A 57,671-nucleotide genomic window follows, 5' to 3' on the forward strand; every position below is an offset into this window, starting at 1 on the left:
AGAGAAGAAGGGAATCTCATTATGAGGTTAGCTGAAATCAGGATAGGAATAACTGCTCCTCCTACATTGACAGCAATTGTCGTCTCGTTTCTTGTCACATGCCAGACTGGAACCCTGTAAGTTACGCCAAACACGCGAATATAAGTGTCTCTGACTACAGGAGTATCGGACCTGAAGGTTGTCAGAGGAATATTGATGCCGCTTCCAAGAAGGGACAGGAGCAGGATAAGAAATGCGTGTCCTATAGAGAAGCCTATTTTCACAAAAGCTGAAATAATAACTCCAAAAAAGAGAAAACTAAGCCCAAAAGTAACAAAGATGATTAAAAACAGGAGGAATGTAATGCTAAAAGGAATGTAAAAAAGTTGTCTTCTCATGGAGTTACCCCGTTCTTTTTATCTCCTCGCATATTCAGGGATATATTTCTCTTTGTTTATGAGTGTATGTACTGCCCTTATTCCTTCATATCCCTTCGAAGTATCTGCTCTTGAAAATCTGCAACTCTACACTTCCAATGTGTAATCAAGAGCTTTCAATCCTGAGAAAAAAGTTTTTGATTCTATGGATTAAATGTACCTCACCGCAGGCTTCATGCACTCCATACAAATTATTTCTTTTGCATCTTTATACACTCGGAGAACTCCACCTGACTCGGATATTGTAACTGCAATCGCAACCGTATCCCTGCTGATAGCGGCTGCCGATACATGCCTGCCTCCCAGTCCTTTTTCAATGTCTATATTTTTCCCATCAACGTCAAGATAACGGCCTGCTGCATGGATAATACCATTTTCATCTACCACAAAAACTCCATCCAGCTGGGCAAATTCCTTTATGGATTCCCAGTTTCTTTTGTCAAGGACATTCCGGTAGGCTTCATCGTGGCCTGCATACGGATTCAGTATTAACTGGTGAGAGCGCTTCATAACCTCTTCAGAATCACCTATAATGAAGGCAGCACCCATTTTCTTGCCTTCCCTGCCTGTCATGATAATATCAAATGAGATTTTCAGGATTGCACTCATCACTTCAGATTTTATCCTTTCATGGCATTCCTTCATGGCTTTTATAAGGGGGTTCTCATCGAGGCTATGTACAATAATCGAACTGGAACCACGAGTTTCAACCACGCCTACAATAATCCCACTTTCCTGATTCCCGAGCACGTATTCTATGGCGGCAGCCTGCTGAAGGTTTTCTGAGTTCCCCGAAGCTTCCCGATTTATCTGATCACCAAGCTCCTTTAAGGGAGTTTTTCCATCTTTTCCGGTTGAGACCAGATGGTCTATTATGCTCTTCGGGCGCATGGAGATATAATAGACCGGAATTCCCCCCGTATCAATCCCTTCAAAACTCAGATCCCCGGAAACCATAATTGCGGCAGCATCAAGTTCTTTGGAAATTCGGACTGCCGTTTCTGCAATTATACGTGCTCTATCCATATGATCCACCGCTTTTTCTTTTTGCAGCAACCGATTTGGGTTCTATTTTTTATAAAGTTAAAATTACTTTTTTTGAATTAATGTTTTTTGTTAAATTTAGGGTTATATTTTTTTAATTTACCGTTTTTCTTTAGGTTATAACTGCCTACATAAGGTTAACATTGAAGCCAACTTTATAAATACTTAAGCTTATTTACAAATCTGCACTTATCTCTTATATATTATAATTGCCCTGTAATCTATTTATTTTTCCTCTTTTTTCTTTCCGGCTTTCTTGCATTTCCCCTCTAACCTCTTCTTTTTCAAACATTTTCATTCTTTTTTCTCAAAAATCTTCAGGAAGGTTTACAATCCCCTCAATAGGAATCTGAAGTCAATTTTTCCAGAAGATAGTTAATAGGCGGGTAGAAAAGAGTAACAGGAAGATTTTTCTGGTTCGTTTTTCAATTAAGATTGGTGAATGTTTTGATCAGGACATTTATAGCAGTAGAATTAGATCCCGGATTTACAGAGAAGATCCGAGAGCTTCAGGATAGATTTTCCGGTTTTGATCTAAAGTTTGTTAATCCTGAACTCGTTCACATAACTTTGAAATTCCTTGGAGATGTGGATGAATCAAAGATTCCGTTGCTTTCCGCAGCTCTCGATTCCATTACGTGTGAACCTTTTGAGGCAAAAATCGGGAGGCTTGGAGTTTTCCCCAAACTTTCGAATCCTAGAGTGCTATGGCTGGGTGCAACTGGAAATTTCAGGGCGTTACATGAGAATGTTGAGAGTTTACTGGAGCCTTTCAAGTTCGAAAAAGACGACAGGGAATTTACTGCACATGCTACCCTTGCCAGGATAAAATTCCTCAAGAAAGATAAGAAAACCGCCTTTATAAATACTGTGAAGGAGTTAGAGGATATTGAAATTGGTACCATGTGGGTAAATAAAGTGGTTCTGAAGAAAAGCACACTTACACCTGAAGGACCAATTTATGAAACCCTGCACACAGTGTACATGGATTAAACTTTCGGTGTTATATTTTCTTCCTCTGCTCTGGATCAGTTACTCCTCTGGAACGGATTCGTAAAGCTCTCTCCTTTCTGGAGGCATTGCTTTGAGATACTCCTTTGCTTCCTCCGGAGACACGGCTCTGCGGGTTCCATCGGGCTCCTGTATGATCACGCCGCTTTCTGTGAGCATCCTGTATCGTGCTTTCCGGACTTCTTTGTCAGGATGGCAGACAAAATGACAGTTTGAACAGGTATATTCCATTCTGTTTCCTGGGATCAGGCATATGAAAAATCCGCCTTTGATTTTCGGTCGTTTGAGGTATGTCTCTATTGCACCGGGCAACGCAGCGATAAAATCTTCATCCTTTTTTGGAATCTCAAAGCGAGCCGGAGACCAGGTTGACCATTTTCCCGAGGAATTCAGACCTGTAAGCCCTCCGCAGACAAGGAAACATCGACTGTTGCTTCTCCTTTTTCCGTAAGTAAACTCCTTTCCTCCAAGATTTACTGTTACCTTTTCAAGAGGGTCAACATATCCAGAGGAACAGACTGCAAGGCAGATCTTGCATTCATCACAATAATTCTCTTCTTCTGGCAGTGGCTCTGTCGGGATAAGCTCCGCGTCCGTAACTACAGATGCCAGGACAATTGCTGATCCGTATTCCTTTGTGATTATGTTCCCTGAGTACCCGAAGTGTCCTATCCCGGAGCGAACTGCTAGATACCTGTGGGAAATAGGGGGGTGCATATCCAGCAGCCAGTTTTCCGAATCCTGACGGTAAACGAAATTCGCAAGCTGGGGAGAAGCTTTGTAACCATACTGCTGCAAGAATCCTGCCATTTCAAGGGCTATCCCGTTAGCAAGGGTGGTTGTCCGCACCTTATTTGTGTCTAAGGATTTGTGATCCTTTTTTCTAAAGTAGGGCTCTATGAGGTTCTGGTCAAAAGCAAGAGCAAAAACGACTGCCGATTTTGCTCCTGGCAGCACATATGTCAGATCCGCGGAAGGAGGACCGCCTGCAAGGGTTTCGGTTGTAGCGATGCCCACTTTAAAAGCTCCAAGGGTCAAAGCCATTTCTTTGAGTTCTTCAGTTAGTTTTTCCATTTTCGATTTTTCAGCTTGTTCTTCCATTCTCGACTCCTCAGGCAAGTTGAATAAAACTTGACCTCAATCTCTATATTATGTAAGACAACTGCTATATTCTTGATCGGCATTGAAATATACTAATTCCCAAAAAGTACAGCTCAATAACCTTTTCAAACACATTCTTATAGAGCCTTTTTAAATTCTGAAGGATTGGTTATAACTTTATGAGACTATGTAGTATAGAAAAAGCATATAGAGTTGAGTGAAGAATTACTAAAGCGATGGTAAAACAGATAGTAAAACCATTCAACGCTAGCAAATGAAAAATTAAACATATCCTATTGGGAAAGTAAAAGCAAATGAAAACAGTACTGTTTCTCTTTACTTTTCAACTTTAAAGATGCTTTTTTCTTCTCCTGTTACGCTTTTATTCTCTATTTTTCTATACATTTATATATTAGTTGTATCCTGGCTGTAGCGTATAACTAGCGTATAACTGTACTTTTACGATGCAGTTAAAATAACAACTGAGAACATTCAAAAGTTTAAATATTATCTTCTCTAAATATGGTGCAAGCATTGATGGAGGACTCTACGATTAAAGAAGAGATCTGGATCGAAAAATACAGGCCTGTCAGGCTGGACCAGGTGGTAGGGCAGGAAGAAACAATTGAACGCCTGAAATCCTACGTTGCAACGAGAAATCTTCCCCATCTCCTGTTTTCAGGACCGCCTGGGGTCGGAAAAACAGCCTCTGCAGTATCGATTGCAAGAGAAATCTTCGGGGAAGAGCTCTGGCGTGAGAACTTTACCGAACTCAATGCATCAGATGAAAGAGGTATTGATGTTGTCCGGACGAAAATTAAAAATTTTGCAAAAACTGCCCCTATAGGAGGAGCTGGGTTCAAAATTATCTTTCTGGATGAAGCCGATGCACTGACCCCAGATGCCCAATCTGCACTCAGGCGGACAATGGAGCGCTTCAGCAATAACTGCCGGTTTATTCTGTCTTGCAATTATTCTTCCAGAATTATAGAGCCTATCCAGTCCCGCTGTGCAGTTTTCAGGTTCAGGCGCCTTTCTGAAGAGGCTGTCAGGAGCCGCCTTGAGTACATAGCTAAAGATCAGGGTTTATCCATTACTGAAGACGGATATGAGGCTCTTATTTATGTATCTCAGGGAGACATGAGAAAAGCTGTGAATTCTCTCCAGGCTGCTGCTTTCATAGATCCAGAAAAGCCTATATCCAGGGAAACCATTTATAGAACTACAGCAACTGCAGATCCTGAGGATATCAGAAGCCTGATCGAAACGGCTCTGAGCGGGAATTTCAGGCTTGCGCGAAAGGAACTGAACAGGTTGCTCTATGAGGAGGGTCTTTCCGGGGAAGATATAATTGGACAGATTTACAGGGCAATCTCGGAAATGGATAACCGGATGATTCTGGATCTCGGGCTTTCTGAAAGACGCATTGTCGAACTCGTAGATAAAGTAGGTGAGATCGATTTCAGGCTCACTGAAGGTGCTACTGAAAAGATCCAGCTCGAAGCTTTACTCGCACATTTTGCACTCTCAGGTGCAGATTAAGGTTTGATGAACCGGAAGCAGCTTCTCTATACTCCAGATCTCTTAAAAGTTTGAAAAGGCTTGAATCCAGCCTTTTCTTAAAATAGGAAAATACGGAATTAAATAAATCCTGATTGCTATGTCTGTTGAACTAACATTAGTAAATATGCTGGAGGCTGTTCCCCACTGGCTTGCAGTTTTGATTCTGGGAGCTGTACCCGTTTCCGAACTGAGGGGGGCAATCCCTATCGCGATAGGCATTTATGGAATGAGACCCTTCGAAGCCTTCTTCTTCTCAGTGCTTGGGAACCTTCTTCCTGTAATTCCCCTTCTGCTCTTCCTTGAGCCGGTCTCGAACTATCTCAGACGCTATTCAATCTTTGATGCTTTCTTTACCTGGCTTTTCTCAAGGACCCGCAGAAACAATATTGAGAATTTTGAAAAATACGGACTCCTTGCACTGACTATCTTTGTAGCCATACCCCTGCCCGCCACAGGTGCCTGGTCAGGTTGTGCAGCAGCATTTGTATTCGGGATCAAGTTCAGGCATGCGTTGCCAGCAATTGCTCTCGGCATCATGATAGCCGGAATTGTAGTAACTGCCCTTACTGTTACAGGCATAAGTATTGCTGATATGCTCCTGAGTGTATAACCTTCCTTAAAAAGGCTTGCTTCGAAATCTTCATATATTTTAAAAGACATCAAATACCCAACTGACAGAACAAATATATATTTACGATTATAATTTTATCCCCAGCTCCTGCTTTTACAACTTTCCGCAGCTTATTTCTGTTGTCGGCAGTTCTCTGGAATTTTGAGGTGACTATTAATGGCAAAGGCAGATAAGAAAAACAAAAAAATAGTTCAGTCGAAAAAATGTGTTGGATGCGGAATCTGTGCTTCCGTTTGCCCTGTAAATGTAAAACTGATGAAAAGTGAAGACTTTGATCCCGAAACCTCTGAACTGGGAATCAGGATCCTGGGCGGAGTAGCAGTTATCAATGATGAAGTTTGTGTCCGCTGTGGTGCTTGCTCAAAGATTTGCCCTGTGGAATCTCTGACCGTAGTGGATATGGGATCCGCAGCTGCATAACTGAATTTTAAGTAAAAATAGGAAAAATAATAGGAGAAATGCTGGTTTTCAGCATTTTATTTTTTATTCTGTCCCTTAAAGCAGGATAGTACTGGTGAATAGCTTTTAAGGGATGGTCGATCTAAACGGATGAGCTAACCAACTTATAACATTTCTTTTGCTAGTCTTATATCTTCAGCTTTTACGGTTTTTCTGCCTGCATGTTCTGCAAGTTTTATTGCTTCTCTTGAGATCTCAAGTCCATATTCTTCCAGAATTTCTGTAAGAGCTATTCCCACACTCTCACTTACTCTATGAGCACCTGCAGTCCTTATTAAACGCTCAATTGGTGCAAATGGTATTACTTTTGCCATATTATCCTCCAATCTACTTTTTTTGCTGATATATACCTTATAATCCCTGATTTTGTACTCAGATTCTATAAATAACTTTGCTTATATTTGGATTTTTTCACTATCTACTCAGCCTTTAATACATTTTTGCTCTCCAAATTGTTATATCCGGGTTTTATCAACTTACAAGCCTTCATAAACCTTTTGAAAAAACTTCTTGAGCGCAAACTTTTTAGAAAAAAGTTTGATCACAAGCCTTTTCAAAAAAGGCTTGAGCGAAAACCCCGAGCAACGGCGTGGTCAAGCGGCGCAACGCTTGGTGATAAACCGGCGCAACAATTTCGGCATGCCTTTTGGATTTGAGAACCTTATTTCAAACCTTCCGGTGCGATCGATGGGTACGAGAGTCGCGGCACAGCGGTTGAGCTCAAGAGGTTTTATTATTGAGTGGTTGGAAGGATATTTTCTATGATTCTGATATGTATCGTGGTTATAACTATTGATTAGATTTCTTTGCTGATGATAATGACAGCAGGTATGTTTTTCTGACAGATCAGCGTTTAACGGTTATTGAGGCTTGAATGTCTCAGGTGAAGCTTTCTTTTTCGAAATCTTGATATGAGATTATCCGAATCTAATCAGATATGCTTTTACAGGAACTCCTTGGCATTGATGAAGAGATCTATTTTGTAGAGGAAAGTTATCTCGCCCAGAGGACTCTCAAGCGTACGCTTGATTATCTTAAGGGGGTACGGAAGTTTGCAGAGGAAGGGCAGATACGACTATTGAGGGTCCGGGAAGGAGAGCATACGCTCGGGATACTGGTTTTTAATCAGGCAGATGAGGAAGTCCCTGTGAATTTCTGGTCGGTTTTTACAGGCGCTCTTGCGGAAACTCGCTCAAAGAAAGACTTTGAGGTTCTTATGGATTCTCTTCTTGCTTTTAATCTACCTGAGAAAGATATTGAGGTCTCTTCGGAAAGTTGGCGAGATGCCGTCAATGAATATTACTCCCTTATGCTTGTAAACCGTAACCTTTGTGAGGGCTGTTCTGTTAAGCCCGAGTCTTATGAAAGTGTTTTTTCCGAAAATCGTGTGCGAAGAGTAGCAGAAGTTTTTGATATTCTTCAAGAAAAGGGTTTTTATCCTGAAGGCAAGGTTCTTGAGGTTTGTTGTGGAAACGGGATGTCTACAATTGCCCTTTACAGACTCGGGCTTGACCCACTGGCTGTAGAAATCAATAAATGCGCAGTCTGCCAGGGGCTTGAGCAGGGAGTTTTAAACCCCAGAAAAACGATTGTAATGGACGCAACCACCCTTTCACGATATTTTGAGCCTGGAAGCTTTGATGCAGTAATGGGATTTATGCTGGGGCTTGTCTATGAATTTAATAAAGAACTCTGGATAGGCATTATGAGAGAAGCAGTCTCGGTTGCAAAAGAGGGCGGTCTCATACTTTTTACAGTCAGCAGCAAACCTGAGATTGAGATTCTTGCCAGGGCTTTGCTCAGGATGGGAGTCGAAGGGGAGATTGTAGATAACACAGACTCTGAGGGGACTTACGATCAGTGGTTCTTTGTAGGAAGAAAACAGAAAGCTTGATTACAGGTGGAATTCCTGGAAAATTTATATTTTTCACTTCAAACTGATTTATTTTTAACCTTTTAAATGTTTAATCTTTCCTGGTCTCCAATCTCTTAATTATTTTGCAGCCCAACGGTTATCTTCCAGCCTCATCGATTAAAGTTCACTGCTTATTTGCTGGATATCTGCTGCTTGTTTATCTCATTTTTGATACTCACAGGTTACGTTCCAAAAAAGACCAGTTCTGAATAAGTAATAAGTTCCTCAATATTTCAGGAATTAGAAAGCTTCTTTCCTGCAAATTCAATCTGTTTCATAAATCAAAAACATCTTCATAAAACTACTTTTTTTAATGTCAACAACCAAAAAGTATATACTTGTTAACAATGGTATATTAAAGGATTCTTATCAACGCAGATTAGTTGAGTACTGCGTTTAAGACTATAAAATTGATTTCCTCTGATTGTGGTTTCAGAAAGCCGGTTAAACCGAATAATATAAACCCTTTTCCCGGCAAAACCGCAAGAAATCATGCTAAAATTACAATTAGAAATTTAATTCACTTTACTCAAACCGGATCAAAGTATTAACCGATATATTTCTGGGATATTAAACGAAGCCCTCTGGAAAACCATTCAAAATATACTGTCAAGAATGGTAAACCCGGTTATCTTGATTCGCTTTTAAGAGGTTCATCCATGAGTGTAAAAATTACCGAAACCATTCTCCGGGATGCACATCAGTCCCTCCTGGCAACCAGAATGCGGACAAGAGATATGCTCGAAGTGGTTGAGCAGCTGGACCAGATCGGGTATTTCTCCCTCGAAATGTGGGGAGGTGCTACCTTTGACAGCTGTATTCGCTACCTTAATGAAGATCCATGGCAGCGGCTAAGGGATATCAAAAAAGGACTGAGCAATACCTATGCACAGATGCTGCTCAGGGGTCAAAACCTTGTAGGGTACAGGCACTATTCGGATGATGTGGTCGAGAAATTCGTTACTAAGTCCTACCAGAATGGAATTGACGTTTTCCGGATTTTTGATGCGGTTAATGATATCCGGAACATGGAATTCTCTATCAAGGTAGCAAAAAAGCTTGGTGCTCACGTTCAGGGTACAGTCTGCTATACAATAAGTCCAGTGCACACTGTTGAGAAATATGTTGAGCTTGCAAAACAGCTTCAAGAACTTGAGTGCGATTCCATCTGCATCAAAGATATGGCAGGTCTTCTTTCCCCTAACGCTGCTACCCAGATAATAAATTCCATGAAAAAAGAGATCTCCGTTCCAATTTCTCTGCACTGCCACTGTACCTCAGGAATGGCGCCTATGAGTTATATGGCAGCCTGTGAGGCAGGGGTGGATATTCTGGATACTGCACTTTCTCCCCTTGCCTGGGGAACTTCCCAGCCTCCGACTGAGACAGTTGTAGCTGCCCTTAAAGGCACTCCTTATGATACGGGGCTTGATCTCGAAGCTTTTGAAGAGGTCGTTAAATACTTTAAAGGTTTGAGAGACAAATACAGGGGTATACTTGACCCTATTTCCGAGCAGATCGATACTAATGTCCTTATCTATCAGATCCCGGGAGGGATGCTCTCAAATCTGGTTTCTCAATTAAAGGAGCAAAATGCTCTTGATAAGTATGAAACTGTTCTTGAGGAGATGCCAAAGGTTAGAGAAGAACTCGGATATCCGCCTCTTGTCACTCCCACAAGCCAGATAGTGGGTACCCAGGCAGTGCTTAACGTGCTCATGGGCGAGCGCTATAAGGTTATTCCTAAAGAAGTAAAGGACTATGTGCGTGGACTTTACGGGCGACCTCCTGCTCCCATAAGCCCTGAGATAATAGGCAAAGTGATCGGAGATGAGGAACCTATTCACTGCCGCCCTGCCGATCTTCTTAAGCCTGAATATGAAAAAAGGAAAAAGGAGGCTGAGGAGATGGGCATTGCAAAATCCGAGGAAGATATCCTTACCTATATCCTCTATCCGGCTATAGCCCCCAAATTCCTGAAAGGAGAAATGGAAGAAGAAGCTCTGGCAGTCGTTACCCCCCCTTCAGTTCAGCAGGAGTATGCAATTCCAAACCATTTCAAGGTTGAAGTAGACGATGAGGTCTACGAGGTCAAGGTTGAGCCGCTGGGCGGTGGAATTTCCGTATCTGAGGCATCTCCCAAGAAACCAAATCCCGAGTCCGTTAAAGGAGCTGTATGCAGTTCAATGCAGGGCATGATCCTCTCTCTTAAGGTCAAGGTCGAAGACACCGTCTCAGAAGGCGATACAGTCGCTATTATCGAAGCTATGAAAATGGAGAATGCTGTCCACGCTCCCACTTCAGGCATTGTAAAAGAAATTTTCGTTTCTGAAGGTGACACTGTATCTCCCGGTGACATAATAATGTCAATCGAATAAATGTGACGAGGTGAAAGGTATCATGTTCAAAAAAGTACTCGTCGCAAACCGCGGTGAGATTGCGATAAGGGTTATGCGTGCCTGCCGAGAACTCGGTATCTCTACAGTCGCAGTCTGTTCGGAAGCTGACAAAAATGCCCTTTTTGCCAAGTATGCTGATGAGGCCTACCTGATAGGCCCGGCTCCTTCCAGCCAGAGCTATCTGAATATGGAGGCTATCCTTGCAGTTGCAAAAAGCACAGGAGCTGAAGCAATTCATCCGGGCTACGGCCTCCTTTCCGAAAACCCTGTCTTTGCAAAACGCTGTGAAGAAGAAGGAATTGTTTTCATAGGGCCCCCCAGTCATGTGATTGCCGAGATGGGAAGCAAGATAAGGGCAAGGAACCTTATGATGAAGGCTGGCGTGCCTGTAGTGCCTGGAACGATGGATGCAGTTGAGGATGTGGATGAGGCTCTGAAGATAGCGGAAGAAATTGGCTATCCTGTCCTGATCAAAGCCTCGGCAGGAGGCGGCGGAATTGGAATGAAAGTGGTACATTGCAGGGATGAACTTGCCGCCGCACTTAGCTCAACCAGACAAATGGCTGGCTCGGCTTTTGGGGACTCCTCGGTCTTCATCGAAAAATATGCAGAAGAACCAAGGCACATAGAAATTCAGATTCTGGCAGATGGGTATGGAAACACAATTTACCTCTCAGATAGAGAGTGTTCCATCCAGAGAAGGCATCAGAAGCTCATTGAGGAAGCTCCTTCTCCTATCATGACCCCTGAACTCAGGGCAAAGATGGGAGAAGCTGCAGTCAGAGTAGCAAAGACAATTGGTTATGTAAACGCTGGCACAGTGGAGTTTCTTTATTCAAAGGGCAACTTCTATTTCCTTGAGGTCAATACTCGCCTGCAGGTCGAACACGGGATAACCGAAATGGTAACTGGTGTTGACATCGTAAGGGAACAGTTAAGGATAGCCTGGGGAGAAAAACTTGAGCTTAAGCAGGAAGATATCACCATTAACGGGCATGCTATCGAGTGCAGGATCAACGCGGAAGATCCGTTAAATGATTTTGCACCTTCTCCTGGAAAGATCCGGGGATATCGGTCTGCAGGCGGTCCTGGAGTTAGGGTGGATAGCGGAGTACATACAGGTTACACGATCTCTCCATACTACGACTCGATGATCTCGAAGCTTTGTGTCTGGGCAAAGACAAGAGATGCAGCGATTGCCAGGATGGAACGAGCGCTTTATGAATATGTGATTGTTGGAGTAAAAACCAATATTCCTTTCCACAAGGCAGTTATGCGCAACCCGGCTTTCCGCAGAGGTGACCTTACAACGTCTTTTATCGAAGATCAGAAGATTATGGAGTCAGTTGAAGAGGTCGTCAAAGCGGATGCTGAAAAGGGAGCTACTCTTGCCTCAGCTCTTGAAGCAAAAGACAAAAAAGTTGCAGCTATCACTGCTGCTGTACACGCCTATGTGAGCATGGCACAAAAAAGGCAGCGCTGAAAGATGTCCTCCTGAGAAACAGGGACAGAACTTCTGACAGTTAGATATGAAACAGTTTGAACTAAATAATTATATACGGTGGAGCGTATACATTTGTATGGGGTGCACGGATGGGAGACAAAAGATCTCGGATTATCAAGGCACTTAAAGATGCACAGAAAAGCCCTGTTTCCGGAGAGGAATTGGGGCTCAAGTTAGGGATCTCAAGGACAATGGTCTGGAAGTATATCAAATCCCTTCAGGCGGATGGCTATGAAATAGAATCATCTCCGAAAAGAGGATATGTCTTGAAATCCGTACCCCAACTCCTGTACCCGGAAGAAATCCAGATGGGGCTCAAGACAACCCTTCTGGGGAAAAAAATTCATTATTTCGAAGAAGTAACTTCAACAAATAATATTGCAAAAGAGATTGCAGCATCGGAAGAAGAAGGAACACTTGTAATTGCCGAAGTGCAAAAAGGAGGCCGGGGAAGGATGGGCAGAGAATGGGTCTCTCCTCACGGCGGGATCTGGATGTCAGTAATCCTGAAACCCGGAATTCCTCTCAGGCACGCCTCAAGGCTTACCCTGATTGCAGGGCTTGCGGTTGCAAATGTTATTCGTAATATGGGCCTTGACGCCAGCATTAAATGGCCAAATGATGTCCGAATAAATGGAAAAAAGGTTTGCGGAATTCTTACTGAGGCAAAGGCTGAAGTGGATAGAGTAGACTATGTTGTGGTTGGAATAGGGATCAATGTAAACATGGATTTAAAGGATATCCCGGAATCTATCCGTGCAGGCTCTACAACTTTGAAAGTTGAGCTTGGAAGACATATAAAGAGAGTTTCGTTCCTTCAGGATTTGCTCTTCGAGCTCGAGCAGCAATACATAAATTTCAAGATCCGTCCGTTCTCACATATTCTCAACGAATGGCTTGCTCTTTCCGATACTATAGGAAAAGAGGTAAAGGTCACAACGCCTTCACGAATAATTGAAGGAAAAGCCATAGGAATAACCCCCGACGGAGCTCTAGTAATTAAAAAAGCTGACGATACAAAAGAAGAAATTATTGCAGGCAGATGCATTTATGCGCGTCCCAGATAAACCTGGAAGGAAGGAAAATAAGAAGATAAACTTCGCTCCTGTATTTTCCTTTTTACTCCTTATCTCTTTATGTTTTTCAGTTCTCTTTTACTCCATGTCACCTAGTTTAGCCGCTGACAATAAAGAAAAACTTACCATCATCTTAATCGATGGAGAAGAGATTTACTTAAGGTCAGGTAGCTCTTACACCTTCTTGCAGGATTATCAGCTTTATATAAAGGGTACTGATACTGAAGGCAAAAGAGTCTGGGTTGAACTTAGCAGAAAAGGAGTTCCCCTTCAGGATGCAATTGTCACTGAAGGCTCCCAGTTCGTATATATGCAGAATTCCACTGAAATCCTTAATCTGACTGTGAATACGATATACGCAGGAGCGGATGGAGTACTGGTCAGGTTCTCACCTGTATACCAGTATCTTGATACCAGGCTTCCCATGCCTCAAAACCCAGTCGAATCGCATGAGAATGTTTCGGAAAAAAACGTCTCCCCCGACTACCCTGAAATGGAACCGCAGGCAAAGGATTTTGATATGCCTCTCTTCCTCTTGGGACTGGGTACCGTGCTTCTGGCGACAGGTTTCTTTGCAGGAAAAAGGAAGGGAAAATAACTTTTTTAACGCTGGACGGCAAAAAGAAATTTAGTTAAAATTTATAAGCCGGATGCAGTTTTCTCTAAAACCGATTTTTCCTCTGAAACTGACTTTTCTCTGAAACTGATTTTTCTCTGAAACTAATTTTTCCCAGAACTGATTTTTCTCGCCAGCTTCCTGTGAATTTCCCGAGTGCTTATTCGTTGGAAAATTTTACGTCTCCTCTCTCGATAAGAAGTTTTAGATCTTCAAGAGTCAGGCGAGCGTTTTTCTGAAGTTTCTCGCGGGCATCGCTGTGTTTTTGGCTTACTTTGTGCTCGTCTTTTGTAAGCTGCAGGTCTTTTAACCTGTCAAGATATAAAGAGAGTTCCTTACGGCTGCTAGCGATGCTGTTTTTAAGCGGGTCAATTTTTTCTTTGATTGAATTTATATTCATGATTTTATCAGTAAGCTGGGCATGGTACATGTTTGCCTCTTTCCGAATCTCATCAGCAGATTTGAAATTTTCAAGCATTTCCAGGTGGTATGCCTGAGATTCTTCTGAAAGAGCCTGAATTTTTTCATGGAATTCATCCCCTTTTTTGTGAATTCCTTTTGACTGTTTATACCTCTCCTGAATTTGTGCATGCAGTTCATTTGCCTTCTTTGCAGCTTGCAGGCGTTTACTGAGGTCATTCAATTTCTGGAAAATTTTAATTTCCACAGCAAGAGGCAGTTCTTTGTTAAGAAAAGAGTCAAGTTCGGCTTCATAAGCCTTTGTGAGAGATTCCACACTTCCGTGAGAAAGTTTATTCCATTCGTCCCGCTGTTCCTTGAGTTCCGCAATCCCTGAAAACAGTTCTTGTGTCTTTGAGTTTACTTCACTTCTTTTCTCCTTATACTCGCTGATTATTTTGTTAATCTCATCCCGTTTATCTCTCAATTCCTGTGCTTTTGCAACCTTTTCCTTAACCTGCTGGTTCAGAGAGTCTCTCTTTTCTTTCAGTTCCTCGATATCGGCTCTATTCATTTTCAGTTCCTTAAAAATCGAAGCCAACTGTCTTTCGCTTTTCTCTATCTTGCTCCTGAGCTCGTTTATTTTGCTCTTCAGCTCCCGTTCGTTAAGGTTTGAAAGGTCGGCCGTTGCAATTTCTGTAGTTGAAACGTCGTTGGTCATGTGTCTCACCCCGTGTTTTCGAAGAAGGTTATGCTTTCAATTTTTCCCAGTAATTCAAGGCTTCTTCGTGGTTTTTTATTTTAGTGCTTAATCGTTTAAGCTGGGATCTGCTTTTTGAAATCTTTTCATTCTTGCTTCCGTCATCCTCTACAAGCTGCTTTTCAGACTGGATTATTTCTTTTAGTTCTTGATTTGCATTCCTGGCTTCTTCCATTCTGGCATCGACCTGCAGGAGAATATTCTCTTCACTTCCTGTTGCCTGAACAATCTCGCGCAGGTTTTCAATAAAATAGTCCTTAAGTCTTTGTTCCTCTTCGGGCTCTATCTGTCCTTTGAGCTTTTTAAGTTCTTCCTGAAGTTTTCTGGCAGTAATTGTATCCAGCTTCAGGAAGATCTCTTTTTCAAGGATTGTTTCGGCTTGATGGTAGAACTGCTGGCGTTTCTCCTTGAGAACTTCTTTTCTCTCTTCCATTCGGATTCTGGAATTCTTTACATTTTTTATGTCTTCTTCAATCTGGGTCAGCTTACTGTCCAGCTCTGCAAATTCCTTTCTAGCCTCTTCCAGAAACCGTCTGTGTTTTTCCACAGCTGCGGAGATCAGTTCCCCTTCTGTCAACACTCTGATTCCGGCTTCTTCAATGTTTTCAGTCACAGTATCACAATCTGCATTTATTATTTATACATAGGCTGTTTTATTCCCTATATAATTAGCCCTGAATGCCAGTAATACTAGCTGTCGCTGACTCAGCTTCTCCAGGAACCAGTCACGCAATATCGAGTTAAACCCTGAAGATCTGGGCATGGGGCACATTATCGATTATCATCACGGAATCCGGATCGATTAACCCATATTTTATGGCACACTCTATCGTTTTTTCTCCAAAGAGGTTTGCAGTCGTAGCTTCTTGTAGAGCTTCCTGTAGCTTTTCTCCGGAAACATGTTCCCCTTCATAAAAGACCCTGTTGATCTCAACTACGGTATTCCCGTATTTCAGGGTCCTTCCGAGCACTTCTCTGTCACAGGCTGCAACAAGGACATGCTCCCCATTTTTGTAGATTTTTAAATACATATTCTCCCTTTTAAATAGTAATGCCCTTTTAGTATTTACAGCTTAACCGTCCTTACATAATTATTCTGTAGATGCTCTTTTTTCTTATCATGGGATCTTGAAAGTTATTGTAGAATTTCCAGCGCTTTGCCCTGTATCAGATTAAACAAGCCTGACATGGTTCTGGTCTGGGGAGAGCAGGTCTCCTCTCTGCTTCATTTTTCTTATATTCTCCTCGGCATGAGTTCGGTCTATCCCGTGCTCCTTTTCAGCTATAGCATAAACCTCTTCCAGAGGGGCTTTAGCTCCCGGATACTTTTCGCTCACTTTTTTGATTATCTCTTTTAGGATTTTTATCTTGTTTCTCTGGCTCATGCTTGTGCCAGATGCAATTATATCCGCATCAAGGGCTCCAGTTTCCGGGTCGACACCCACATTTTTCAAGCAGTTCATAACTATTCTGATAGTTCTTTTTGTGTCTTCAAGTGTAACTGTATTGCTCAGACGGACTCTTGCGCTTGCTTCCGAAAGACGGACAAGGGCTTCAAGCTGTCTGGCAGTTACAGGCACAGGGGTGTTTTTGCCCTCTCCTGTTTTTCGAAGGTCCGTATAAAACTTTATCAGATGAGCTCTGGCATCTTCTTCCATCACAGGAAATACATTCTTTCGAGCATATGCAACGTATTTTCGCATGAGATCTGCCTGTATCACAGGTTCGATCGCTTCCATTTCGGCGTCGACAAAGTCTTCCGTAATTTGGGAGCTGGGAAGTTTTTCTCGCTGCTCGAAGAGTTCTCCTGCATAATGGGACTGTAAAATGTGACTCGCTATCCTGCTGTCCTGAGCATAGTTAGGAGTGTCGAGCAAAACGAAGATAAGGTCAAATCGGGAAAGCAGTGCTGGCGGCATACTTATCTGCTCTGCAAGCCCTTCATACCGATCAAAACGCCCGTATTTCGGGTTTGCAGCTCCTAAAAGGGCGCAACGGGATTTTAAAGTTGCAATAATTCCAGCCTTGGCAATACTTATAGTCTGCTGTTCCATTGCCTCGTGCAGGGCACTCTTATCCTCAGCTTTCATTTTATCCATTTCGTCAACCGCAGCAATCCCCATATCAGCCATGACAAGGGCACCACCTTCTATTGTCCATCTGCCGTCATTGAGGTCATCTTTTACGGCAGCCGCAGTCAGACCGCTTGCTGAGGCACTTCGCCCTGAAGTAAATACACCTCTTGGAGAAAGTTTGACCACATAGCGCAGGAGCTGGGATTTTGCGATTCCGGGGTCTCCTACAAGCATAATATGAATATCGCCCCTTATCCTGGAGCCATCAGGAAGGTTTTTTACAACACCAGAGAACAATTGAAGGGCAAGAGCTTCCTTTATATCCTCGTACCCATAGATTGAGGGCGCAACCGAGTGGATAATCTTGTCATAAATTTCAGGGTCGCGGGAAAGCTCAAGAATCTTTTCTTCGTCCTCGGGGGTTATCTCAAGTTCATCGAAGTCCTTATCTAATTGTTCTATGGAGTTCGCTTCGAGTACAAGATCATAGAAAGTGGATTTCCCATCTCTTAGGGTGCGCTGCCTGGATTTCAGGATTCCGTTAATTATTACCCTGTCTCCGGGAGTTACATTTCCTGTCAGGTCATCCTCGGAATCTACTTCAAGGCTCTGGGGCTGGGAACCTCCTTTTAGGTTTTCCGGTGATTCCTGAATCTGGAGTTTCTGAGCATCAACAAAAGTGGATTCTTCTATTATCACCTTAAAAGGTCCTTTCTTTCCACAGGTATCGTTTTCACAGCCTCCAAAAGGCTCCTCGAATTTGAAACTGTTTTGCTCCACAATAGTCAGATGCCCGCATCTGAGGCACTGGAAAGCAGCCTTAGTAATTCTCGGTCTCACTTCGGTTGCTTTCCTTATCATACCCTCAACAGCAACAAACCGGGATAGATGTTTGCTTCTGAGCTCCCTTATAGATACTCTGTTGGGGATTTTTACTATCCTTACATGAGCCTGTTCAAGGTTTTTCTCAACAGGAAGGTCGATTTCTTTCAGGGCAGCCTCAGCCGCCGGTATAAGTTCTCCTGGATGCTCAAGAAACTCTTTTGATAATTCTCGGTCAAATTTCTCGATGTCCGTAAAATCCACGATAAGGCTTCGCTGATCCGGATACTCGTTTGCAAGCTGGAGAATCTCATTCCAGTAGTAGTCTTTAAAAAACCTTTTTAGCTTTTCATCCCACTTGCTTTCTCTTTCAGTCATATCATTCTCTATCTGGCTTTAAGTAAAATTTTCATTTCTCATTACAAGATTTTTTGCTTAAAAAACTTTAAAAAAGTCAAAAATACATATAATAAATTGATGTAAGAACAGGTTTATTCTCATATGAACCTTTCCATGCTCTCCGAAATTTTTGGTTCTTGACCTCCGGACTCTTTTAACGGATATCCCATTTTTCTCTCAATTCCTCTTATTACACCCCTTAAAGTCTGAACTTCCCTTGGAGTTAGTCCTGCTCTTCCGAGAATCCTCCGCAGCATCAGGAAAGTTTTATCTCTTTTATGAGGGCGATAATCGATTTCCTCCAGCAGTTTCTCCAAATGCTCATATAGAAGCTGGAGATCAAATCCATCGGCAAGCGGATTGTTCCCTCCTTCCAGATCAGAGAGTTCATAAAGCACCACTGCAACAGCATGTGAAAGATTCATAATTGGATAAATTTCGGAAGTCGGAATCGTTATGAGCATATCGAAGCTTTTGAGCTCATCATTGCTAAAACCGTTGTCTTCGCGTCCGAAAAGAAGTGCAATTGTTCCGCTGTAACCTTTAAATTTCTCTTTGAGTTCTCTTGGAGTATAAAGTGGAAGACGTATGTGCTCTCCGGTTTTCAAACTTGTCACTCCGGTAGTCCCTATCCTCAGATCTGCACCTTTTACAGCCTCTTCAAGTGTAGAGGTAATTCTTGCCCTTTCAAGCACATCTCTTGCATGGGACGACATGGCTCTTGCCTCCCCTTCGAGTTTACAGGGATTTACAAGCACAAGGTCGGTGTATCCGAAGTTTTTCATAGCTCTTGCTACAGATCCAACATTTCCCTGATACATGGGCTCTACAAGTATTACACGAATATCAAGTGACAAATCTCTCAATCCTTTTTTAGAATTAGTTTTCAAGTGTGATTGCATCTACCATACAGACAGTCACACACATTTTGCAGCCCTTTCTTTTTTGTAATGTTCTTTCCGGTTGAACTCAGAAGCCTTATTTATCCTCCCAAATATATTAATCTTAAGTCCTTATTTATCTGAGCCAGGTTCATACCTGAAACTTTTCTGGGCTTCCTAAAGTTACTGCATTGAATTCCCTGGTTTTACCACAGGCTGGGTTACATCAGGGATGCAATTTTATATTGTTTCGAGCAGATATACTCTCTGGATCTGAAATCTTTTTTCGGACCCAAATTTACTTAGTCAGGAAAAACGCCGGAATATCGGATTCTTCACCTTCTGATGGGGGTTTAATTTTCAGGGGGCTGAAGTGGAATTCACTGTAATCTGCTAATTTACCCAGGAGCCAATTGGTTTTATGGAGTTAGCTTTACTTCCGATTTTCCGATATCGGTTTCAGATTAAAGAATATAGAAATATAAGGCACATAGCAATCGAATTGTGAAAAAAAGCTAAATGAATAAATTTTAAAATAGGCATGTAATTAATTGAGTTAGGGGGTGTATAAATATGGTAAGTCGTGAATATGTGAAAGGTGACCTTCCAGAGAAAGCCGCAATCCTGCAAAGAGATGGTGAAACATATGCAATTGCTCCCCACATTCCAGGAGGAATTGTATACCCGGAAACGCTCAGGAAGATAGCTGACATCGCAGAGAAATACGGGGCTGCTGCTCTGAAAATAACTTCAGCTCAGCGAATAGCAATTGTAGGGTTGAAAGAAGAAGATCTGGATGCGGCATGGGGAGAGCTGAATCTAAAACCCGGGGCTGCAATAGGGCTCTGTGTCCGGAGTATTAAAATCTGTCCCGGAACTACCTTCTGCAAGAGGGGCAAGCAGGATGCTGTCGGGCTTGGGTTAAAGCTAGATGAAAAGTATCACGGGATGCAGCTTCCGTCCAAGTTCAAGATGGCGGTCTCCGGCTGCCCGAACTCGTGTTCCGAGCCTATGATAAAGGATATAGGGCTCATGGGCACGGCAAAAGGCTATACCCTGTCTGTAGGAGGCAGTGCAGGCCCGCGTCCAAGACTGGGAAATGTGGTAGCGAAGAATCTTACGGAAGAGCAGGCTCTAGAACTTGTCGAAAGAATAATTAACTTCTATAAGGGATATCCAAAGCAAAGAAGAATTGGAGAAGTAATTGACGAGATGGGACTTGAAAAATTCAAAGCCGAAGTAGGATTGTGAAGAGCTCTCCCAAAACCGTTGCGCCGCTTGACCACGCCGTCATGCCGTTTTCGATAAAACCTTTTCTCAAAAGGTTTTTGATCAAACTTTTTTCTAAAAAGTTTGTGCCGCAACTGTTTTATGAAAAGGATTGTGAGGAGGCTTTCAATTTAATTTTTCTTTTCCTCACTTTTGCTTTTCATATTTTTTTAGTTTGATTTCTTACTTTCCAGACTGAAAAGGTTTTATATAATTAATTTATAATTTATATTTTATAATTTAAATATTATATTTTCCAGTTTTACTTTTTTCTACCTCTCTTTGATTACTTCTATTCTTCTCATTTTACTACTCAGTGGGCTTTTCTATATATTGCATTAATAAAGATAACGTTTAAATATAATAGATACAAAGACTTACAGAATATTCAAACCTTATGCAAACAGTCGCAGCGGTTATCATTCTGTCTTTATTATCATAGACGCATCATTGACATCTGTAACATGACAATTGTAAAAGCAATACTAGCTCCCAGTTTTTGATCTATACATAGGAGGAAGAAATTATTAGTGAGGAAATGGTTTATTTTTCTGGGCTCTCGGATGCACTGAGAATCACATTTGTCCAGATGATGATACTTAGCGCAATAGCCATTGTGATTTTCTTATATGGTATGATTATTACCTTGCAGAAATGGGGGTCAGGAGCCACAGGTTACGCTCTTGAGCCTCAGGAAGGAAAGAGAGGAAGTGCAATCACATTCTTAAAGACCTGGTGGAAACAGGTAACTGAAAAATCTCCCCATGGTCATGGAAAGCCCATCCTTGAGATTCTCATTCTTGACATCCTTTTCCAGAGGAGAATTCTCAAGAGAAGCGGTCTTCGCTGGGTCATGCACATCTTGATTTTCGCGGGCTGGATGACCCTCTTTGCTCTATCAGGACTCATGTTTTCAGTTGAATTGACTCATATGATCGGAATTGAACTCCCGTTTACCCCCCATATGTTTAGAGAATGGCTCTCCATTCCGAACTATATCTTCGGATATATCCTGCTTATAGGGGTTCTTATAGCAATAGTAAGAAGACTGTTTGTATCTGAAGTCAGGGAAGCTTCTATTATGTATGATTGGGTTTTGATCGGAGTAGTTTTCTTAGTTACTATTTCCGGTTTTCTTGCTGATGGGATCCGAACAGGACTTATCTGGGACTTTGGGCTTGACCCCTCATTAGCTCCCCCAGCAGCACTCTTCCATTCCGTAATTTCCCTGCTCTTCTGTATTGCATTTATTCCATACAGTAAATATATTCACATAATCGCCATACCGCTTGCATTACTTGCAAACAAAGGAGGCGAGTAATAAAATGGCAAAACGTAACCCTTCAATCGATACAAAGAATCTCACTGCAGTCCAGCTTATGGAACTTGATGCCTGTGTTCGCTGCGGTGAATGTGTAAAATGGTGTCCAACTTATGCCGCTTCTGGCGAGAAGCCAGGATTAGCCCCTAGAGACAAGATCCTGCGCTGGAGGCAATACATGAACAAGTCCTACGGACTTAAGGCAAGGCTCTTTGGTCCGCAGGAAATCCCAATTTCAGAGCTTGAAGAATTCAAGGATGATGTGCACGGCTGTACTACCTGCGGTATCTGTTCAACTGTCTGTGAAGCAGGCATTAACACCGTGGAACTCTGGGAATCTATGAGAGCAAACCTTGTAAAGAAAGGTATAGGTCCTTATGGGAAGCAGAACATGTTCCCGAAACTTATTGGGCAGTACCGCAACCCTTACATGAAGGATCAAAAAGACAGGCTTGCCTGGGTTCCCCCAGATGTGAAAATTGAAGACAAAGCCGATATTGTCTACTTCACCGGCTGTACTGCAGGATATAATCAGCTCGCCTTAGCCTTTGCGACCTCACGTGTGCTCAACAAACTGGGTATTAAGTTTGCTATGCTTGGTGAAGATGAATGGTGCTGTGGCTCAGCCCTTATCAGGACAGGTCAGGCACATATCAATAACGTGCCCTACGAACTTGCGAAACACAATGTTGAAGCTATCCAGAAGAAGGGTGCCAAGAAGGTCCTTTTTGCATGTGCAGGTTGTTTCCGCGCTGCAAAGGTCGACTGGCCCAGGCTTCTCGGCAAAGAGCTGCCTTTTGAGGTTGTCCACGTTTCAGAGTTCCTTGCAGGCTTGATAAAAGAAGGCAAAATTAAATGGGAGAAGTCTATTAACAAGACCGTTACTTACCACGACCCCTGCCACCTTGGCCGTCACGTAGGCGTCTTTGATGCCCCCAGATATGTGCTATCCCACATTCCAGGTGTTAAGTTTGTCGAGATGGACAGAATAAAAGAATTCCAGCGCTGCTGTGGAGCTGGCGGTGGTGTAAAGGCAGGTCTCCCTGATCTTGCTATGGCAGTCGCAGAATCCAGGGTTAAGGATGCTCTTGATACCAAGGCAGATATCCTTTCCAGCTGCTGCCCATTCTGTAAGAGAAACCTGATGGATGGTCGGGACTCACTCAAAGTTGACCTTGTTGTCGAGGACGTCATTGAGCTTGTTGCAGAGGCTCTGAACCTTGAGACTAAATAACCGAAAGAAGTAAGCCTGGTAACTTCCAGCCTTCTTTATTTCCCCCCTTTTTTAATTTTTATATTTCTCTCTTTTCCAGGCTTTCTTTACTTCCCTTTTTTTATTTTACGCTATTTTATAGCAAGACTTAAATATCGACACTTCCTTCCCCTTAAACATGTATATGCCTTACGAATTTTTAGGGAAAATATTTGTAATCCTGGTATTATTTACACTGGCAGGAACCGGGATTGCCTTGATTATTGGGGCATATTCATTCAAAAATCACAGAATTATTTTTCCGGGATTTGTATTGTTTACGCTTTATCTTTTCTATTCCCCTGCAAAATGGCTTTGTAAAGTTTTCAGGATAAGGGATACCCTTGTTGACGATATCCTCATTGATGTCCGAAACGCTGTTATGCATGATGATTTCCAGCAAGTTAAAGGTAAGAAAATTCTGCTCCTTCCTCAATGTCTGCGCCATCCAAACTGTAAAGCAAGGTGTGATCCCATACACGGATATGAATGTAAACGATGTGGACTATGTGACATCTCAAAAATCTCCGAAGCTGCTGACAGGTGCAATTTCAAAGTTTTTATAGTGCCTGGAGGAAGTTTTGTTAAAAAGATTTTTAAGGAGTATAAGCCTGAAGCCTGCCTGGGAGTCGCCTGTTATAACGAGCTTTCCGAAAATATGCAGGCTGTATCCTTTGTTCCTGTGCAAGGCGTTCTTCTTCTAAGAGATGGATGCTTTAATACTGAAGCCAATGTTGAGGAAATCATTCAAAAAATGGAGATGTGTAATGTATAACATCATCGGAAAGGTTCTCTTCTATTTTATAATTGTCTCCCTTCTTCTTTCTGGTATAGCTCTGTTTGTCAGCAGACGAAGTCTGACGGGAAACATTTACCTTGCAGGTTTTTTTGCAAATGTGCTTGATTTCTTTTATCTGCCTTTAAGACAACTTTTCCTTAAATTTTCCGATACACGAATTCTGGATAAGTGGATGGCATCTCTGAAAAACCGAGCCTATAAGTCTGATTTTGCAAAAACAAAAAAGAGGATTCTTCTGGCTCCACACTGCATGCGGAGTCTTGACTGCCCGGCTTATTCTACTCAGACAGGGATACAGTGTAAATCCTGTGGAAAATGCGTCTTTACTCAACTGAAAAAAGATGCTGAGAAATATGGGTATAAATTATTCATTGTTACAGGTTCCTCTTTTATAAAGAATATCCTTAAAATGGAAGCTGCCGATGGTGTCCTTATGATTGCCTGCGATTACGAAATCAACAAGGTAATGCGTGCCCTCAAAGGAAAAAACGTTGCAAGCTATGGTATTCCTATGGAAAGGGACGGCTGCTTCGGTACCGAGGTGGATTACCAGAAAGTTTTGGATGTTTTTGAAATTTTTAAGAATTAAAAAAATAAGTAAAAATAAAGGGTTTTTATACTTTTCTTTCTTTTCATACCCTTTAATGAGAATTTATCTTTTTATCCTGACAATTTCCCCTTCTTTCGGCTTTCCTTTCCTCATTATATCGCAATTTTAAATTGATATCAACACCTTAAACTAGCTAATCTAGCTTAATTATATAAAATAGACTCAAGATACTCTGGATATTTTTAGAGGTGCTATTCGCATGTATGACGTAATTATTATAGGTGGTGGTCCCTCCGGAGCCTCAGCCGGAAGAAGGGCAGGAAAACTTGGGCTGAAGACCCTGCTGCTTGAGAAGATGAAATTCCCCAGATATAAGCCCTGTGGCGGAGGACTTTCGGAGCATGCACTGTCTTATCTTGATTTCGAACTCCCTCAGGATATTGTTGAGTGGGAAGTCACAGGGGCAAATGTGATTTTTAGGGATCAGTCAATTGAAGTACATAAAGACCATCGCCTGTCTGTACTTGTCTCCAGGGATAAGTTTGATAATTTCCTTCTTGAAAAGGCAAAAGAAACAGGAATTGAAGTCCATACCGGAGAAAAAGCTCTTTGCTGCAGGGAAATGCCTGACTGCGTTGAGGTGGATACCAGCGAGGGCACATACCGGGCAAAATTTGCGATAATCTCGGAAGGCGCCCAGGGGGTTGTCAAAACCTGTGTGCGAACCACAGATAATAGAGAAGAGTATGGAATCTGTGTTGTCACTGAAGTTCCTGCGGATGAAAAAGAAATTGAAGAGCGTCTGGGAAAAACTGTAGAACTACACTTTGGCGTTGCTGGCGGGGGATATGGCTGGATCTTTCCTCACAGAACCTATTATTCTGTCGGTATTGGAGGGGTTATCAAGGATTTCCCGCATCCCAAAAAGTCCATGCTCGAGTTCCTGAAGAAAAATGGCTTTTCCGGAGAGTATAAACTTCATGGGCATAAAATTCCCTGGGGAGGGATTAAGCGGAAAGTCGTGGGTTCAAGAGTCCTTCTAAGTGGAGATGCTGCTGGATATGTAGATTCTTTCTTGGGTGAGGGGATTGCCTATGCAATCTGTTCAGGGCAGTTTGCGGCTGATGTAATCGCAGAAATTTGCTTGCAAGGCAAAAGCCTTAAAGATCTGAGCAGATATGAGGCTCTCTGCCAAGCAGAATTTGGGACTCATCTCAAGTATTCATTTATATTTTCCAGGATAATGCACCGTCTTCCTGATCGGGCATTTAAGATCTTCACATCAGGTGATAAAATGATCAATAAGTATCTTGAGGTTGTGGATTACAAAATTGACTATAAGGATTACCTGCACTGGGTTCTCCTGAATTTTAAACTTAAGTAACCGAATTGATAAAAACTTCTTAAGAGTTTTAACTTTTCAGGTATTCTTTTTCTTTCCTTTACCTTTTTATCACTCCAGCTTTAATATATTTTGAGGGCAGATTATTTCTAGGTTATTTCTATTTGTATATGAATGCCCCTATTCCATAACTAGGTGTCTTACAATGTACGATCTAATTATAGTAGGAGGAGGACCTTCAGGAGCATCGGCAGGAAGGACAGCCGGGAAAAGGGGACTTTTAACCCTTTTAATTGAAAAAGAACATTTTCCGAGGTACAAACCCTGTGGAGGGGCTCTATCCTCTTACGGTTTATCCTGCCTGGATTTTAAGCTCCCTGAACAGGTAATCGAGAGAAATATCTCAAAGGTAAGGGTTCATTTCCGAGATCGCTTTGTAGAGGGAGTGAAAGAATCTGATCTCGCCCTGCTTATTTCCAGGAAAGTTTTTGATAACTTTCTGCTTGAGAAAGCCAGAGAAACCGGAATTGAGGTTCATACAGGAGAAAAAGTTCTGGATTGCATTGAAAAGGATGATCATGTTGAAGTCAGGACTACGGATAATACCTACTTGGGCAGGTTCGTGCTTATTGCAGAAGGTTCTGGTGGGACCCTTAAATATAAAGTAAGGCTGAGAGACAAAAGAACAGATTACGGGCTAGCTCTTACATCGGAAATCCCTGCTGAGGATGAAGCAATAAGAACCCGGCTCCCGGAAACTATAGATATTCATTTCGGGATTGCACAGGGAGGGTATGGCTGGATCTTTCCTCATTCAGGATATTACTCTGTAGGGATCGTTGGAACAGCTCAGTACCTGAAGCATCCGAAAAAAGTACTGCTGGACTTTTTGCAGGAAAACAATTTACCAGGTAATTTTCCTATCCATTCCCATATTATCCCCAAAGGCGGGATTAAAAGAAAAATCGTCAGTTCAAGGCTGCTCCTGAGCGGAGATGCAGCCGGGTTTGTAGATGCTTTTACGGGAGAAGGCATTGCATACGCTATCCGATCAGGACAACTTGCTGCGGAAGCAGTTGCCAATCTTGTTATGTATAGCCAGAAATTAAGCAGCCTTAAAGCCTACGAATCCAGCTGCAGGAAGGAGTTGGGTAATTATCTTGCCGGTTCTCTTAAAATGGAAAAAATAATGCACCGCTTTCCTGGGGTCTCTTTTAAACTGGCTGTCAACAACAGCGAGATCCTGGATAAATATCTGGACGAAGTGGTAATTGGCAGGAATTATAAAGATTACATCCGCTGGTTATTATTGAATTTCTGCCTGGCTGAACCTGTCTCCAGAATAAAGTCTCTTACACTGGAAGGGTCCGACAAAAGTGATACAAGAAAGGAAAAATAAGCACAGAGATAATTAAAAATATAAAGAAGATTTAAAAACACAAAGAAGATTTAAAAACACAAAGAAGATTTAAAAACACAAAAAAGGGTTTAAAAACGCAAAGATGATTTAAAAACACAGAAAGGATTTTAAAAAACGTAAAGGTGATTTAAAAACATTAGCAGAACAGAGAATGTGAGTAGAATAACAGAATAAAGCAAGTTTATGCGAGTGAGGCGTGTAAGCTCCCTTCTGTTGCTGCAAAAATTTCCTGTCACCCATCAGTGAAGGAAACGATCCCTGAGGACTCTTGCAGTGACGGCATTCAGCTATGCGTTTACAAACAATCGGGAGAGTCCGGAATGCTCTTTCTTCCCGATATTCCAACTTGCACCCACGAGGATTCGCCGTTTCATCCATTCTTCCCTGAGACCTCAGCGCTAGCATCATCGCATTTTCAGGGAGTGGTTCCGTTTCTGTGCCAGAGCCCGGGCTCTCGCCCGACATCCTTTACAGATGTTCGTGTATCCGGAGCGGTGGGGAGACTTTCCTCAGACCTGAAGGCCCGGCAGCCGTCCAGCCTCTCTCGCATTTTACTTGTGATCGCGTCTATATATTTTTCTAATTATATATATTTTTGGAAGACCGCATAGGTTAAAGGCATATTGTTTCCTTATACTTTATATAAATTTTATGTGTTTGAAGTGCGTCCAAATATTAATATATACGCATTATAATTTATAAGTTATAGATGGACTTTTTTCCATCTCCAAGACCTGTCCGAAAGGAGCTTATCGATAATTTGATATCAGACAGTAATTATAATTTGTGTCAGCTTGCAGGCTCATTTTCAAGAGGTAAAACATGAGTGATTATCTATTCAATTTGTGTACTGGATATGTCCGTTTTAAAAACCCCATTGTACTGGCGCCTATGGCAGGAATTGTCGATAGCGCTTTTGCCAACCAGTATGCAAGCAATGCCGGGCTGGTAGTTCTTGGAGCCTTCAATCTGGATGAGGCTTCAATAGCCGTTGCTTCAAAACTTGCTGCCCGGGGTAGAAAAGAGTTCATTTCCGATGAACCTATGGAACTAATAAAAAAGGAAATCCGGGCAGTTACGTCCGGGAGTGCAGTTGCGGTAAATGTGAGGAGTACCACGCTTGAACCCCTCATTGAAGCTGCAAAAATTGTTAAAGAAGAGGGAGCGATCCTTGAGTTAAATGCTCACTGCAGGCAGCCTGAAATGCTCGAAGCCGGAATAGGAGAATCCCTTCTCCACGATCTTCCACGCCTTTCAGCCTGGATCAGAGCCATAAAAGAGACCGGAGTCGTACTTTCCGTAAAAGTAAGGGCAAATGTTGTCAATGATACCGAACTTGCAAGGCTTATAGATAAGTCGGGTGCGGATATTATACATGTTGATGCCGCAATGGAAGGCTTCGGAGCCGATCTTGATGCAATCCTTAATTACAGGGATGCCACAAGGCTGTTCCTTATAGGAAATAATTCGGTCACGGATTTTGAGGCTGCAAAGGATATGTTTTCCCGGGGAGCCGATATGGTCTCTGTTGCCAGGGGAGTCCTTGAGAATCCTAAGCTTATAGATGAACTGGTAGAAAACGTAACGCTTTACCAGAAGTCAATAGGCTGGTATAATGCTCCTAAGCACGTTTGCAGTGAAGGAGACTTCAGGGCGCTGGCTTTCTGCTGCCTGCCTGTAAAACCCTGCCCTGTGCACGAAAAATTCCGAAAACTTGGATATACAGCAGAAGAGTTTGCCAGGACAAAGCTCGAGTTTGCGAAGGGTACAATGCTGGAATATGGAGGAGACACATGTTTCGGAAGCCTTGTCTGGTGCTGTAAAATCACCAAGCCCTGCTGGATCAGGGATGGGGTGTTACACACGATCGGCCTCTCTGACGTAGAATATATGAAGCTTAAAAAACAACTGGCAGATTACGTACTCGATCACGCCAGAATCCCAGTAAATGAATCCGACTAATACTGGCTTTGCCTGCCCTGTATCCGGATGGGCAGAAAACCCACAGATTTCAAGCTTTATTGCACGCTGTGCCCAGCTTGCTATGCTGCTTGAAGTCTCAGCCTCGCCCAAGCCAGGGAATGTGGACAGGGAACATAACTATCCTGATACGTGCTTTGAACATTTCGTAGCTTCTTCTGTAAGTGTTTACCCTGTTATTGAGCAGGCTGCTAGAAGCAGAAGCGGCATAGGGATGCTTATTCGAAGTGCAGTTTGCGAGAGTTCAGCCTGGCAGAATGGAGGAAATACTCATTTCGGGGCTTTTCTATTACTCATTCCTCTCTCAATGGCTGCTGGAGAACTTCTCAATTCAAGCAGAATAGTCCCTTACAAGCTTTTACCTGAAGAATTCGAAGTCCTTGCTGCAAATGCACATGCCTTTGTACGGGCTACGAACTGTGAGGATGCTGTCGAGTTCTACAGGGCTTTTGAAGTGGCAGGCGTCAGGGTTAACAGCGTGGACGAATTCAGCCTTGAAGACTCCGACTCAACTGCCAAACTCAGAGCGCAGGAAGTTACTCTTTACGAACTCATGGAAATCGCCAGGGGGTACGACCTGATTGCAAATGAATGGACCTCAGGTTTTGGCCGCTGCCTGGAGGGAGCAAAAATTATAACTGGGTTCATGCAGGCTCAAACCCAGAAAGCTGAAACTTCGGTTTCCAATTGTTCGGGTACAGGTATAAACGAAGCTATCGTGTACACTTTCCTAAAATTGCTTTCCAGGCACAGGGATACTTTCATCGAGACCAAATTCGATAAAGCCACGGCAGAATATGTATCCTCAAGGGCAGGCGAGATTCTCTCAACCTGGGAGACTTTTTCAGGTTCGAAAGCCAGGGACTTTGCAGCTTTGCTTCCAGCTGTACAGGAATTTGATTCCGAACTTCTCAGGAAGAGAATTAATCCTGGTTCGACAGCAGACATTATTATAGCTGGACTGTTCATTGCTCTTCTGGGGGGACTGCGCTTTTGACAGGATTTCTCCCTGATTATGGAAAAAATGAAAGCGAATCCTCCACTGTCGAGCTTTCTTCTTTCGGGATTCGGGAAGGCATTTCCGAAGTGATCGTCAGCACAGGTGTAGAATCTCCTAATGCTGCCCCTATTGGAATAATCGTGAAAGGTGGAAGGACTTTTGTCAGGCTTTTCAAAGGCACTCATACCTGGGAAAACGTACTTAAAGAAAGGTATCTTGCGGCAAACGTAGTTTACAACTCCCTGCTTTTTGTACGTTCGACTTTTTCCGATCTTGAGCTGTCGGAATTTGATTATGTCCCTGTTCACGGGCTAAATTTTCCGGTTTTAAAGGAAGCCGCAGCCTGGGTCATTTTTGAGTGCGTCAATATCAAGGATACTGACCAGGCGCTTGTAGCCGATCTAATTCCTGTAAAAGCAGGCTTCAATGAAGCTAATTTGAAAAGCCTGCCTGTGCCCAACAGGGGGTTCAATGCCGTGCTTGAGGCAGCTGTCCATGCAACTCGCTACCAGCTTACAGGCGAGGAGAAATATATTGAACTGATTCGCCGCTATGAATCTCTGGCTTCAAAGTGCGGGGGAGAAAGCGAGAAAAAGGCTATGAAATTAATTTATCAAATCCTGGGTTTGTGAGTATTTTCTGGTTGGATTTGTCCTTTAATTGAAAGTTTTATTTTTTGTTTTCATTGCCCTGAGCCTTTTTTAGAAAATTATATTATCTTCCTCAGGTATGACTACTTTCTATGAGTTTTAAAAGGATCGCGTGGGGCATTACGGGTGCCGGGCATTTCTTGGACCGCAGTTACCAGGTCTTTAAGGAAATTAAGCTCAGAAGCCCAGATGTTTCCGTAAACACATTTATCTCCAGGGCTGCCGAGGAGGTTTTACGCATGTATGGGCTTGAACAAAAGCTTGTTAAAATCTCCGACGGCGATTATCTTGAAGAAATCTTCCGGGAAAGCGAGCAGGGTTCAAGTTCTCCGAAAGTAGGGCGTTTCTTGCTTGGCAGATATGACGCCCTGTTTATTACGCCAGCAACCTCAAACACGGTTTCGAAAATTGCTTATGGGATTGCGGACTCCCTTGTAACCAATGCCGTTGCCCAGGCTGTAAAAGGAAGAGTGCCTGTTTATGTTGTGCCAGTAGATATCGAAGGTTCAATAGTCTCGGAAATGCCCTATAATATCGATCGAAAACAGTGCAGGCATTGCGAGGACTGTCCTCCGCGAGAAAACTGCCCTCATGGAGCAATAACTGAGAGAAATGGTTTAACTGACCAGATAGAGCTTTTGAAATGCAAGGGCTGCGGGATTTGCAAAGAGCTCTGCCCTTATGGCGCAATAAAAGGCGGGCCTGTGGAAATTCTGGTCAGAGATGTAGATAAACGTAATGTTGAGATTATAAAAAGTTTGCAGGGAATTACTGTGCTTGAAAGTCCTGAAAAAATTTTGGATTTCTTTTAATCCCTTCTTTTTTTAATTCCTTTTTCTTTTAATTCCTTTTTTCTTTTAATTCCTTTTTTCTTTTAATTCCTTTTTTCTTTTAATCCTTTCCCGATTCTCTCTTTTTATTTTTATTTTTTGATTTCTATTTGTTTTTCAATCTCCTTTGCGAGATTTTTTTCTGCATGCAGATAGAATGAAGCCGGAAGCCCTGTGTTTGAAATCATATAGAGCAGATTCATAGTTTTCCGGTTGAGCCCGGGAAAACAGTTTAACAGTGTACTTCTTGAAATTCTAACCATTGCATCAAGAGATTTTATTCCTGTAAGATAACTTTTTATATCGCTGCTTTTCTGGCTTTTTTCAAAAATCAGGTCTATCCAGGTATTCATTTCCTCTATCAGAAGCTCCCTGGTAAGGTTTTTGGGGACAATGTAGTTATTCCCCTTTTCTATATTCGCGAAAAACTCCCTGAAATTGTCGCCTTTTGCAAGGGTATACACTTCCCCGAATCTCCCGGTATGAGCGTCGGTTGTCGCAACAATGCCTTTTCCGAATTTTTCAGCCAGGGCGATAGTAAGTTCATTCTTCTGCTTGAGCTCATGCATATTGTACTCCAGTACAGGGAAAAGTTTTGCCAGTCTCGGTACTGCTGAAGGGTTCGGCTCACGATGGAATTCGAACCAGAATGGGTGGTTGTATATATATGGAAGCTTATGCCGCCTGAGATATTTTATAAAACTTTTCAGGTCATGTTCGATCTCTGAAATTTCTCTGAGTTCAAAGAACTCTTCCCTGTCAAATTCAAAAATGTTAATATGAAGGCTATGTCCTGCAAATTCAGGGTCATAAACACTCATCTCAACCCCGGGAATGAGCTTTTCACGATCCCATCCGAGAATATCGTATGCTTCTATGGTATCGTGGTCCGTAAACGTGATATAATCCATTCCGAGCTTGAGTGCTTTCTCATAAAGGTTTTCCGGATGCATGTCTTTAACAGGAAGTACGTCGAAAGAACAAGTGGTATGAATGTGCAGATCTGCTCGCTTCCACCCCTCTTCTATAAGCTCGGCTGCCTTTTCCGGAGCTATCAGTCTCTCCTCGTAGTTCCTTTGCCTTCTTCCCATAGGCATAAAACCCGACAATTCAATTTAATCTTGATTATTTTTATTAAGTATTAAATTTCTCCCCAATATATTATATCTTTTTTTAAGATTAAGGTTTTCCGAATGGATTTATCGGGATTCAGGTTTGTCTGATTTGCAAATAAAACATTATTAAATGTCTTTTTGATATTTTAGCATCCCTCCACACTTCTGTTCTATCCTTGTCATCATATTTATAAATATACTGAAATATTTCTATATTTTCTCAAAATATCGGTGATTAACTGTGGATTTGTTTAGAATTTCCCGCCTTTTTTGAAAAACTTGAAAGGAATTCAAAAAATAAATTTTTTTGGAAAAACGGAATTCTTAAATAACTTTAGGAATTAGCCTTTTAATCGGTTTTGGAAGCAGCCTTTAATTGGTTTTATATCTGCAGCTGTATCAGCCACTTTCTTTGTTTTGGCATGAAAATTTTCTACAAGGCAGAAAGCAATTTCATCAGGAAAATTTTATCTCATCAAATAGAACGGCTAACATTCTCGAATCTGCCGATTCTCCAATAGAGAGGGGAGATATTGGAGATTCATGAATAAAATCTATAACTAAATACCCGTTTTCCATATTAATGTCTTTTAAATCAAATTCATGAGAATAGCCGCCTTTTGTAAAATCCATGCTTCCTACACATTTTCCATTTACATACACTAAGCTGCTATTATTTTTATATGAACTACATTTTACGGTCATTTTTTTAGGTTTTGTATTTACTTTTAACCCTATTCTTGTTTTATTTCCTATTGACCACCTGCCATGAGGTTCAGGGTGGGATAAACCCAGATAAACAAACCTGTTATTATCATCATGTTTACCATGGGAACTTTTAAAATTAAGGCGATTATTCTTTAAAGGAAGCACTTCGGAAAGATAAATCGTTTTATGCGAGAAATTAATGGAAAAGTGGCTGAGGATATTCTTCCAGTGCAAATCCGATCCTGGCCAGTTGCTCTCGTCATGGTATACTCTTGCAAGGTAGATATTATCATCTATTTTATTTATCTCGGAAATTTTTTCGGAGCAAAGATAAACTACCAGGATATCGAAGTCCAGTTGTGGGAAACCAGAACTTATTGTTTCTTTTATTCTGTATACGTCTTGGAGATCCTCTTCAGATCCCACAAATATAACAAACAGGGCATTTTCGGATCTTCTGCACCATTCATAAAACCTATTGATCCGCCGATTATATTTCTCCATTACCTTGCTGTACTCACTTCTGGAGATCTTACTTCCAGTCTCCTTAAAATCATGGACCGATAGAAGCCAGTTCAACCTGTCCCTTACTAAAAATTTCCCATCTCTTCTTCCCTCGATTTCCAGGTTCTCATACCGAAAAAAATCTTCAAAATTATTTTTTATTAAATAGTTTACTCTTTCGGGAGATCCTACTATCCAGTCAAAAGGTCCTGCAAAAAGTCTCAGGCTATTCTGTTCCATTTTACTGGCAACTATGCAGGCTGCTCCAAGACTTACCGCAAAATCATATGATCGACCGTTCCTGAGATCCTGACCTAAAGAACCGACAATCTCATCGCTAGAATTCATGAGTGGTTATCTTTGAGACTATGGAATAAATCTTTTGTTTGAAGTGAAGGATATCCTGTCCTTGTGGGCTCTGAGCATAGTTCTTCTCTATCTTTATCGGCAGCTTTCTTTCCTCCAAAAAACAGTTTTAATGTTGAACCCAAGATTTTTCTTCCTCTTCAGATTCTATTTCTCCTTAAATTATAATACTGGGAATCTTAATACTAATAATGACTCTTTTTCGGGGGGAGTATGAAGATTAAGTCAATTAATCCTTATACTGAAGAGGTAAACTGGACATATGACTCGTTTTCTTTCGCAGAGTGCGAGGCCAAAATTGAAAACTCCAGGGCTGCTTTTTCAGTTTGGAGTTTACTGCCTGTGGAGGAAAGGGCAAAGCATTTCACACGGGTCTCCAGTGTCCTTCGGCAAAATACTGAGATCTATGCCGAAATTATTACCAAGGAAATGGGAAAACCTATCAGGCAATCAAGGCACGAGATTGAAAAATGCGCCTGGCTTTGCGATTATTACGCAGAAAATGCAGCAGAATTTCTGAAAGACGAGATTGTGGATACGGGAGCTGAGAAAAGTTATGTAGCTTTTGAGCCACTCGGGGTAATTTTTGGGATAATGCCCTGGAATTTTCCTTTCTGGCAGGTCTTCAGGTTTGCAGTGCCCACAATGTGTGCAGGAAATGTATGCGTTATCAAACATGCATCAAATGTGCCAAGGTCGGCACTAGAGATTGAGAAAGTTTTTATTGAAGCCGGGTTTCTAGAAAACGTTTTTACTTCCCTTTTAATTGACGCGAAGACTGCAAGGGAAATTATTGAAAAAGAAATGGTAGATGGAGTTTCGCTTACCGGCAGCGTAGGTGCAGGCTCGGAGATAGGGGAACTTGCCGGAAAACTGATCAAGCCTGTTGTGCTGGAACTGGGAGGTTCAGATCCTTTTATAGTACTTGAGGATGCTGACATTGAGAAAGCTGCGCAGGCGGCTGTAAAGTCCCGATTCCTGAATGCCGGGCAGAGCTGTATTGCTGCCAAGCGGCTCATTGTTGTAGAGGACATTGCTGTGGATTTCTTCAAGGCATTTGAACGCCGCGTGCAGGAACTGAAAATCGGGGATCCTATGGATGAGGAAACCGATATAGGACCGATTGCAAAGAATGAATTTCTCAATAGTCTTGAGAGGGTTTTGAGAGATGCGAAAAAGAACGGTGCAAAACCCCATATTTACGGAGAAAAGCCTGAAAGAGGTTTTTTCTTCAATCCAGTTATTATCCCCGCAGCCAGTATAAATATGGAAGTATGCAATGTCGAGGTTTTCGGACCAATTGCCCCAATAATCACTGTAAAAGATGAGAATGAGGCTGTAGAAATTGCAAATTCTACCATATACGGGCTCGCGGCCAAAATCTGGTCTCAAGACCTGGAAAGGGCTGAAAGGCTCGCAAAAAGAATAAAGTGTGGGTCTATATCTATCAATGGAATGATTAAATCCGATCCCAGGCTGCCTTTTGGTGGAGTAAAAAAATCCGGAGTAGGGCGAGAACTTTCCCAGTATGGGCTCAGGGGATTTGTAAATATAAAGACAGTCGTTGTCAATAAATAAAGAGTAATTTTTAGATAAATAGTGTTATTGTCAATAAATAAGGAGGAATTTTTAAATAAATAGTGCCTTTGACATCCAATAGTTAGGGGGGAAATGTGTTGTCTGAATCAACTAAACAGGATATAATGTCCAGATTAACCAGATTAGAACAGAAAATTAACGATCTGGATAGAAGTTCAGATGCTCTTATAGATGAATTAGAGAGTTTGCAAGCTGTAGCCAGAGAATTAAATATGACAGACTTTGTTGATAAATTCGATGAATACCTCGAAGAGGTAGGACAGATTAAAGAAGATCTAAGCTGCAAATTATCTGATGAAATCGAAGATGAACAGATGAGGGAACTGGTAGAATCAAGGATGAAAACCATTCCGGCGGAAATTGAAACTCTAAGGAACGAATACAATGATGCTCGCAGTAAACTCGCAGAGATCAGGGAAGAATTAAGAAGAATAAGAGTGAATAAGCAGGACTAAATGTTACACGGTTTAATACTGAGCCTTTTTACATAGAATATGGCAACCATGATCTTTGTATAGAATACATAGAATATTAAAATCGGTAAGCCTGCGTTTAAGCCTATTAACACTCAAAATGGAGCCTGCACTACTCCTACCAACTGATGCGGGTTTCAATATATTTTAAAGATAGTTATTAAGAAATTTATTTAACTTTTTTAGCCGGATAACATTTCACCGGGTTCGAGCACATTCCTTAAAAAATTTAATGTTACAGGAGGTCATGCATTTTTCAATAGGTTTTCAATTGACTTTATTAGGCTGAAAAATATAGAAATAAATATATGACGTAGTTCGTTTCAATAATTTAGAGCTTTTTATTCTGAAAATTTCTACAGAGCTCAAAAAAATTCTTCAGTATAGTATCCAACCTAAGTAAGCGACATGTTCTGCAAAAAAGCCGCTATTAACAAATCAGGCAGAATGAGGTAGATATGATGTGGAAAGATCATGGAGAGCTATTTAAGAGGAACATTAAAAACCCTATACTTACCGTCGATGATTGGCCGTATCGAGCTCACTCCGTATTTAACCCTGCAGCAGCTATAGTTAATGGGACAACTTTATTAATGGTGCGTGTCGAGGATCATCGAGGCTTTTCTCACTTTACAGTAGCCAGGAGTGAAAACGGGATTGATGGCTGGGAAATTGACCCTGAGCCAACCTTTATGCCAGACCCTGAAAATTACCCTGAAGAAATATACGGCATTGAAGACCCGCGTATAACTTATATAGACGAGATGGGAAAATGGGCTGTAGCATATACGGCTTTTTCTGATTCCGGTCCATTAACAGCTCTTGCATTTACCAAGGATTTCCGTAATTTTGAACGGGTAGGAGCTACCCTGCCGCCCGAAAATAAAGATGCTGCCGTTTTTCCTGTAAGATTTAAAGGCAAATGGGCAATGTTACACAGGCCTGTATCTGGTATGGCGGGCGCAAAGGCAAATATCTGGATCTCCTTTTCTCCAGATATGAAATACTGGGGAGAACACGAAGTTCTTCTTTATGCTCGAGAAGGCGGATGGTGGGACGCCCGAAAAATCGGATTATCCCCGCAGCCATTACGTACACCTGATGGGTGGCTAATCATGTATCATGGAGTACGCCAGACAACGGCTAAAGCAAGTTATAGGCTTGGGCTAGCTCTTCTTGATCTTGAGGATCCCAGAAAAGTGCTCCACAGGTCGGAAGGCTGGGTTTTCGGACCGCGTGAAATGTATGAACGCAGTGGGGATGTTAATGATGTTGTTTTCCCTTGCGGATGGGTTGTTGTAGATGATGAACTCCGTATTTATTACGGAAGCGCGGATACTTCTGTGTCATTAGCTACTGCAAAAATGAGTGATGTCCTGGAGTACATACATCAATGCCCGGAAACTCAATGCCCCGAGGAGCACTGCAGATGGTTTGAAGAAAGCAGGAGACCTTCAAATGAAGCTAAAGATGGCGTTAAAATAATAGTCAAAAGTAAAACTCCATCAGTACATAGTTGATGTTTTCACCTACTGGTTTCCAGTATTAAGTATAAAGTATAATTGAATATGATTGCATTTTCACAGACCGAACCAGATTCGTCCGCACCAGGGTAGGGAACGAAATCTGGTCCAGAGCTTATCATCGACAGATTTGAGATGAGGCTCATCGAAGAAGTCAAATCTGGTCTTGAACTTTTCACGAAGCTCGCGAAAGAGAATCTATAAAAACTGGAAGACGGGCGAGGGGCGTAAGAACTTTGGCGTAAACAGGGCGTTAAGAGATTCTTATGCCCAGGCTCTTATTTTTTATCAAAATTGCTTGAGTAATTTGCGAATTCGCTCCAAAACCTATAGTCAAAGTATGAATGATAGAAAACAGCATAGTTCCCAATTTTAGAAAATTGCAGCAATTATGATTCTTCTCTTGAATTAGAAAGGAAGCATTTGAAGCTGGTTGTCTTTCACGGAAACATAAGGAATGTGAAATAATTTTGGAACAAATAATAACCATAAGTATATAACTGCATATCTCACAAGTCTATACGGGGAGGAATAAATTCGGCGGGTGAAAGACAATGGGGGTTAAAGAAATAATATATGCAGTTGAGATCTGGTCTGTGAAGCAGGGAAAAGAGGAAGAGTTTCTGAAAATCTGGACAGATCTGGCTAACTGGACTAAGGATAATGAGATGTGTAACACTGGAGCTGTCCTGTTGCAAGATCTAGAACAAAAGAACCGGTTTATATCATTTGGTTCGTGGAAAACTCCAGCTTGCGTGCAGGCATGGCGAGAGCAACCGGAATTTAAAGCAGCTTTTGTGAAACTGAAAGAATTGTGTGATGAGATAAAACTGAGCACAATGAAAAACGTATTTAGTATTTCATAAGGCACTATGTGATGTAAAATTAGCAATGTAATTTGTTAAAAGAAAAATAAGAGAGTTCTCTATAGTCTGCGGGGTTGGGATAAATTTTCAGTAAGCTCTGAGACCAGTCCGAAGGTCAGCACCAGTTGTGCAAAATCTTCGAGATATGAGATTTTTTCAGCTAATGTATAACCTGTAAACTATCCATCCTCGCAGACTTACAGTAAAACCTTTTTAATCATCATCTATCGGTCAGTGTCGGATAGTCCGTGTAGCCTTTCTCGCCGCCCACGTAGAATGTAGCCACGTCTGGCTCGTTTAGCGGCGCATTTTGCCTGAAACGCTTCGGCAGGTCAGGATTTGCGAGGAATGGTACCCCGAAAGAGATCAGGTCGGCTTCGCCGCTGGCAATAGCTTCGTTTCCACTCTGGAGATCATAGCCGCCGTTCAGTATTAGCGTCCTTTCAAAAATTTTGCGCAGGGTAGGCCCAAGCCGTGTTTTGGGTGGCACAAACCCCATCCTGCCTCCGATAGGCTCGATTAGATGAAGGTACCCCATGCCGATTTTGTTAAGCTCTCTGGCGAGATAGGAAAATGTTTCCCTTGGATTAGCATCCGACATAGAATGACCGGTATTGTGAGGAGAGATGCGATAGCCAACACGGTTGCCACCCCATACCTCAATTACAGCTTTTGCGACTTCAAGAGGCAGACGGGCACGGTTCTCAAGGCTACCGCCGTACTCATCAGTTCGCGTGTTAGATCCGCTCCGCAGGAACTGGTCAAGGAGGTAGCCGTTAGCGCCATGAATTTCTACGCCATCGAAACCCGCCGTTTTGGCGTTTTCTGCTGCCTGCCGGAACTGTCTGACGATGTCCGGTATTTCGTTGGTTTCAAGAGCCCTGGGTACTGGTATTGGCTTTTTTCCACTTGGCGTGTGGACAGTACCTTCGACTGGTAGCGCGGATGGTGCAACGGGCAGAGCGCCCCCCAGGAGGTCGGGGTGAGAGATTCGCCCTACGTGCCAGAGCTGGATGAAAATCCTGCCGCCAGCCTGGTGGACGGCGTCCGTCACCTTTTTCCAGCCAGCGACCTGTGCTGCAGAGTAAATACCTGGTGTATGAATGTAGCCCACTCCTTGTGGGCTAACCTGCGAACCCTCGGTGATAATCATGCCGGCAGAGGCTCGCTGCACATAATAAGTAGCCATCAAAGGAACCGGAACATCGCCATCCCCTGCGCGGTTGCGAGTCATTGGCGCCATTACTATACGGTTTGGCAGTATGAGATCGCCCATCTTATACTGTGAAAAAAGGTTTATGTCTCTTTCCATGATAACCCCCTCTTTAAGCCTGACTGGTTGCCAGTTCGAGTTTCTCAGATTTTCTTATTTTCTCGCTCTCGGTGGAGAGATCATAATCCATAAACTTAAATGACATGCTTTTGGATCAGAAAAATTCCTTTATTTTTCCGGTATGAGGCAGACGCTTATGGTTACATTGATGTTTTTGCCATATGCCCCCCCCCTGATTTTATTGTTAATTCTGTTTTCTTCAATTTCTTTCCGTTCAGTTCCGGCGTTAATACTTTATGAGCACATTAATATCCCCACTCCTCTTGGATACGTTAACCAGTGTCTCTTCTTCAACGCGCCTGAAATTCAGATCCGTCAAAGTGTTGCCAACCTTCACGTTGTTGAACTGCACGTTATCCAGCCATGAAGGCAGATGAGGTCTATTGATAATTAGCCGGTTATTCAGAGCATCAGGAGTTATGCCCAGGCAGGCGGTTAACATATATGGTATGGCACCGGATGCCCACGCCTGCGGGCTACAGGCTACCGGGTATTTAACAGGGATACCATACTCTGAGCGCGTCAGCCCACCAAAGCATTCCGGCAGACGGAAGTCGTCGAACTCTCTTGCCGCCTCATACATGCCTGTAAATAATAAGGACATCTCTTTGATGAACCCGTACTTTCTCAAGCCCATAGTAATTATCGCATTGTCATGAGGCCAGACCGTGCCGTTGTGATAGCCTAGAGGGTTGTATCGCTTCTCCTTCGAGGACAGCGTGCGAATCCCCCATTCGGTGAACATATCGTCTCTGAAGATCCTGTTGACCAGACATTTTGCGTATCTTTGATCAATGATTTCTGTCCACAAACACTGCGCTGGATTAGATGATATCACGTCGCACACGCCGTCAGCATCCAGTGCCTGGGCGAAAAATTGCTTGTCTTCCATCCAGAACTCACGGTTAAACCTTTCTTTCAGTTCCTCTGCTTCCCTCTCCAGTCTGGCAGCGTCGCTTTTTCGACCTATCCGTCTGAAAAGCGGTGCGAGTCCTTTTTTTGCCATATACACATATCCCTGTGCTTCGGCAACGGCAATAGGTTGTTTTGCCAGAGTTCCATCTGAACGGCTGATAGAGTCTGGAGAGTCTTTCCAACCATGATTGTAAATACCTAATGGGGATTTCACCGCATAGTAGATAAAGCCATTTCCTTCCATGTTGGCGTGAACATCGATCCATTCAAGCGCCCGATCCACATTGTTTTCCAGCAGCTTGACCAGTTCGATATCCCCTGTCCAATTCACATATTCGGTCAGGAGGATAAGGAACAGGGGCGTGGCGTCCACAGTGCCATAGTACGGGGTCTGAGGAATCAGTTTCAGGTTCGCCAGTTCTCCACGCCTCAATTCGTGAGCTATTTTACCGGGCTCCTGATCCCTCCAATCATCTGAGCTGTTGCTCTGGAATTTTGCGTTCACCAGCAATGTGCCTTTTGCCAGCTCTGCATCAAAAGGTAATATCTGGAGTGCCGAGATAATGCTATCTCTCCCGAATAATGTGTCGTACCAGGGTATCCCAGCGGCATGAAATACATCTCCATTAAGGTTCATACGCATCATGTTCAGGTCAGCCAGCGAGCGAGCCATGATGCTGTTGAAAATGTTGTTGCTGGTCGGTATATTGTTGCAGTATTCAAGAGCAGCGGTGTGGGATCCTATAATCTGGTTTATTCGCTCATCAGGAGTTTTTACTGGTCGTTCAGGTTCCTGACCAGGTTTAATTTCCTCGACAGAGATTTCTAAATTAATGGTCTGTAACCCGTGTGAGGTTATATTCAGCTCGAAGGTGCATATTTTCCCTTCTACCTTCGTAGGCAATGGGTCAAATGCGATTATCGTGTTGCGGCGAAGCCTGTCCTCTCCCTCGTAGGATAAATAAAGTTTTTTACCATCGAATCTGGCTGGTAACACTTTTCCAGCTGTAGGAGGGACAATACCCCTGATGGTGAACATATCTGCAAAATCTGCATCGAACTCAAAATTCAGTTCCAATGTTACGGGGAAGGTGTTAAAGTTCCGGATAGTATGGCTTTGCTGGATGCAGCCAGGTATAGTCGTGGTCATAATGCCGAGGAGCGTTTCTTTAGCGATGACGGTGCCTGTGCAATCTTTCATTTCCGGGTTGGTGACTATAAGCGTCGATATAAAACCTCTCTCATCACTGGATAGAACCTGTGTCGGAGGCACATCCATGAGTCTTATGTGAAAACCGCTCAGGTATCTGCAGTCATGATAGTAGAGGCCATACCCATAGTTTTCTATGATAGGGATCTCGCCATCCTCTTGCGTTATGAATGCCAGCTCATTATCCCGTATGACCATCTTGTCGATAATGCTGCTGGACAAGGTATGCTTCTTGTGTATATCCCACGCTTCGCGAATTCCCTCTCGTTCAGAAGGTCTTAGCATGTAAATTCCTCATAATCCAGTATTTGTTTTATATAGTGGCTGCAACCCTTGGATGGCTCCTTTCACGCTTGATAGGAGAACATCCCATCTATACCCTCGACAAACTCTTACTGACCCTGTTGCAGAATGAAGGTAAAGCTGATTAAGTCTGGTCTACATTGAACTACGAAACCTTTTCTGTATACTTTCACTATTATCCTGCCACTACTTTGAGAATTATCTTAGCCATCTGGGGGTAAAAACTAATATAATTATAGTGGAAATTTATTTAAATATTCGCAGTTTGTCCGATAATTTCGGTAGTCAAATTACAATAACTTATTCTGAAAAATCAAAATGAATGTGTTATAATAATTACAAAATTTAAAATACCGTATCTGGTCTGGCGCTTTATTCTCAGTTTTTAAAGAATCTCCCAGAATATCGAAAACCTTGATAGTCCTGGCATGCAGCTTTTAACTTCCCTTGTAGATCAGCTTAATGACTTGCGAAACTGGGTAAATGAATAGTTAGCTTGGCATGCAGCTTTTAACTTCCCTTGTAGATCATCTGGATGGGGAGTCTGAATTGAGAAGTAATGACGGCACAGAGTTCACTATGAGATTTACAGTAATAGAAAAAGATAATCTGGCTCAAAACGACTTAAATAGCAAGAAAACGAATTAGAATCTGGTAATAAACAGGTTATAAAAGCGAAATTGGTTATAATAATTTAGATTATAAGTAAGCGAAGTCGGTTATATAATTTGATTACGAATAAGCTAATTAGGTTATAAATAAGCTGGATATGTAATATTATTACATACCCTATATTTCGCATTCATTTTTCTGTAACTCATGATGCAAGCTTGCAGAATAAGATCATTCTTTTTTGAAGGTTTGTGCCCTGCCCGGACCTACGGAGATATAATTAATGGGCACTTTCATGAGTTCCTCAAGCCTTGTAACATAGTTTTTGGCGTTTTCCGGAAGTTCTTTGTAGGATTTTACCTTGGTGAGGTCAGTTTCCCAGCCTGGAAGATCCTCGTAAACAGGCGTGCACTCGGCAAGATCCTCGGTAAGTTCGGGAGGATAGTCGATATTTTCTCCTCTGAGGGTGTAGCTTGTGCAGATCCGAATTGGATCAAGTCCTGTAAGTACGTCCAGTTTGGTAAGTGAAATCTCGGTGTAGCCATTTAGGGCAATAGCTTTCTTCAGCAGAGGCAGATCGAACCATCCACATCTTCTGCTCCTGCCTGTAGTTGTCCCAAATTCTCCTCCAGCTTTCTGTATTCTTTCTCCAAGTTCGCCTGTGAGCTCTGTGGGAAGTGGGCCTTCGCCTACCCTTGTGATGTATGCTTTTACTATAGCAATCACATTATCCACTCTTGTGGGACCGACTCCGAGGTTGGCACAGGCAGAACCTGCAATTGTAGAAGAAGATGTCACGAATTTCTGGGTCCCATGTATGACGTCGAGATGAGTTCCCTGGGCAGCTTCAGCCATTACGTGTTTTCCTTCATCAAGAGCCTTGTTGATTTCTCTGGAAACATCGGTTACATAAGTGGCAAACTGCCTGCCAAGTTCAAGGTATCTCTCTATTAGCGCAGGATCTCGGACGATTTTAGGATCTCCTCCCATTGCTGCAATTTCCTTCTCTTTCTGGGGAGCAAGTTCTTCAAGCTTTGCAAGAAAACGTTCGCGGTCTATAAGTTCAGCCATGCGGATTTCGTCTCTTGCTACTTTATCGATGTAAGCATATCCTATTCCGCGTTTTGTAGTTCCAATTTTTTTTTCCCTGGAAGCTTCCCTTAGCCCGTCAAGCTCTATATGATAGGGCATGATTATGCTGGTCTTCGCATCGACTCCCAGTTTTCTGGAGTCTACTTTTATGCCGTGTTTCTCAAGCATTGCGATTTCTTCGGCAAGAACCTCAGGATTAAGGACAACCCCAGGCCCGATTAGAACTCTGGAATCAAGCAGAATACCTGAAGGGATCAGGTGCAATTTGTAAACTTCATCTCCTACTCTTACCGTATGGCCCGCATTGTTCCCTCCTTGGAAGCGGGCAACAATGTCGTAATCTTTTGCAAGAAGGTCAACAATTTTGCCTTTTCCCTCATCACCAAACTGCGCGCCTGTGATTATCGTAAACATAAAGCCCTGATTCGGGTTTAACCATTAATAACTTTTTTGTTCCAAGCCTTTTCAAAAAAGGCTTGTGGGACAGAAATAGCAGGGTTTAGAAGAAAGAGATTCTGAAGATTAGCAGGCTAAGGAGCATTAGTATTATTGCCAGAATTGCGGCGGTTTTGGCACCTTCTTTATCGCTTCCGAAGATAATGGGAATCGGACCGATCATAATTACCCCGCCAGTTTTGATTTCGGTTCTACTCTCTTTTGCGGGGGAGTATTCATTAAATTGAGTCTCAGAATCCGAAGTGCTTTCAAAACGGGGTTCTCTTCCGAACGCGTCTGTCCTGTTTGAGTATGACTGCGTTGATCTGGATTCCTGATGCAGGCTAAGAGCTATACCGATAAGAATTAGCAGAAATCCTACAAATATTACGAGAATTCCAATTGAAAAAAGCATATTTCCTTCAATCAATGTTTCATTTTCCATAGGAATAAATAGAGAATTGTAAATATTAATCCAAGCCCCAGCATATTTGTTGTTATTTCAGGCGAGGAGCCAAAAGCAATTGGGATTGGACCTATCATTATCACTCCTCCCATCTGGCTGCTTGCAGAATGCTGGGAGATGGTTAGAACTATACCTAATAGTAATATAATGAAGCCAATGAATGTGACTGCTGCGCCTGCTTTTAGAAAATCTTGCGATGTACGCATGTGGAATGATATAGTGCTCTCATTCTTAAATCTTTCTTCTATACTTTTTACATATGTAGCTTACTTCATCCGCTTTTCAATTCAATCCGATTAATATTATATAATATTCCGATATTTATCTCCAGAGGAAAGAAAACTGTTGAGTGCGTTTTGATGGTTTACAAAAGGGTAGCTCTTGGCAATACCTTCCTCTCCCATTCGGGAAAAGTTATATCTTCTGTCCTTTCCTGAAATTTACTGATACCTGGAAAATGCGGCAGTAGATCTAATATAGAAAAAAATAGAATATAAAAACTGAGGGGAATACAAAAATCGACAGATCTCAGAAAGCGTCCGAAAGCAACTTAATGGAAAAATTGATAGATCCTCATCAAGAATATAAAATAGGCTACAGATGTCGCAGGAACTTATATATACCCTTTTTATATTTATATATGTGTATAAATTCCCGGCATTAATATATACTGTGAAAATCAAGAGTACCTTTTAAATGCCATTTTAAACTTTGATATGTGTGTAAATCTTACTATAACGGGGGATTTTTTTATGAAATGGATTCTTCCCTGTTTTCCCGTTTCTCAGGCTTACTTCTTGTAGAAGCCGAGAGAGAATGTAATAACCCTGAGATCTAATTGAGATCTAACTAAGATCTAACTGAGATCTCTAATATAATACAGGTGGGCAGCCTTTCCGAGAAATAACGCTTAAACTTTACTGGTTAACTGGCTATGGCTTATTAACTGATTACGAAGTTTAATAGCAAATCCGTAGGCAGCTGTCATCAAATCAGTATTCACAAATCAATAATTCCGAGTAAACTAATCTTTATAAACCATATCTAAACTCAATCTCATGCGATAAAAAAGGTGTTTCCAAATGTCAGAAGACAGTGTAATAAGATCTTCTCTGGAAGATATCAAAACAAGGGTAGAGTTCCAGCTTGAGTGCGGGAAGATCAATATTGAAGATGTGAAGTCCCTTTTGACCGAGATAGAGATCATGAGGGTCCAGAATGAAAACATGAAGGCCCGGCTTCTTGAGGCAAGTGTGGCAACAGGGAGGCACCTTCAGGAGATCAATAAATTGAAAGCTCATCTGGAGCAACTTACTGAACCCCCTCTCTTTATTGCAACTATTCTTGAGGTAAACGGGGAAATTGCACTTATAAGGCAGCATGGGAACAACCAGGAAGTTCTCACCCGGATTCCTGAAGAATATATAGGAAAGATCGAGCCCGGTATGAGGGTTGCAGTAAATGGTGCATACTCAATTATCTCCATAGTCAGCAGGGCTGCCGATGTTCGGGCTCAGGTTATGGAGCTCATTCACTCGCCTGGTGTGGACTACAGTATGATTGGTGGGCTTGACGAGGTACTCCAGGAAGTCAGGGAAAGCGTTGAACTTCCGCTTACTCATCCCGAGCTTTTCGAGGAACTTGGGATCGAGCCCCCTTCAGGTGTTCTGCTCCACGGCGCGCCGGGAACAGGCAAGACTCTTATCGCAAAAGCCATAGCCTCTCAGGCAAAAGCAACCTTCATCAGGATGTCGGGTTCTGATCTGGTTCAGAAATTCGTAGGTGAGGGCTCAAGGCTTGTCAAAGATATTTTCCAGCTTGCCCGGGATAAATCCCCGAGTATTCTCTTCATAGATGAGATCGATGCTGTCGGCAGCATGAGAACTTACGACGGAACCAGCGGCTCGGCTGAGGTCAACAGGACAATGCTTCAACTCCTTGCGGAGATGGATGGCTTTGATCCTAAAGGCAATGTAAAAGTGGTTGCTGCAACCAACAGAATTGATCTGCTTGATCCTGCTCTTCTCAGGCCCGGCAGGTTTGACAGGTCTATCGAGGTTCCTCTCCCTGATGAGAAAGGAAGGGTCGAAATCCTTAAGATTCACACACGGAAAATGAATCTTGCAGATGACGTGGACTTTGAGAGACTTGCAAAAATCATGAAAGGCATGAGCGGGGCAGATATCAGCGTTATTGTCAAGGAAGCCGGAATTTTTGTGCTGCGCAGGCGCGGTAAACAGATTACAATGGCTGACTTCCTGAAAGCGTATGAGAAAGTTGTAAACACCACGGAACCCACAATCCCCCAGGCTATGTTCGTATAATCAGCCCCTGAGAACTTGATCTTAGAGAATCGAATAGAAACAAAACTACCCTTCGAGTTTAAAGAAAGCTTCTAGAAAAGTTCTTCTCAAGCACGCCGGTGGGGTGAAATCCTGCCGGCAATTCCTTATTCTTTATAAAGTCAAACGAAAGGTTTATATTTTATAAATTACTTGAAGATATGCTGCCTGTGAGGCAAAGCATAATAACAGATAACAGAATGCTCCAATAGTGTAGCTCGGCCAATCATTCAGGACTCTCACTCCTGCGACTGGGGTTCAAATCCCCATTGGAGCATCTTTTTTATACCCTCTTTGCACGAATTTTTTCTTTATGCTAATTTCTTTTCATGTAAATTTCTAATTCTTCAAATCAGATTTTACTATATACTTTTAAATTTTTGACCTTATTTTTACTACTTTTCCTTTTACAGTTCGATCTGTCAGCTAAATCTCTAAACTTTACTCTATCCATTTTTCCACTCTTTTTTCTATGATTGCCTGATTTACCTCAATACGATGTTTTTTCTTTGATACCTGTTAATAATTATAAGCTGGAACTTGAGGAAGCGGATTAAAATCATGAGAACAGAAAAATTGCCAGATGTGTCAGATATTGAAAAAAAGCTGCGTGGCTATCTCTTCGGCACAGCCTGTGCTGACGCTCTCGGCCGCCCTGTAGAGCATCTAACTCTTGAACAAATCAAAAGTATGTATGGAGAGAAAGGAATTCTTGAACTCCCACCTGATTCTCCCTGGACCGATGATACTCAGTTGATGTTTGTACTTGCCAAAGGGCTGCTTCGGGGAGCAGAGCTTGAAATTCCCGGGCTTATGGACAGGATAGCAGAGGAGTTTGTGTTCTGGCTTGATGAGCCTGATCTGGGAGCAGGGGTGACTACCAGAGGCGCAGCCCTGAGACTTAAGGCTGGGATTCCCTGGAGCGAATCCGGTCTCAGATCCAAAACCTGTGGGAGTCTTATGCGGGCTGGGATTCTTGGTTTTATTTTCCAAAATGATCCTCAAAAGCTGGTTAAAGTCGCCCTGATTTCGGGCAAAATAACCCACTCCCATCCGGTCGCAGAAGCCGCTTCCCTTGCAGGAGCATATGCAGTTAAACTTGCTCTTGATGGGGTGGAACCCGGGGATATGTTTGAACCTCTTTTTGAGGTAACTCATGGAATTTCTCAGGAGTTTACTCATGCGCTGGAAAATTCATATAAGTTGGCTTACAGTGGCATCGGAGACGAAGAAGGCTTGAAGAAACTCGGGCAGGGCTGGTACGCAGATGAAACTTTTGCCATGGCATACTTCTGCATACTGCGTTACCCTGACGACTACAAAAAAGCAGTACAGACCGCAGTGAATATTACAGGGGATTCGGACTCGGTTGGGAGCGTTGCGGGGGGCATTCTTGGAGCCAGGCTGGGGATTGATGCCATACCCGTTTCCTGGATTGAAGCGCTTAAGTGGAAAGACGCACTGGAAAAAGCAGTAGAGCCTCTGCTTGGAAAATATTTTCAGGTCTCAGGAGATAAATTGAAGCCTTGAGATTTGATTCAGGTTTTGAGATAAAAATAGGAGCTTTGAGATGTCCTTTTCCGAAGAAAACGTTTATTCCAAGAAAATTGATTATTCCGAGAGAACTGCTCACTTAGAGGAAAATAATTACTCTGAGAAGGATATTTTTTCCGGGAAAGGCGTCTACTGTTTGATATTTGAGAATCAGGCATGCAAATTTGAGGTAGGTAAAAAGGGAGAATTCTTTTTCCGTTCAGGATTTCATATCTATGTGGGTTCGGCTCTGGGATCAGGAGGGCTTAAAAGGTTAAAGAGACACATTAACCTTTCCAGGAACAAGGACCGAAACCCAAAATGGCATGTAGATTATCTTCACCTGAGTCCTGCTTTCAGGCTGGTTTCTGCAGTTTACGCCTTTACTTCTGCGCGGCTTGAGTGCGCGCTTGCCAGCAGGATTGGAGGAGATTTTGTTTCAGGTTTCGGGTGTACTGATTGTAAGTGTAGTTCTCATCTTTTTTATAGAAAAGAGAACCCTCTTTTAGATATTATTGAAGCTTTTGAGGCTCTGGGGCTTTCTGCCCTTGTACTTGAAGTTTAAGTTCTAGTTTTAAATTGTAGTTTAAGCTTCTTTAAATCTCGCTTTTAATCCTCAATCTCAACTCGATTTCAACTCCAATTTTTCTCTGCTGCTAACAGGAAAGCTTAATGTAAAAAAGATTTTATCTAAATTATGAGAAATTAGAATATGTAATCAGGGGATGTCCAATGGAACAGTTCTCTTTTATTGCCCGGATGCCTGACAGACCGGGGGCACTGCACAGGGCAGCCGAAATCATCACTCGGTACGAAGGAAATATTAACAGGATTCAGTACGACCGCAGGATAGATATGCACACTGTTTTTTTTGAGGTGACTGCTGCTCCGCAGGCTTATGAAAAAATCCGTGAGGAGCTGGAAAAAATAGGCTATCTTCAGACTTCCCTTCAACCTATAGCCTTCCTCAAATTCCATATCTATCTTCCTAACTGTCCTGGGGCTTTATTTGATCTTCTGAATTATATCACTTCAGCGGAAGCCAACATTACTTATCTTGATTTTGACGATCGAGGACAGCATCCTGAAAGACTTGTCGTGGGTCTTCACATTGAAAATCCAGATATGATCGATGCTCTCATGAACCAGCTCAAATCCAGATACAGGCTCGAAATTTTAGAGTACGATACAACTGGGGAGAAACTTGATGATACGGTATTTTATCTTCGGCTTGCCCAGAAGCTCAGGTCGTTTATAGGGAGTGCAGAAGACGATTTTTTGATGAGGTTCCTGCATGATATTAATCACATTGCTCAGGAACTTTCAAACCTTCAGAAAGATCCTATTGAGGTTTTTGAGAATATCCTGAAAGTTGGGGATTGCCTTAACAGGACTTCAGGAGATAACTTTTATGCAGATGTACAGAGGATCAAGATCAAAGACGATATTGAGCTTTTCTGTTTTCAACCTCCTTGCGGAGGAAATATCTATCTCTTCAATACTCCCTCTGAAAGGGTCATGATTGATACTGGATATGGAATTTATTTCCAGGATGTTGTGAATATGCTCCAGTATTACGGGCTTGGGGATCTGAGCCTGCTAAAAAGAATTTACATAACACATGCCGATGCCGACCATTGCGGGGCTGCTGGACTTTTTCCTGCGCCGTCCTATCTTAACCATAAGACTTTTCTGATCACTCGGGAGACCAGCAGAGCCTACGGCTCCAGCAATCAGGATTGTATTCTGGAAGAGGTTTATACGAAGATAATAAACCTGTTTTCCAAGTTTACTCCTCCTGAAAACATAATTCTCTTTCCTGAAATTTCCTCGTCCACCGAGTCAATTGAAAAGCGGGGTCCATTCCCTATCATTGCTCGATTCAGGATAGGCGACCTGGAGTTTGAAGCTCTTGAAGGTATAGGCGGGCACATGCATGGAGAGATATTTTACCTTTGCCCGGAAGAGGGGCTTCTTTTTCCTCAAGATGCAATGATCAATTTCAGTAGCCTGAGCCCTGAAAGAACGGAATATAACATTCTGGCTGATTACCTTATGACGTCGGTGAACGTTGACAGCAAGCTTGCACGAGAGGAACGAAAAGCTCTTCTTTCTCTTATTTCCGAAATTGATGAAAAACTTGCTGGAAAAGGCAAGAAATGTCTTATTTGTTGCGGGCACGGCTCAATATCGGTGATGGAAGATGGAAAACTTGTTGCATATACAGGTTCAGAGAGGTATACAGCAGGACAAAAACCTGTCTCCATTTCTCAAGATAATTTTTGAGACCTTCCATAGAAAAACGTTGAGAAAAACGTCGAGAGAAAATTCCGATAGAATACTATTGAGGTAATTAAGGGACAAGAGTTACTATTGAGAATCGTTTATATTTGTGCAATTATTACCGATCGGGGGTAAATCCGATCTTTTTTTACGATTCATATTTCATGTAAAGTACCTGAAATTATAGAATTGACCATCTGCAATTGTTAGACTTATGCTCCTCCTCTTCCTCCAAAACTCTGGCTGCTTCCTCCTTCTGACGGACCACCTCCGCCTGTCCCACCAGTGCCGGATCCACCGAATGACTGACTCTTCCCTCCTCCTCCACCGCCGACCTGCTGGCTGGCTGCTTCTATTGCTCTAATTAAGGAATCAGCTGACTCGTATTCTCTGTCAGGAATCATTTGTAAATCTTCCACTATATCACTGGAGACGTTCTTACTTCTTGCCTGCTCTAGAATTTGATCTTTTGTCATTGGAAACTTCATATCTCTAAAAATTTCCTGCATACTGCTAGCACTTACCCTCATGCCTTTTCACCTTCCCCATGTTTTATGGATTTACCCCCAATTTAAGCAATTATATATTAATCATATAAATAAATACTTAATTATATATTTTAAAATCAGGTCTCCCGTTGCCGAGAAGCTCTCGAGTGATATTCCCCTGTCCAATAAATCTTGCAAAAAATCCAGTATGAATGGCTGATAATAGCCTTCTGTAAAAAGGATGCGAGGGGTGCGATTCGAACGCACGAATTCCTACGAAAATGGGTCCTAAACCCATCGCCTTTGACCTGGCTGGGCAACCCTCGCACTAACGTCCGATTGATTTAGTATGTTTAGTTCAATATGAAAATGAGAAAAAGAGTGATTTAGTTTTCTTTTCTTTAGAAAAGTTAAATGCGTCGACCGGGATTCGAACCCGGGTTTTGGGCTTGGAAGGCCCAAGTCATAGCCGCTAGACCATCAACGCAAACTGCAACACATCTAGAGGTAATTCTCATATATATTCTTTTCGCTTCCCATGTTGCATTTCAGGATTACGGATCCACTCTGGTTACTTCATTTGCTTAACCACAAGCCTTTTTTGAAAAGGCTTGAGCGAAAACCGGCATTGCATAGTAACTGGATTAAGTGGGTGCAGGCTTTTGTTAGAGCTTACTTGACAAGGCATTTGTGGTAGACCTTTTTTTCAGTTTGCTGGTAAGAGCTACGTAAAAGCCTTAATTTATATGCCCATTATTATATATTTTAATTTTATATACAGAGTTTTATCTTATTGTCAACCTTTTTTCACATATAATGGATTTTTTTCAACACATATATTGCGGAGTATATTCTCTTAAATATACTCTGGATAATATTATTTTATTACTCTGTTAAACTCAAGATTTCTGCTGATTTCTCTATTTTTTTATTAATTTTTAAATAAAAATATTTTCTTTTCGCATCTTTCTTACAAAAGGAATGTAGATTGATACTCAAACAAATCTAACATTTGAAGTGTAGCAATAATTTTGTCCCGCCTACAGGGATACAAATGATGTTTCTTTACACGGTTTTGGGTATATAAAGTTTCTTTGTATGGTTTTGAAATATATTCTCTTTTTAATAGCTGATAAAATATTGGAATCTAACAAAAAAGTTAATGTAATGATCATGTTATACGAGTTTTAAATGAATAAGGAACAAAACACTGCTTGCATTTTTCTATCGCCGGCGTGTTGTTTATAAAATGAGAGGTTTTTGGTCTCTGGATAGTCATTTTGTAATAGCTAAAGTTCTATCTTGCCCCCCAACTCTACATAGGGCATAGCCCCCCAACTCTAAGGGTAAAGGTAAAACTCAAGGAAACAAAATAAATTGCAGATAACTGCTGAACATGCGACCTCGAGATAGCTCCCAAACTGACAGCTTTCAAACAAGGGACGAAAACAATGAGAACTTTAAAGTTTATCTAGAATATACACGTAACTTTCCTCCAACCTTGCTGAAGGAAAACACGTAAGTATTAGCTGAACTATGGTTCTGAGCCTAAGTTTGAAGCAATGAAATTACTAATGAGCGCCCGCCCAAGTACACGGAGTAATATTGATGAATATCGAAGAGTGGGAAGAATACAGATATGTTGAATCCGGAATAAGTGCCTTCATTAATCAAATGGAGGAATCTAGCTTAAAAAAAATGGTAGAACATGTCTGTAATACCGGAGGAAAACGAATCCGGCCAATTATCCTCCTCCTATCCTGTGAGATCTGTTCAGGCACGTATTATCAAAGCCTTAATGCAGCTCTTGCTGTAGAAATGATGCATTCGGCTTCTCTCATCCATGATGACCTCCTGGATCAGGGGATTATTAGAAGAAATCTGCCTACTGCTCCTGAAAAATTTGGTCCTTCTAAAGCGCTCCTTTGTGGTGATTATTTAATTGCAAAATCCATCGAGTTAATTTCTCCTTATGGCAAGAAAGTCATCAGGGACTTTGGAAGAGCTGGGATGAATATGGCTGAAGGAGAAGTTCTTGATTTGAGACTTGATGAGGATGATTTCGGGGAGAGCAGCTATTTTGAGTGCATCTACAAGAAAACGGCTTCTCTATTTGCAATCAGCGCTTCCATAGGGGCATATACTGGAGGGGCTGACGAAGCTCTAGCAGGGCGTTTTAATTTCTTTGGAAACTCTCTGGGGATGGCATATCAAATTGTTGATGATATCCTTGAGTTTATGGAAGTAGTTGAAGGCAAGAAATCAAAATTCACATCTCAAACCTTGCCGCACGTGTATACTATGAACATGTCAAAAGAAGAAGCAATACAAAAGTCCATAGACGCCGTAAAGATGCACGTTAACGCGGCAAAAGATACACTTATGACATTTAGAGCATGCTCGGCAAGGGATAAGCTTTTCCAGATTACCGATTACATAACTTTAGATATGCTTGAGAACATTTAATCGCTCAGCTCTTCCTGAAAAATAAATTGTACTCTGCCGAATTTTCTGATGTAAAATGGGAAATGGTATTTAATATTTATCAAATCTAATAAGTCTTCCAACTTTTGCTACTAACTTTACCAGGTGTGTCCATGCGAGTATATGATAGTCCGGTGCTTAAGGTAAACGCCAGTACAGAAAACGAAAAAATGGTGCTTGATGCAGAAGGTCCTCTTTCCCAGCTTGCAAAACCCTTCCTAAAGCGCATAAACAAAATCTTTGAGGAAGAAAAACCCATCTCAGTAAATGAGAACGAGATTATTTTTTCTACATGGATCCCACCTATTCCGGGACCTGTTTTCAGTCGTGTGATAAGTGCTGAGATCGCATCCATCAGAAAAAAAAGAGTTCCTGATCAACTCTCAATAGGAATTACTGCCCGCTGTCCCAATCGCTGTATTCACTGTGGAGCAGCCGATATTAAACCCGAAAGGGAATTGACCCTGGATGAGATTTCCAGGGCGGTGGATCAGGGTCTGGATCTGGGGTCTTATCTTATCTCTTTCGATGGAGGGGAGACCATGCTCCGAAATGACCTTGTTGAGATGGTAGCTAGAGTGGATAAATCAAGGGCAATTGCTACCTGTTTTACCTCAGGTTTCAGGCTTTCCGAAGAGAGGGCAAGGGAGCTCAAAGCAGCAGGTCTTTATGCTTCAAGAATCAGCCTAGACAGTCCCTTTGAGGCTGAACACGATCGCATTCGGGGACGAGAGGGGGCATACAGGGATGCGATTGCCGGAATAAAGAATGCAGAAACTGCTGGAATCCTTACTGATATGTTTGTGGTCGTTTCTCCTCACAATATTGATTACCTTGAGGAATTTTATAACCTTGCAGCTGATCTTGAGATGCATGAGCTCTCCATCTATGAGATAGTTGCAGTCGGACGCTGGCTTGATCATGAGGATGAGGTCATAACTGAGAAAGATGTATCACGTCTTGAGAGATTCCATAAATCAATGAATTCCAGACCTGAAGGTCCCAGAGTTACCGCACTCCCTTATTTTATGGGTCCCAGCTTATTCGGATGTTTTGCGGGTAAACGCTGGATACACATTGCTTCGGACGGGGAAGTTATGCCATGCGCCTACACTCCTCTCTCTTTTGGAAATATCTGTGAAGACTCCCTGGAAACTATCTGGAAGCGCATGGGTAAGCATGATGCCTACAGAAAGGATGCTGCTTATTGTATGATGCGCAACCCTGATTTCCGAAAAGAATATATCCATACGATCCCTCAGGGTGCGCGGATCCCTTACAGGCTTAAATAACATTTTTTATGTTATTTTTTAATTCTATTTTTTAATTGGCTGACTTATGAATAAACGTTTTCAGGGCTTTTCTCCTGAAATGCTTCTTTTTTAGCTGAGAATAAACTGGATTTTCAAAATTGAAAACTGAATACCGAATTGTGCATACTGAATTAACATACAGTTGGAGACCGGATAGGAGCTTATTTTAGTAAGTCGGCTTTTTAAAGGTTTAATTTACCCTGAGTTTAGGTTCAACTAAATGAAAATTTTTACAATTTTTGCTAGACAAAATAACTTCTGTGTCTTAGTTTAAAAAGCCTCTAAAAACTTTTATTTGCCTGAAAAAAGAGCTAAAACGTCTTTTACGAAATAATCAATTTATAATTTTTTAATTAAGATTAATACAGTTAGGAGTATATTTTCTGAATTTTATCTCAATAATCATGGTTGCGCTTTACATTTTATGTTCAGATAATTAACTTGATAAATTTTCATTACTTAATTATATTTCACTGTCAGGTTCCAATTATTTTTTACTGTTATATTTAATCTTTTTCATTTAATTCGTATATTTTGCTATTTATATTTTTTATTTTCTTAAAAATTTCTTATACATTAAATATATCACGATTTTCTATTATATTAACTCTCCTCTTCTTTGATAAAACCGAAGCTGTTATATAGTTCTTTCGCGAAGGATTTGTTAACTACCTCCATTGGAGTAGGGATTTTTAATTATTAATTTATATATTAAATTTTGAGAGACGGAGATTCACATGGCTAAAAATGAAATCTTATCTGAAATAAAAAAAGCAGAGGAAAGCGCCAGGTTAATGATTGAAGAGGCCATTGACGCTAAAAACAAGCGCATTTCCGATGCTCGGGCTGAAGCCAGGGAAATCCTGAAACAGGCCGAAATTGATGCACATAAAGCTTCACAAGACTCTTTTAAAGAGGGTGAAAAAAAGATCCTGGAGGAAAGAGATAAGATCATCAACGATGGTGAGAAAAACGCATTAGCCATGTCCCAAAAAGCTCAAGCTAACATCGACAAATCCGTCAATTACCTTGTACAGGAGTTTGAGAGGGCGGTCCTTAATGAGTAGACCTAAAGAGATGACAAGGGCCGTTATTGTCGGGCACAAAAGCATTCTAAAAGAAACCATCGATGCATTGCATGATATAAATCTTTTTCACATCGAAGACTTTGTCGAAGATGAGTCTGGTTTTAAGATCAGCAAGCCATTTAAAAACGCAGAGGAAGTCTCTAAAAAGCTTGTGAAGATCCGTTCTATCGCCAATTATTTGGGGATCGAAAGCAAAGAACCGGTAGTTCAGAAATCTGACGCTGTCCTGCGTGAGCTTGATTCGAAGTTGAATGAACTGGACAGGGCAATTTCAGCTAAAACACAATCAATTTCCCAGCTTGAAAATGAATTAAAGGATCTGGATTCTCAGAAAAAGGAAATCCTCCCTTATCTGTCCATAGATCTCGACTTCGAATATTACCGTGGCTATGAAAACCTGAAGGTTTTTGCAGGTACGGTAAAAAGCAACCTGGATGAAAGTCAGATTTCGAGTATCACACAAGCTTACGAACTGTACTACGACCCTCAATCAAAAGCAGTTGTACTGTTTGTAGCTAAAAATGATGCTGACAAAGTCTACGAAGTACTTCAGGGTCTTGGATTCAAAGAACTTAGAATTCCAGACAGAGGTGGTGTCCCAAGCGAACTGTTAAGATTCATTGAACAGAGAGAAGCTGAAGTCACTAGAAGGATCGAATCCTTAAAAGGTGAAATCGAGTCCTTGAAATCCAAGTACGCCGATTTCCTCCTTGCAAGCGACGAGGTCCTGAGTATCGAGAGTCAGAAGGCAGAACTGCCTCTTAGGATAGCTACATCTGCAAACGCGTTCATAATCGATGGTTGGACTCCAACCGAAGATTACGACAAAGTTGTCAGTGTGGTTAATAGTGCCACTAATGGCAGGGCATACGTCACCAGCCTCGAAGTTAGTGAAGAGGAAGAGGAGAATGCTCCTGTCGAGTACAATAACTCAAAAGTTGTGGCACCGATGCAGGAGATTATGGATCTGTATTCCAGACCCAAATATACTGAAATTGATCCATCATCAGCGATTTTCATAACCTTCCCACTGATGTATGGAATGATTCTCGGGGACATCGGATATGCACTGATCCTGGGAACGCTTGCGGTGGCTATCAAAAAACTGGTAAAGTCAGACGCAGTTAAGCCTCTCA

49 protein-coding genes, 3 tRNA genes, 1 other RNA gene and 1 pseudogene (2 of these 54 cut by a window edge) are annotated in these 57,671 nt (G+C 42.0%); 33 read left to right on the top strand and 21 right to left on the bottom strand.

The genetic code is table 11. The annotated features are described in order from the left end of the window. Positions 1-377: the 5' portion of a DUF1614 domain-containing protein gene (locus MSTHT_RS11790; protein ID WP_048167948.1), read on the bottom strand. It extends 343 nt beyond the left edge of the window; only the first 377 of its 720 coding nucleotides appear in the window; it begins with the start codon at positions 375-377; the stop codon falls past the left edge of the window. Positions 378-566: 189 nt separating this feature from the next. Continuing rightward, on the bottom strand, positions 567-1,442 hold the full coding sequence (locus MSTHT_RS11795; protein WP_048167949.1) for a DNA integrity scanning protein DisA nucleotide-binding domain protein: 876 nt from the start codon (positions 1,440-1,442) through the stop codon (positions 567-569). A 465-nt stretch (positions 1,443-1,907) separates the two neighbouring features. Between MSTHT_RS11795 and thpR the strand changes: the two genes are divergently transcribed. Continuing rightward, on the top strand, positions 1,908-2,453 hold the full coding sequence (thpR, locus tag MSTHT_RS11800; RefSeq protein ID WP_048168572.1) for an RNA 2',3'-cyclic phosphodiesterase: 546 nt from the start codon (positions 1,908-1,910) through the stop codon (positions 2,451-2,453). Between the two features lie 39 nt (positions 2,454-2,492). On the opposite strand, the gene MSTHT_RS11805 is transcribed toward thpR, so the two are convergent. After that, the gene (locus tag MSTHT_RS11805) at positions 2,493-3,572 is read right to left on the bottom strand and encodes an epoxyqueuosine reductase (RefSeq protein ID WP_048167950.1); all 1,080 of its coding nucleotides are present in this window, start codon (positions 3,570-3,572) and stop codon (positions 2,493-2,495) included. Positions 3,573-4,094: 522 nt separating this feature from the next. On the opposite strand from MSTHT_RS11805, the gene MSTHT_RS11810 reads away from it, so the two are divergent. The 3 genes from MSTHT_RS11810 (at position 4,095) to MSTHT_RS11820 (ending at position 6,186) form a co-directional block, all read left to right on the top strand. After that, on the top strand, positions 4,095-5,114 hold the full coding sequence (locus MSTHT_RS11810; protein WP_231588087.1) for a replication factor C small subunit: 1,020 nt from the start codon (positions 4,095-4,097) through the stop codon (positions 5,112-5,114). Between the two features lie 118 nt (positions 5,115-5,232). Beyond that, a complete protein-coding gene (locus MSTHT_RS11815; protein ID WP_048167952.1) occupies positions 5,233-5,745 on the top strand; it encodes a COG2426 family protein in 513 nt (170 codons plus the stop codon). A 177-nt stretch (positions 5,746-5,922) separates the two neighbouring features. Continuing rightward, on the top strand, positions 5,923-6,186 hold the full coding sequence (locus MSTHT_RS11820) for a 4Fe-4S dicluster domain-containing protein (protein ID WP_048167953.1): 264 nt from the start codon (positions 5,923-5,925) through the stop codon (positions 6,184-6,186). A 143-nt stretch (positions 6,187-6,329) separates the two neighbouring features. Here MSTHT_RS11820 and MSTHT_RS11825 read toward each other — a convergent pair whose 3' ends face one another. After that, positions 6,330-6,590: a histone family protein gene (locus MSTHT_RS11825; protein ID WP_082086837.1), complete on the bottom strand. Its 261-nt coding sequence runs from the start codon at positions 6,588-6,590 to the stop codon at positions 6,330-6,332. 572 nt (positions 6,591-7,162) lie between these two features. Here MSTHT_RS11825 and MSTHT_RS11835 point away from each other — a divergent pair. The 5 genes from MSTHT_RS11835 to MSTHT_RS11855 all read left to right on the top strand — a co-directional run bounded on the left by MSTHT_RS11835 (position 7,163) and on the right by MSTHT_RS11855 (position 13,717). After that, a complete protein-coding gene (locus tag MSTHT_RS11835) occupies positions 7,163-8,119 on the top strand; it encodes a class I SAM-dependent methyltransferase (protein WP_048167956.1) in 957 nt (318 codons plus the stop codon). Positions 8,120-8,799: 680 nt separating this feature from the next. Further along, on the top strand, positions 8,800-10,518 hold the full coding sequence (oadA, locus tag MSTHT_RS11840) for a sodium-extruding oxaloacetate decarboxylase subunit alpha (protein ID WP_048167957.1): 1,719 nt from the start codon (positions 8,800-8,802) through the stop codon (positions 10,516-10,518). A gap of 22 nt (positions 10,519-10,540) precedes the next feature. Continuing rightward, positions 10,541-12,022 (top strand): acetyl-CoA carboxylase biotin carboxylase subunit, encoded by a 1,482-nt coding sequence (locus MSTHT_RS11845; protein ID WP_048167958.1) that lies wholly within the window; start codon positions 10,541-10,543, stop codon positions 12,020-12,022. Positions 12,023-12,132: 110 nt separating this feature from the next. Further along, positions 12,133-13,110: a biotin--[acetyl-CoA-carboxylase] ligase gene (locus MSTHT_RS11850; RefSeq protein ID WP_048167959.1), complete on the top strand. Its 978-nt coding sequence runs from the start codon at positions 12,133-12,135 to the stop codon at positions 13,108-13,110. Positions 13,111-13,204: 94 nt separating this feature from the next. Next, positions 13,205-13,717 carry an S-layer protein domain-containing protein gene (locus tag MSTHT_RS11855; RefSeq protein ID WP_231588088.1) on the top strand — a complete coding sequence of 171 codons (513 nt, stop codon included), beginning with the start codon at positions 13,205-13,207 and terminating at the stop codon, positions 13,715-13,717. A gap of 178 nt (positions 13,718-13,895) precedes the next feature. Here the strand turns inward: MSTHT_RS11855 and MSTHT_RS11860 are convergent, their stop codons facing one another. The 5 genes from MSTHT_RS11860 to MSTHT_RS11880 all read right to left on the bottom strand — a co-directional run bounded on the left by MSTHT_RS11860 (position 13,896) and on the right by MSTHT_RS11880 (position 19,047). Further along, positions 13,896-14,855: a coiled-coil protein gene (locus MSTHT_RS11860; protein WP_048167961.1), complete on the bottom strand. Its 960-nt coding sequence runs from the start codon at positions 14,853-14,855 to the stop codon at positions 13,896-13,898. Between the two features lie 28 nt (positions 14,856-14,883). Beyond that, positions 14,884-15,507 carry a hypothetical protein gene (locus MSTHT_RS11865; RefSeq protein ID WP_048167962.1) on the bottom strand — a complete coding sequence of 208 codons (624 nt, stop codon included), beginning with the start codon at positions 15,505-15,507 and terminating at the stop codon, positions 14,884-14,886. 127 nt (positions 15,508-15,634) lie between these two features. Beyond that, complete coding sequence (locus MSTHT_RS11870; protein ID WP_048167963.1) at positions 15,635-15,925, bottom strand: DUF424 domain-containing protein; 291 nt, start codon at positions 15,923-15,925, stop codon at positions 15,635-15,637. A 141-nt stretch (positions 15,926-16,066) separates the two neighbouring features. Further along, the gene (locus tag MSTHT_RS11875) at positions 16,067-18,169 is read right to left on the bottom strand and encodes a minichromosome maintenance protein MCM (RefSeq protein ID WP_048167964.1); all 2,103 of its coding nucleotides are present in this window, start codon (positions 18,167-18,169) and stop codon (positions 16,067-16,069) included. Between the two features lie 119 nt (positions 18,170-18,288). Beyond that, the gene (locus MSTHT_RS11880) at positions 18,289-19,047 is read right to left on the bottom strand and encodes an RNA methyltransferase (protein WP_048167965.1); all 759 of its coding nucleotides are present in this window, start codon (positions 19,045-19,047) and stop codon (positions 18,289-18,291) included. 597 nt (positions 19,048-19,644) lie between these two features. Between MSTHT_RS11880 and MSTHT_RS11885 the strand changes: the two genes are divergently transcribed. The 7 genes from MSTHT_RS11885 to MSTHT_RS11920 all read left to right on the top strand — a co-directional run bounded on the left by MSTHT_RS11885 (position 19,645) and on the right by MSTHT_RS11920 (position 27,003). Further along, the gene (locus tag MSTHT_RS11885; protein ID WP_048167966.1) at positions 19,645-20,322 is read left to right on the top strand and encodes a nitrite/sulfite reductase domain-containing protein; all 678 of its coding nucleotides are present in this window, start codon (positions 19,645-19,647) and stop codon (positions 20,320-20,322) included. A 556-nt stretch (positions 20,323-20,878) separates the two neighbouring features. Then, complete coding sequence (gene hdrE, locus MSTHT_RS11895; RefSeq protein ID WP_048167968.1) at positions 20,879-21,661, top strand: dihydromethanophenazine:CoB--CoM heterodisulfide reductase subunit HdrE; 783 nt, start codon at positions 20,879-20,881, stop codon at positions 21,659-21,661. A gap of 4 nt (positions 21,662-21,665) precedes the next feature. After that, positions 21,666-22,895 carry a dihydromethanophenazine:CoB--CoM heterodisulfide reductase subunit HdrD gene (gene hdrD / locus MSTHT_RS11900; RefSeq protein ID WP_048167969.1) on the top strand — a complete coding sequence of 410 codons (1,230 nt, stop codon included), beginning with the start codon at positions 21,666-21,668 and terminating at the stop codon, positions 22,893-22,895. A 157-nt stretch (positions 22,896-23,052) separates the two neighbouring features. Next, positions 23,053-23,688, top strand: a complete 636-nt coding sequence (locus tag MSTHT_RS11905; RefSeq protein ID WP_048167970.1) for a DUF116 domain-containing protein — start codon at positions 23,053-23,055, stop codon at positions 23,686-23,688. Then, positions 23,681-24,301, top strand: a complete 621-nt coding sequence (locus tag MSTHT_RS11910) for a DUF116 domain-containing protein (protein ID WP_048167971.1) — start codon at positions 23,681-23,683, stop codon at positions 24,299-24,301. The genes MSTHT_RS11905 and MSTHT_RS11910 overlap by 8 nt, the downstream gene beginning before the upstream one ends. Positions 24,302-24,521: 220 nt before the next feature. Beyond that, positions 24,522-25,646, top strand: coding sequence for a geranylgeranyl reductase family protein (locus MSTHT_RS11915; protein WP_048167972.1), 1,125 nt, complete (start codon positions 24,522-24,524; stop codon positions 25,644-25,646). A gap of 163 nt (positions 25,647-25,809) precedes the next feature. Then, positions 25,810-27,003 (top strand): geranylgeranyl reductase family protein, encoded by a 1,194-nt coding sequence (locus tag MSTHT_RS11920; RefSeq protein WP_048167973.1) that lies wholly within the window; start codon positions 25,810-25,812, stop codon positions 27,001-27,003. Positions 27,004-27,211: 208 nt separating this feature from the next. Here MSTHT_RS11920 and rnpB read toward each other — a convergent pair. Continuing rightward, positions 27,212-27,570, bottom strand: an RNA gene (rnpB, locus tag MSTHT_RS13840) — RNase P RNA component. A gap of 276 nt (positions 27,571-27,846) precedes the next feature. On the opposite strand from rnpB, the gene MSTHT_RS11925 reads away from it, so the two are divergent. From MSTHT_RS11925 to MSTHT_RS11940, 4 genes are all read left to right on the top strand, one after another. Beyond that, positions 27,847-28,986, top strand: coding sequence for a methanogenesis marker 9 domain-containing protein (locus tag MSTHT_RS11925; RefSeq protein WP_048167974.1), 1,140 nt, complete (start codon positions 27,847-27,849; stop codon positions 28,984-28,986). Then, positions 28,973-30,001: a triphosphoribosyl-dephospho-CoA synthase gene (locus MSTHT_RS11930; protein ID WP_048167975.1), complete on the top strand. Its 1,029-nt coding sequence runs from the start codon at positions 28,973-28,975 to the stop codon at positions 29,999-30,001. Before MSTHT_RS11925 ends, MSTHT_RS11930 begins: the two co-directional genes overlap by 14 nt. After that, on the top strand, positions 29,998-30,636 hold the full coding sequence (locus MSTHT_RS11935; RefSeq protein ID WP_048167976.1) for a DUF447 domain-containing protein: 639 nt from the start codon (positions 29,998-30,000) through the stop codon (positions 30,634-30,636). Before MSTHT_RS11930 ends, MSTHT_RS11935 begins: the two co-directional genes overlap by 4 nt. A gap of 110 nt (positions 30,637-30,746) precedes the next feature. After that, positions 30,747-31,466: a dihydromethanopterin reductase (acceptor) gene (locus MSTHT_RS11940; RefSeq protein WP_048167977.1), complete on the top strand. Its 720-nt coding sequence runs from the start codon at positions 30,747-30,749 to the stop codon at positions 31,464-31,466. 110 nt (positions 31,467-31,576) lie between these two features. Here the strand turns inward: MSTHT_RS11940 and MSTHT_RS11945 are convergent, their stop codons facing one another. Both MSTHT_RS11945 and MSTHT_RS11950 read right to left on the bottom strand, forming a co-directional pair. Beyond that, positions 31,577-32,581: a PHP domain-containing protein gene (locus MSTHT_RS11945; RefSeq protein WP_374756215.1), complete on the bottom strand. Its 1,005-nt coding sequence runs from the start codon at positions 32,579-32,581 to the stop codon at positions 31,577-31,579. 474 nt (positions 32,582-33,055) lie between these two features. Beyond that, positions 33,056-34,159 (bottom strand): DUF1796 family putative cysteine peptidase, encoded by a 1,104-nt coding sequence (locus tag MSTHT_RS11950; protein WP_048167978.1) that lies wholly within the window; start codon positions 34,157-34,159, stop codon positions 33,056-33,058. A 231-nt stretch (positions 34,160-34,390) separates the two neighbouring features. Here MSTHT_RS11950 and MSTHT_RS11955 point away from each other — a divergent pair, with 231 nt between their 5' ends. The 4 genes from MSTHT_RS11955 to MSTHT_RS11970 all read left to right on the top strand — a co-directional run bounded on the left by MSTHT_RS11955 (position 34,391) and on the right by MSTHT_RS11970 (position 38,638). Further along, entirely contained in the window at positions 34,391-35,755 is a 1,365-nt protein-coding gene (locus MSTHT_RS11955; protein ID WP_048167979.1) for an NAD-dependent succinate-semialdehyde dehydrogenase, read from the top strand. 95 nt (positions 35,756-35,850) lie between these two features. After that, positions 35,851-36,231: a peptide chain release factor 1 gene (locus tag MSTHT_RS11960; protein ID WP_231588089.1), complete on the top strand. Its 381-nt coding sequence runs from the start codon at positions 35,851-35,853 to the stop codon at positions 36,229-36,231. Between the two features lie 476 nt (positions 36,232-36,707). Further along, on the top strand, positions 36,708-37,769 hold the full coding sequence (locus MSTHT_RS11965; RefSeq protein ID WP_082086839.1) for a glycoside hydrolase family 130 protein: 1,062 nt from the start codon (positions 36,708-36,710) through the stop codon (positions 37,767-37,769). 557 nt (positions 37,770-38,326) lie between these two features. Further along, positions 38,327-38,638: a putative quinol monooxygenase gene (locus tag MSTHT_RS11970; RefSeq protein ID WP_048167981.1), complete on the top strand. Its 312-nt coding sequence runs from the start codon at positions 38,327-38,329 to the stop codon at positions 38,636-38,638. A gap of 220 nt (positions 38,639-38,858) precedes the next feature. Here the strand turns inward: MSTHT_RS11970 and MSTHT_RS11975 are convergent, their stop codons facing one another. The 6 genes and pseudogenes from MSTHT_RS11975 to MSTHT_RS11995 form a co-directional block, all read right to left on the bottom strand. Next, positions 38,859-39,950, bottom strand: a complete 1,092-nt coding sequence (locus MSTHT_RS11975; protein WP_048167982.1) for an alkene reductase — start codon at positions 39,948-39,950, stop codon at positions 38,859-38,861. Between the two features lie 247 nt (positions 39,951-40,197). Then, complete coding sequence (locus tag MSTHT_RS15230; protein WP_231588261.1) at positions 40,198-41,559, bottom strand: amylo-alpha-1,6-glucosidase; 1,362 nt, start codon at positions 41,557-41,559, stop codon at positions 40,198-40,200. A gap of 165 nt (positions 41,560-41,724) precedes the next feature. Continuing rightward, positions 41,725-42,381 (bottom strand): annotated as a pseudogene (locus MSTHT_RS15235) (glycogen debranching N-terminal domain-containing protein); the annotation flags it as partial. 861 nt (positions 42,382-43,242) lie between these two features. Beyond that, the gene (locus tag MSTHT_RS11985) at positions 43,243-44,517 is read right to left on the bottom strand and encodes an adenylosuccinate synthase (RefSeq protein WP_048167983.1); all 1,275 of its coding nucleotides are present in this window, start codon (positions 44,515-44,517) and stop codon (positions 43,243-43,245) included. Positions 44,518-44,602: 85 nt separating this feature from the next. Then, the gene (locus tag MSTHT_RS11990; protein ID WP_048167984.1) at positions 44,603-44,983 is read right to left on the bottom strand and encodes a TIGR00304 family membrane protein; all 381 of its coding nucleotides are present in this window, start codon (positions 44,981-44,983) and stop codon (positions 44,603-44,605) included. Beyond that, positions 44,965-45,210, bottom strand: a complete 246-nt coding sequence (locus MSTHT_RS11995; protein ID WP_048167985.1) for a TIGR00304 family membrane protein — start codon at positions 45,208-45,210, stop codon at positions 44,965-44,967. The genes MSTHT_RS11990 and MSTHT_RS11995 overlap by 19 nt, the downstream gene beginning before the upstream one ends. Positions 45,211-46,086: 876 nt before the next feature. Here MSTHT_RS11995 and MSTHT_RS12000 point away from each other — a divergent pair. From MSTHT_RS12000 to MSTHT_RS12020, 5 genes are all read left to right on the top strand, one after another. Then, positions 46,087-47,328, top strand: a complete 1,242-nt coding sequence (locus MSTHT_RS12000; RefSeq protein ID WP_048167986.1) for a proteasome-activating nucleotidase — start codon at positions 46,087-46,089, stop codon at positions 47,326-47,328. Between the two features lie 220 nt (positions 47,329-47,548). Next, positions 47,549-47,623: transfer RNA gene (locus MSTHT_RS12005), tRNA-Glu, on the top strand. Positions 47,624-47,907: 284 nt separating this feature from the next. Then, entirely contained in the window at positions 47,908-48,876 is a 969-nt protein-coding gene (locus tag MSTHT_RS12010; protein WP_048167987.1) for an ADP-ribosylglycohydrolase family protein, read from the top strand. Between the two features lie 40 nt (positions 48,877-48,916). Beyond that, a complete protein-coding gene (locus MSTHT_RS12015; protein ID WP_082086840.1) occupies positions 48,917-49,444 on the top strand; it encodes a GIY-YIG nuclease family protein in 528 nt (175 codons plus the stop codon). A 167-nt stretch (positions 49,445-49,611) separates the two neighbouring features. Beyond that, on the top strand, positions 49,612-51,165 hold the full coding sequence (locus tag MSTHT_RS12020; protein WP_048167988.1) for an ACT domain-containing protein: 1,554 nt from the start codon (positions 49,612-49,614) through the stop codon (positions 51,163-51,165). Between the two features lie 209 nt (positions 51,166-51,374). Here the strand turns inward: MSTHT_RS12020 and MSTHT_RS12025 are convergent, their stop codons facing one another. From MSTHT_RS12025 to MSTHT_RS12035, 3 genes are all read right to left on the bottom strand, one after another. Next, positions 51,375-51,671, bottom strand: a complete 297-nt coding sequence (locus MSTHT_RS12025; RefSeq protein ID WP_187148759.1) for a DUF2795 domain-containing protein — start codon at positions 51,669-51,671, stop codon at positions 51,375-51,377. A gap of 221 nt (positions 51,672-51,892) precedes the next feature. Next, a tRNA-Leu gene (locus tag MSTHT_RS12030) sits at positions 51,893-51,977 on the bottom strand. A gap of 88 nt (positions 51,978-52,065) precedes the next feature. Continuing rightward, positions 52,066-52,137, bottom strand: a tRNA-Gly gene (locus tag MSTHT_RS12035). A gap of 1,121 nt (positions 52,138-53,258) precedes the next feature. On the opposite strand from MSTHT_RS12035, the gene MSTHT_RS12040 reads away from it, so the two are divergent. The 4 genes from MSTHT_RS12040 to MSTHT_RS12055 form a co-directional block, all read left to right on the top strand. Further along, entirely contained in the window at positions 53,259-54,116 is an 858-nt protein-coding gene (locus MSTHT_RS12040; protein ID WP_048167990.1) for a geranylfarnesyl diphosphate synthase, read from the top strand. 131 nt (positions 54,117-54,247) lie between these two features. Continuing rightward, on the top strand, positions 54,248-55,426 hold the full coding sequence (locus tag MSTHT_RS12045) for a radical SAM protein (protein WP_048167991.1): 1,179 nt from the start codon (positions 54,248-54,250) through the stop codon (positions 55,424-55,426). A 758-nt stretch (positions 55,427-56,184) separates the two neighbouring features. Beyond that, positions 56,185-56,514, top strand: coding sequence for an ATP synthase archaeal subunit H (ahaH, locus tag MSTHT_RS12050; protein WP_048167992.1), 330 nt, complete (start codon positions 56,185-56,187; stop codon positions 56,512-56,514). Continuing rightward, a protein-coding gene (locus MSTHT_RS12055; RefSeq protein WP_181952195.1) for a V-type ATP synthase subunit I crosses the window boundary here: on the top strand, positions 56,507-57,671 show its 5' portion. 785 nt of this gene lie beyond the right edge of the window; the window shows 1,165 of its 1,950 coding nt (coding positions 1-1,165); it begins with the start codon at positions 56,507-56,509; its stop codon lies off the right edge, out of view. The genes ahaH and MSTHT_RS12055 overlap by 8 nt, the downstream gene beginning before the upstream one ends.

The organism is Methanosarcina thermophila TM-1, assembly GCF_000969885.1.
Lineage (GTDB): Archaea > Halobacteriota > Methanosarcinia > Methanosarcinales > Methanosarcinaceae > Methanosarcina > Methanosarcina thermophila.

Bases quoted from the DNA above. Each gene is read 5' to 3' on its own strand.
- MSTHT_RS11940 (WP_048167977.1), top strand. From the start codon at position 30,747: ATGAGTTTTAAAAGGATCGCGTGGGGCATTACGGGTGCCGGGCATTTC.
- ahaH (WP_048167992.1), top strand. From the start codon at position 56,185: ATGGCTAAAAATGAAATCTTATCTGAAATAAAAAAAGCAGAGGAAAGC.
- MSTHT_RS12000 (WP_048167986.1), top strand. From the start codon at position 46,087: ATGTCAGAAGACAGTGTAATAAGATCTTCTCTGGAAGATATCAAAACA.
- MSTHT_RS12045 (WP_048167991.1), top strand. From the start codon at position 54,248: ATGCGAGTATATGATAGTCCGGTGCTTAAGGTAAACGCCAGTACAGAA.
- MSTHT_RS11870 (WP_048167963.1), bottom strand. From the start codon at position 15,925: ATGTATTTAAAAATCTACAAAAATGGGGAGCATGTCCTTGTTGCAGCC.
- MSTHT_RS11985 (WP_048167983.1), bottom strand. From the start codon at position 44,517: ATGTTTACGATAATCACAGGCGCGCAGTTTGGTGATGAGGGAAAAGGC.
- MSTHT_RS11950 (WP_048167978.1), bottom strand. From the start codon at position 34,159: ATGAATTCTAGCGATGAGATTGTCGGTTCTTTAGGTCAGGATCTCAGG.
- MSTHT_RS11810 (WP_231588087.1), top strand. From the start codon at position 4,095: ATGGTGCAAGCATTGATGGAGGACTCTACGATTAAAGAAGAGATCTGG.
- MSTHT_RS11850 (WP_048167959.1), top strand. From the start codon at position 12,133: ATGGGAGACAAAAGATCTCGGATTATCAAGGCACTTAAAGATGCACAG.
- MSTHT_RS11835 (WP_048167956.1), top strand. From the start codon at position 7,163: ATGCTTTTACAGGAACTCCTTGGCATTGATGAAGAGATCTATTTTGTA.
- MSTHT_RS11945 (WP_374756215.1), bottom strand. From the start codon at position 32,581: ATGCCTATGGGAAGAAGGCAAAGGAACTACGAGGAGAGACTGATAGCT.
- MSTHT_RS11930 (WP_048167975.1), top strand. From the start codon at position 28,973: ATGAATCCGACTAATACTGGCTTTGCCTGCCCTGTATCCGGATGGGCA.
- MSTHT_RS12015 (WP_082086840.1), top strand. From the start codon at position 48,917: ATGTCCTTTTCCGAAGAAAACGTTTATTCCAAGAAAATTGATTATTCC.
- MSTHT_RS11820 (WP_048167953.1), top strand. From the start codon at position 5,923: ATGGCAAAGGCAGATAAGAAAAACAAAAAAATAGTTCAGTCGAAAAAA.
- MSTHT_RS11925 (WP_048167974.1), top strand. From the start codon at position 27,847: ATGAGTGATTATCTATTCAATTTGTGTACTGGATATGTCCGTTTTAAA.
- MSTHT_RS11975 (WP_048167982.1), bottom strand. From the start codon at position 39,950: ATGGAAAGAGACATAAACCTTTTTTCACAGTATAAGATGGGCGATCTC.
- MSTHT_RS11845 (WP_048167958.1), top strand. From the start codon at position 10,541: ATGTTCAAAAAAGTACTCGTCGCAAACCGCGGTGAGATTGCGATAAGG.
- MSTHT_RS11920 (WP_048167973.1), top strand. From the start codon at position 25,810: ATGTACGATCTAATTATAGTAGGAGGAGGACCTTCAGGAGCATCGGCA.
- MSTHT_RS11965 (WP_082086839.1), top strand. From the start codon at position 36,708: ATGATGTGGAAAGATCATGGAGAGCTATTTAAGAGGAACATTAAAAAC.
- MSTHT_RS11970 (WP_048167981.1), top strand. From the start codon at position 38,327: ATGGGGGTTAAAGAAATAATATATGCAGTTGAGATCTGGTCTGTGAAG.
- MSTHT_RS11955 (WP_048167979.1), top strand. From the start codon at position 34,391: ATGAAGATTAAGTCAATTAATCCTTATACTGAAGAGGTAAACTGGACA.
- hdrE (WP_048167968.1), top strand. From the start codon at position 20,879: ATGGTTTATTTTTCTGGGCTCTCGGATGCACTGAGAATCACATTTGTC.
- MSTHT_RS11815 (WP_048167952.1), top strand. From the start codon at position 5,233: ATGTCTGTTGAACTAACATTAGTAAATATGCTGGAGGCTGTTCCCCAC.
- MSTHT_RS11990 (WP_048167984.1), bottom strand. From the start codon at position 44,983: ATGGAAAATGAAACATTGATTGAAGGAAATATGCTTTTTTCAATTGGA.
- MSTHT_RS11855 (WP_231588088.1), top strand. From the start codon at position 13,205: ATGTCACCTAGTTTAGCCGCTGACAATAAAGAAAAACTTACCATCATC.
- MSTHT_RS11875 (WP_048167964.1), bottom strand. From the start codon at position 18,169: ATGACTGAAAGAGAAAGCAAGTGGGATGAAAAGCTAAAAAGGTTTTTT.
- MSTHT_RS12025 (WP_187148759.1), bottom strand. From the start codon at position 51,671: ATGCAGGAAATTTTTAGAGATATGAAGTTTCCAATGACAAAAGATCAA.
- MSTHT_RS11805 (WP_048167950.1), bottom strand. From the start codon at position 3,572: ATGGAAGAACAAGCTGAAAAATCGAAAATGGAAAAACTAACTGAAGAA.
- MSTHT_RS11910 (WP_048167971.1), top strand. From the start codon at position 23,681: ATGTATAACATCATCGGAAAGGTTCTCTTCTATTTTATAATTGTCTCC.
- MSTHT_RS11915 (WP_048167972.1), top strand. From the start codon at position 24,522: ATGTATGACGTAATTATTATAGGTGGTGGTCCCTCCGGAGCCTCAGCC.
- MSTHT_RS12040 (WP_048167990.1), top strand. From the start codon at position 53,259: ATGAATATCGAAGAGTGGGAAGAATACAGATATGTTGAATCCGGAATA.
- MSTHT_RS11995 (WP_048167985.1), bottom strand. From the start codon at position 45,210: ATGCGTACATCGCAAGATTTTCTAAAAGCAGGCGCAGCAGTCACATTC.
- MSTHT_RS15230 (WP_231588261.1), bottom strand. From the start codon at position 41,559: ATGGCTCGCTCGCTGGCTGACCTGAACATGATGCGTATGAACCTTAAT.
- MSTHT_RS11905 (WP_048167970.1), top strand. From the start codon at position 23,053: ATGTATATGCCTTACGAATTTTTAGGGAAAATATTTGTAATCCTGGTA.
- MSTHT_RS12020 (WP_048167988.1), top strand. From the start codon at position 49,612: ATGGAACAGTTCTCTTTTATTGCCCGGATGCCTGACAGACCGGGGGCA.
- oadA (WP_048167957.1), top strand. From the start codon at position 8,800: ATGAGTGTAAAAATTACCGAAACCATTCTCCGGGATGCACATCAGTCC.
- MSTHT_RS11860 (WP_048167961.1), bottom strand. From the start codon at position 14,855: ATGACCAACGACGTTTCAACTACAGAAATTGCAACGGCCGACCTTTCA.
- MSTHT_RS11795 (WP_048167949.1), bottom strand. From the start codon at position 1,442: ATGGATAGAGCACGTATAATTGCAGAAACGGCAGTCCGAATTTCCAAA.
- MSTHT_RS12010 (WP_048167987.1), top strand. From the start codon at position 47,908: ATGAGAACAGAAAAATTGCCAGATGTGTCAGATATTGAAAAAAAGCTG.
- hdrD (WP_048167969.1), top strand. From the start codon at position 21,666: ATGGCAAAACGTAACCCTTCAATCGATACAAAGAATCTCACTGCAGTC.
- MSTHT_RS11885 (WP_048167966.1), top strand. From the start codon at position 19,645: ATGGTAAGTCGTGAATATGTGAAAGGTGACCTTCCAGAGAAAGCCGCA.